Source organism: Mucilaginibacter lacusdianchii, assembly GCF_009770985.1.
Taxonomy (GTDB): Bacteria; Bacteroidota; Bacteroidia; order Sphingobacteriales; family Sphingobacteriaceae; genus Mucilaginibacter; species Mucilaginibacter lacusdianchii.
In genome coordinates this window covers 980,415-1,038,085 of the sequence record NZ_WSRW01000002.1, presented here as the reverse complement: position 1 = coordinate 1,038,085, position 57,671 = coordinate 980,415, and the positions used below count along the sequence as shown (strand labels likewise).

General features: G+C 42.0%; 40 protein-coding genes (2 of these 40 cut by a window edge). 37 read left to right on the top strand and 3 right to left on the bottom strand.

The genetic code is table 11. The annotated features are described in order from the left end of the window. The 7 genes from GPM24_RS11370 to GPM24_RS11340 form a co-directional block, all read left to right on the top strand. Positions 1–1,170: the 3' portion of a hypothetical protein gene (locus GPM24_RS11370; protein ID WP_158826872.1), read on the top strand. 429 nt of this gene lie to the left of the window's left edge; the window shows 1,170 of its 1,599 coding nt (coding positions 430–1,599); the start codon falls outside the window, past its left edge; the stop codon is at positions 1,168–1,170. A gap of 11 nt (positions 1,171–1,181) precedes the next feature. Further along, entirely contained in the window at positions 1,182–2,081 is a 900-nt protein-coding gene (locus tag GPM24_RS11365; RefSeq protein ID WP_158826871.1) for a PKD domain-containing protein, read from the top strand. Between the two features lie 7 nt (positions 2,082–2,088). Continuing rightward, positions 2,089–3,114 carry a family 16 glycosylhydrolase gene (locus GPM24_RS11360; RefSeq protein ID WP_158826870.1) on the top strand — a complete coding sequence of 342 codons (1,026 nt, stop codon included), beginning with the start codon at positions 2,089–2,091 and terminating at the stop codon, positions 3,112–3,114. Between the two features lie 66 nt (positions 3,115–3,180). Beyond that, entirely contained in the window at positions 3,181–4,068 is an 888-nt protein-coding gene (locus GPM24_RS11355) for a glycoside hydrolase family 16 protein (protein ID WP_158826869.1), read from the top strand. A gap of 175 nt (positions 4,069–4,243) precedes the next feature. Continuing rightward, complete coding sequence (susR, locus tag GPM24_RS11350) at positions 4,244–5,887, top strand: SusR family glycan utilization regulator (RefSeq protein WP_158826868.1); 1,644 nt, start codon at positions 4,244–4,246, stop codon at positions 5,885–5,887. A 204-nt stretch (positions 5,888–6,091) separates the two neighbouring features. Further along, on the top strand, positions 6,092–8,332 hold the full coding sequence (locus tag GPM24_RS11345) for a glycoside hydrolase family 3 C-terminal domain-containing protein (protein WP_158826867.1): 2,241 nt from the start codon (positions 6,092–6,094) through the stop codon (positions 8,330–8,332). Between the two features lie 56 nt (positions 8,333–8,388). Then, on the top strand, positions 8,389–9,036 hold the full coding sequence (locus GPM24_RS11340) for a DUF1349 domain-containing protein (RefSeq protein WP_158826866.1): 648 nt from the start codon (positions 8,389–8,391) through the stop codon (positions 9,034–9,036). 33 nt (positions 9,037–9,069) lie between these two features. Here the strand turns inward: GPM24_RS11340 and GPM24_RS11335 are convergent, their stop codons facing one another. Beyond that, positions 9,070–9,651 (bottom strand): HPP family protein, encoded by a 582-nt coding sequence (locus GPM24_RS11335; RefSeq protein WP_158826865.1) that lies wholly within the window; start codon positions 9,649–9,651, stop codon positions 9,070–9,072. A gap of 187 nt (positions 9,652–9,838) precedes the next feature. On the opposite strand from GPM24_RS11335, the gene GPM24_RS11330 reads away from it, so the two are divergent. The 7 genes from GPM24_RS11330 to bglX all read left to right on the top strand — a co-directional run bounded on the left by GPM24_RS11330 (position 9,839) and on the right by bglX (position 23,725). Beyond that, positions 9,839–12,715 (top strand): ligand-binding sensor domain-containing protein, encoded by a 2,877-nt coding sequence (locus tag GPM24_RS11330; RefSeq protein WP_158826864.1) that lies wholly within the window; start codon positions 9,839–9,841, stop codon positions 12,713–12,715. A 258-nt stretch (positions 12,716–12,973) separates the two neighbouring features. Continuing rightward, complete coding sequence (locus tag GPM24_RS11325; RefSeq protein WP_158826863.1) at positions 12,974–16,003, top strand: SusC/RagA family TonB-linked outer membrane protein; 3,030 nt, start codon at positions 12,974–12,976, stop codon at positions 16,001–16,003. Positions 16,004–16,014: 11 nt separating this feature from the next. Continuing rightward, positions 16,015–17,499 carry a RagB/SusD family nutrient uptake outer membrane protein gene (locus GPM24_RS11320; protein ID WP_158826862.1) on the top strand — a complete coding sequence of 495 codons (1,485 nt, stop codon included), beginning with the start codon at positions 16,015–16,017 and terminating at the stop codon, positions 17,497–17,499. Positions 17,500–17,655: 156 nt separating this feature from the next. Further along, positions 17,656–19,026 carry a glucoamylase family protein gene (locus GPM24_RS11315; RefSeq protein WP_199269728.1) on the top strand — a complete coding sequence of 457 codons (1,371 nt, stop codon included), beginning with the start codon at positions 17,656–17,658 and terminating at the stop codon, positions 19,024–19,026. A 2-nt stretch (positions 19,027–19,028) separates the two neighbouring features. Beyond that, entirely contained in the window at positions 19,029–20,747 is a 1,719-nt protein-coding gene (locus GPM24_RS11310; protein WP_158826861.1) for a family 43 glycosylhydrolase, read from the top strand. Next, complete coding sequence (locus GPM24_RS11305; protein ID WP_158826860.1) at positions 20,748–21,410, top strand: GDSL-type esterase/lipase family protein; 663 nt, start codon at positions 20,748–20,750, stop codon at positions 21,408–21,410. A gap of 11 nt (positions 21,411–21,421) precedes the next feature. Beyond that, positions 21,422–23,725 (top strand): beta-glucosidase BglX, encoded by a 2,304-nt coding sequence (gene bglX / locus GPM24_RS11300; RefSeq protein ID WP_158826859.1) that lies wholly within the window; start codon positions 21,422–21,424, stop codon positions 23,723–23,725. A gap of 145 nt (positions 23,726–23,870) precedes the next feature. Here bglX and GPM24_RS11295 read toward each other — a convergent pair whose 3' ends face one another. Next, on the bottom strand, positions 23,871–25,268 hold the full coding sequence (locus GPM24_RS11295; protein ID WP_158826858.1) for an alpha-L-fucosidase: 1,398 nt from the start codon (positions 25,266–25,268) through the stop codon (positions 23,871–23,873). Positions 25,269–25,507: 239 nt separating this feature from the next. On the opposite strand from GPM24_RS11295, the gene GPM24_RS11290 reads away from it, so the two are divergent. The 16 genes from GPM24_RS11290 (at position 25,508) to GPM24_RS11220 (ending at position 44,392) form a co-directional block, all read left to right on the top strand. Next, the gene (locus GPM24_RS11290) at positions 25,508–26,758 is read left to right on the top strand and encodes a YdcF family protein (protein WP_158826857.1); all 1,251 of its coding nucleotides are present in this window, start codon (positions 25,508–25,510) and stop codon (positions 26,756–26,758) included. A gap of 26 nt (positions 26,759–26,784) precedes the next feature. Then, positions 26,785–27,120, top strand: coding sequence for a hypothetical protein (locus tag GPM24_RS22135; RefSeq protein ID WP_199269727.1), 336 nt, complete (start codon positions 26,785–26,787; stop codon positions 27,118–27,120). Positions 27,121–27,141: 21 nt separating this feature from the next. Beyond that, positions 27,142–27,660 (top strand): hypothetical protein, encoded by a 519-nt coding sequence (locus tag GPM24_RS22130; protein ID WP_199269726.1) that lies wholly within the window; start codon positions 27,142–27,144, stop codon positions 27,658–27,660. Positions 27,661–27,983: 323 nt separating this feature from the next. Continuing rightward, on the top strand, positions 27,984–31,265 hold the full coding sequence (locus GPM24_RS11280) for a SusC/RagA family TonB-linked outer membrane protein (protein WP_158826856.1): 3,282 nt from the start codon (positions 27,984–27,986) through the stop codon (positions 31,263–31,265). A gap of 18 nt (positions 31,266–31,283) precedes the next feature. Beyond that, the gene (locus tag GPM24_RS11275; RefSeq protein WP_158826855.1) at positions 31,284–32,816 is read left to right on the top strand and encodes a RagB/SusD family nutrient uptake outer membrane protein; all 1,533 of its coding nucleotides are present in this window, start codon (positions 31,284–31,286) and stop codon (positions 32,814–32,816) included. A gap of 80 nt (positions 32,817–32,896) precedes the next feature. Next, entirely contained in the window at positions 32,897–33,757 is an 861-nt protein-coding gene (locus GPM24_RS11270; RefSeq protein ID WP_158826854.1) for a glycerophosphodiester phosphodiesterase family protein, read from the top strand. Between the two features lie 147 nt (positions 33,758–33,904). Beyond that, a complete protein-coding gene (locus tag GPM24_RS11265; protein ID WP_158826853.1) occupies positions 33,905–34,210 on the top strand; it encodes an STAS domain-containing protein in 306 nt (101 codons plus the stop codon). Between the two features lie 16 nt (positions 34,211–34,226). After that, on the top strand, positions 34,227–34,589 hold the full coding sequence (locus GPM24_RS11260) for a response regulator (RefSeq protein WP_158826852.1): 363 nt from the start codon (positions 34,227–34,229) through the stop codon (positions 34,587–34,589). Next, complete coding sequence (locus tag GPM24_RS11255; protein WP_158826851.1) at positions 34,589–36,583, top strand: chemotaxis protein CheA; 1,995 nt, start codon at positions 34,589–34,591, stop codon at positions 36,581–36,583. Before GPM24_RS11260 ends, GPM24_RS11255 begins: the two co-directional genes overlap by 1 nt. Next, the gene (locus GPM24_RS11250; RefSeq protein ID WP_158826850.1) at positions 36,573–37,046 is read left to right on the top strand and encodes a chemotaxis protein CheW; all 474 of its coding nucleotides are present in this window, start codon (positions 36,573–36,575) and stop codon (positions 37,044–37,046) included. Before GPM24_RS11255 ends, GPM24_RS11250 begins: the two co-directional genes overlap by 11 nt. A gap of 27 nt (positions 37,047–37,073) precedes the next feature. Next, positions 37,074–38,630: a HAMP domain-containing methyl-accepting chemotaxis protein gene (locus tag GPM24_RS11245; RefSeq protein ID WP_158826849.1), complete on the top strand. Its 1,557-nt coding sequence runs from the start codon at positions 37,074–37,076 to the stop codon at positions 38,628–38,630. Positions 38,631–38,666: 36 nt separating this feature from the next. Next, positions 38,667–40,316: a methyl-accepting chemotaxis protein gene (locus tag GPM24_RS11240; RefSeq protein ID WP_158826848.1), complete on the top strand. Its 1,650-nt coding sequence runs from the start codon at positions 38,667–38,669 to the stop codon at positions 40,314–40,316. 15 nt (positions 40,317–40,331) lie between these two features. After that, the gene (locus GPM24_RS11235; protein ID WP_158826847.1) at positions 40,332–41,189 is read left to right on the top strand and encodes a CheR family methyltransferase; all 858 of its coding nucleotides are present in this window, start codon (positions 40,332–40,334) and stop codon (positions 41,187–41,189) included. A gap of 14 nt (positions 41,190–41,203) precedes the next feature. Further along, positions 41,204–41,701: a chemotaxis protein CheD gene (locus GPM24_RS11230; protein WP_158826846.1), complete on the top strand. Its 498-nt coding sequence runs from the start codon at positions 41,204–41,206 to the stop codon at positions 41,699–41,701. 1 nt (position 41,702) lies between these two features. Continuing rightward, complete coding sequence (locus GPM24_RS11225; protein WP_158826845.1) at positions 41,703–42,776, top strand: protein-glutamate methylesterase/protein-glutamine glutaminase; 1,074 nt, start codon at positions 41,703–41,705, stop codon at positions 42,774–42,776. 470 nt (positions 42,777–43,246) lie between these two features. Further along, the gene (locus GPM24_RS11220) at positions 43,247–44,392 is read left to right on the top strand and encodes an acyltransferase family protein (RefSeq protein ID WP_158826844.1); all 1,146 of its coding nucleotides are present in this window, start codon (positions 43,247–43,249) and stop codon (positions 44,390–44,392) included. A 114-nt stretch (positions 44,393–44,506) separates the two neighbouring features. Here GPM24_RS11220 and GPM24_RS11215 read toward each other — a convergent pair whose 3' ends face one another. Continuing rightward, positions 44,507–44,866 carry an RNA recognition motif domain-containing protein gene (locus GPM24_RS11215; protein ID WP_158826843.1) on the bottom strand — a complete coding sequence of 120 codons (360 nt, stop codon included), beginning with the start codon at positions 44,864–44,866 and terminating at the stop codon, positions 44,507–44,509. Between the two features lie 342 nt (positions 44,867–45,208). On the opposite strand from GPM24_RS11215, the gene GPM24_RS11210 reads away from it, so the two are divergent. From GPM24_RS11210 to GPM24_RS11180, 7 genes are all read left to right on the top strand, one after another. After that, positions 45,209–46,921 (top strand): arylsulfatase, encoded by a 1,713-nt coding sequence (locus GPM24_RS11210; protein ID WP_158826842.1) that lies wholly within the window; start codon positions 45,209–45,211, stop codon positions 46,919–46,921. Between the two features lie 43 nt (positions 46,922–46,964). After that, positions 46,965–49,433, top strand: coding sequence for a glutaminase family protein (locus GPM24_RS11205; RefSeq protein ID WP_158826841.1), 2,469 nt, complete (start codon positions 46,965–46,967; stop codon positions 49,431–49,433). A 212-nt stretch (positions 49,434–49,645) separates the two neighbouring features. Further along, positions 49,646–50,710: a formylglycine-generating enzyme family protein gene (locus GPM24_RS11200; RefSeq protein ID WP_233268799.1), complete on the top strand. Its 1,065-nt coding sequence runs from the start codon at positions 49,646–49,648 to the stop codon at positions 50,708–50,710. A gap of 141 nt (positions 50,711–50,851) precedes the next feature. Next, entirely contained in the window at positions 50,852–52,552 is a 1,701-nt protein-coding gene (gene susR / locus GPM24_RS11195; protein WP_158826839.1) for a SusR family glycan utilization regulator, read from the top strand. A 290-nt stretch (positions 52,553–52,842) separates the two neighbouring features. Next, entirely contained in the window at positions 52,843–55,800 is a 2,958-nt protein-coding gene (locus tag GPM24_RS11190) for a SusC/RagA family TonB-linked outer membrane protein (RefSeq protein WP_158826838.1), read from the top strand. A 7-nt stretch (positions 55,801–55,807) separates the two neighbouring features. Next, on the top strand, positions 55,808–57,295 hold the full coding sequence (locus GPM24_RS11185) for a RagB/SusD family nutrient uptake outer membrane protein (RefSeq protein WP_158826837.1): 1,488 nt from the start codon (positions 55,808–55,810) through the stop codon (positions 57,293–57,295). 12 nt (positions 57,296–57,307) lie between these two features. Then, a protein-coding gene (locus GPM24_RS11180; protein ID WP_158826836.1) for a SusE domain-containing protein crosses the window boundary here: on the top strand, positions 57,308–57,671 show its 5' end (the start). 716 nt of this gene lie beyond the right edge of the window; 364 of the gene's 1,080 nt are visible here — the first part of the coding sequence; the start codon lies at positions 57,308–57,310; its stop codon lies beyond the right edge, outside the window.

The following is a 57,671-nucleotide window of genomic DNA, read 5'->3' as shown; positions in this document are numbered from 1 at the left end:
TACGAAACTATGTTCCATGTTTATTACGGAGATGAAGCCGATAAAAATCCGGAACCTTATGATTCGTTTTTGGAAGGGCAAGCCGCCACACACACTTACGCAACAGCAGGTACTTATACCGTGCGCATAGTAGCGTTAAGCGGGGGTAAGGCAACTACCCAATATACAGAAACCATTAAAGTAGGTAAACAGATTGATCTGCCTTTAACTTTTGATGATGCTAATTACGATTATACCACCAGCAATTTTGGTGGCAATACATCGGCCATAGCTACCGACCCGGCAAACGGTGCAAATAAAGTATTGATGGTAACTAAACCTGCCGGTGCCGAAACCTGGGCCGGTACTACTTTAGGAACGGCCAATGGCTTTGCAACTAAAATTCCGGTTACCGCTACCAACTCTAAAATGAGCATGCGGATTTACTCGCCTGCCGCAGGTTTGGTTATTAAGTTGAAATTGGAAGATCATACAAACGGCAACAATGCAGTTGAAACGGATGTGATGACCACAAAGGCGAACCAGTGGGAAACGTTAACATTCGACTTTAAGCAAAACTCAGCAGGTACGCCAGCTTTAAACCCTGCTTTTACTTATGATAAAGCGTCGGTGTTTTTCGACTTTAATGCAGGTGGTACAGGTAAAGTGTTTTATATGGATGATTTAATGTTTATGGCACCGGTTGCGCCGCCAGCCCCTAAGCTTAGCTTGCCGCTTACATTTGAAGATCCATTGCTTAAGTATGCGTTTTCCGATTTTGATGGTGGTGCAACTACTATTATAGACAACCCTTTTGCTACAGGTATAAACACTAGCAGCAAAGTAGGTAAGATGGTTAAAAACGCCGGTCAAACCTGGGGTGGAAGCGTTATCGCACTTGATGCGCCTATCGACTTTTCGACCAAAAAGACCTTCAAAATGAAAGTGTATTCACCACGTGTTGGTGCCAAAATTTTATTAAAGGTTGAAAACTTGAACAGTGGCAGTATCAACTTTGAAAAAGAAGTAACCACCACAGTAGCCAATGGCTGGGAAGAACTGACTTTTGATTATAGCGCCATTAACACAGCTAATACTTACCAAAAGATAGTGCTGATATTAGACAACGGTACAGCAGGTAACGGTTCAGCCAACTACACTATCTATTTTGACGACATCACACTTAATTAACGTATACAGCAATGAAAATTAATATAAAAGCGCTTGTATTTACCGGCTTGGCAGTCATCGCTATTGCGTTGGGCTGTAAAAAGCCCGAATATTCGTTCGGTAAGCTGGTTACCCCAACAGACCTTACTCTTGCTACCAGTGTTGCAGGGGTAGATGCTACCAACCCAAATGGTAACGGATCCGGCAATGTGTCTGTATCTTTTAAAGCCAACAATGCCCTTACTTATAAAGTAGATTATGGCGATGGTAATACCGAAATGGTGCAAACATCCGGTCAGATAACACACAGGTATACATCACCAGGTATCTTCAGTTACAATGTTACCGTAAGTGCTGTAGGCACAGGCGGCGCCATGTCTACACTGACACAAAAAGTGACCGTATTTGTGGCCTTTGAAATTCCTGCTGCCATATTAGATAACCTGACCGGCGGTAGTTCAAAAACATGGGTAAGTGACCGGCTAACGCCAGGGCATGTTGGGGTAGGACCAACCAATACTTTCACATCCGATTACTATAGTGCTGAACCTAACCAGCGTGCAGAGTGTTTGTATGATGATGAAATTACCTTTACCAAAGATGCTAACAACAATGTTATATTAACGGTAAACAACAAAGGCCAGTCTTTCATGACGGCTGCGGCCACCGCATCATACGGTAAAGCAGGAGGGGATGATTGTTACGATTACGATTTGGCAGCACCTCGTAAACTGGCATTTATGGATGCAACATCCACTTCAACACCTGCACAATCAACACGTATCCAGTTCACCGTACCGGGTGCAGGTTTAATCAACTTTGGTACCGGTGGCAATACTTACGAAATTATAGCACTTACTGCCAACACCATCACCCTGCGCAACATTGGCAGCGACGGACTGGCTTGGTATCAAAAACTAAAAGTGAAATAAAATAACTATGAGATATTTACGCACATACATGTTAGTTGCACTGGTAGCGGTTGCCACCAGTTGCAGCAAAAGCAACGACAAGGAGGCCGCAGACAAGCCAGCTAATGTTGATGTAAAAACGCAGTTAAGTACTGATAACAGCGGTACTGTAACCTTTACAGCCACGTCAAGCAATGCTACATCATATGAGTTTGATTTTGGTAACGGCGTTTACCAATCATCAACAACTGGTAGCGTTACTTATAAATACCCGGTTGCGGGCACTTACACGGTGAAAGTAACGGCTAAAAGTGCAAGCGGTGCGGTAACAATCAAAAGCGCACAAGTTGTGGTATCAGCTGCCGAAGCTTTGTTTTGGTCAGAAGAATTTAACACGCCAGGCGCACCCGATCCGGGCAAATGGGGATATGACCTGGGTAATAGCAACGGCTGGGGTAACAACGAATTGGAATACTATACCAATCGTTCAGATAATGCCATTGTATCAAACGGTACCTTGAAAATCACCCTTAAAAAAGAAAATTACAATGGCTTTGGTTATACCTCTGCCCGTTTACTTTCAAAGGGTAAGTTTAATTTTAAATATGGCCGAATAGAAATTAAAGCCAAACTGCCAGCAGGCGGTGGTACTTGGCCGGCGCTTTGGGCTTTAGGTAGCAACATTGACACTGCTCCTTGGCCCGCTTGCGGCGAGATAGACATTATGGAGCATATAGGGAATAACCTGAACCATGTTTTGTCTACATTGCATTATCCTGGTCACTCAGGCGGTAACGGCGTAAGCGGTGGTACTACTGTTCCAAATGCATCTACCGAGTTTCATATCTACAGTATGAACTGGACGGCCAGTAAATTAGAATTTGCCGTTGATGGGAAAGTGTTTCATACCGTTGCCAACACGGCCGACATGCCATTTAACCAGAATTTTTTCCTGATATTAAACGTAGCCATGGGGGGTAACCTGGGTGGCGCTGTTGATCCAAACTTTAGCAGTGCTGCTATGGAGGTCGATTATATCAGAATTTACAAATAAGTTACTTACAAAGCCGCCTTAAGCGGCTTTGTGCTTTTAAGCTTTAATCTACATCGTTTTCCAATCATGTTTTTTAAAAAATATACTTTTCTTGCAGCAGCCGCTGCATTAACACTTGCTGCGCCAGGCTTGTGGGCGCAGAAAAGGAATGCCCCTTTGCCTGCTAAAGGTGAGGTTATTTTCTTCGACGATTTTTCAGACAAAAAATTGAACCGTGCTAATTGGAACGCTGTAGTAACCGGTTTTCATGTAAACGATGAATTGCAGGCTTATGTCGATTCGCCGGCGGTGATATCTATTGTACACGGCGCCGCAGCACAGGGAGCGAGCAACGGAGCGTTGCAGCTCATTCCACGCTACTCGCCTAAGTTTAAAACATTTGATGGTAAGCAGTTTGATTTTATCTCAGGCCGCATAAACAGTCAGGATAAATTCGACTTTACCTATGGTACGGCTGAAGCCCGCATCAAAATGTCGGCAGGCGATGGCCTGTGGCCAGCCTGGTGGGCTTTAGGTTATGGCAACTGGCCGGCGTGTGGCGAAATTGATATCATGGAATTTGTGGGCGAGGCTGATTGGGCCAGTGCAGCCGTACATGGCCCAGGCTACAGTGGTGAAACACCTTTTGTTGACCGCCTGTATTTTGACAAAGGCAACGATGTAACCCAATGGCATATTTATGCGGTTGACTGGACACCCGATGCCATGATATTTAAATACGATGGCAAAGTGATGTTTCGGGTAACCCGTGCCATGGCCGAGCACTATGGCAAATGGGCTTTTGATAATAAAAAGTACCTGATACTCAACTATGCCCTCGGCGGTGCTTACCCGGTTAAAATAAACGGTGTAAAACAGCCTTACTATGGTTTACCGCAAAGTTCTGTTGAAATGATAAAAAAAGGTGATGCCTGGATGCTGGTAGATTGGGTAAAAGTTACCAAAACCAAGTAAGCATTATCAGCTATAACACAACAGCTATTTTAGTAGGATTAAGAAGCGGATGGGAAACTGTCCGCTTTTTTTATTATGGATATTTTAATTCTCCGGCTGGGTAAAAGGCGCATGATATACTTAAAGATACATCGGCACTTTAGTATCTTTACCCGGTCAAATGTTGCCGGTTATAGTGAAGATACGTTTCTTATTAATTTTCTTTTTCGCCATCAGTCAGCTGGTCTATGCAGGTGATGACACGCATGTAGCTGGTAATGAGTTAAACCTGGCCATCAGAAACAAGGGCGTATATACCAGGCAAAAGCAAGAGCGTATTGCTGTTATAAAAAAATCGGCCGAGAGTATAATGGATTTATCAGTACGTTATCAAATTAACAATAACTTATATCAGGAGTATAAGAAGTATAAAATTGATACGGCCATTTATTATGCCAGCCAAAACCTGCAGATTGCCCATCAGTTACAACGCCCTGATCTGATCACAACTGCACAACTGCAACTGGCAAACCAGTATTCGTCACTGGGAAAATTCTTAGAGTCGGAAGCTTTATTAAAAAATGTTAACAAAGCGTCTTTTTTAAAAGCGCAATTTGTTGATTATTATGATGCTTGCATACAGTTTTATGAGCACTATGCAACCAACAGTTACAACAAAACTTACGCAGAGCTGGTAAAAAACTATCGTGATTCGCTTCTTCATGTGCTTAACCCTGCTTCTGTAAGTTTTCAAATTAACCAGGCACAACAGTTTATTTATCAAAACAGATTAAAACCCGCTCAAACTATTCTTTTAAAATTATTTAAGCCGGTTCAAAATCAAAGTGCCGATTATGCAATGGTGACGTACCTGTTAGGCTTTACCTACCAAGCGCAGCACCAGGTTCAACTGGCTAAAAAGTATTATACGCTATCCGCTATTACCGATGTGAAAAATGCTATTAAAGACCATGCCTCGTTACAAAATTTGGCTTTGATATTTTACGAGACTGGCGACGTAGATAATGCTTACTTATACACCCAATCGGCAATTGAAGATGCTATTTTTTGCAATGTAAAGTTTCGTACGTTGCGGATGTCCGAGCTTTATAACATCATCAACACTGCATATCAAGAAAAAGAAGCGGCTCAAAAAAGCAGATTGCAGTTGTATTTGGTGCTCATTAGCGTCCTTTCTGTGTTTTTGGTGTTGGCTGTAATATATGTTTACCAGCAGATGAAAAAGGTGTCCCGGATAAAAGAGGAACTTGATGTCACCAGCCGACAACTGGCCGTTCTTAACCAGGAAATAACGGATACTAATGTAAAGCTGAGCGATATTAATGTGCAGTTGTCTGAAGCTAATCAAGTTAAGGAGGCCTATATAGCACAGTTTTTCGATTTGTGTTCAACCTACATTACTAAGCTGGAAGATTACCGTAAAGCATTAAATAAAAAGGCAACCGAAAAGCAGTTGAACGAACTGTTTAAAATGTTACGATCAACCACTATGGTAGATCAGGAGGTGGATGAACTGTATAAGGTATTTGATAATATCTTTTTAAGTCTTTATCCCAACTTTATAAGTCAGTTTAACACTTTGCTGCTACCCGACGAGCAAGTTAGCCCTAAACCCGGCGAACTGTTAAATACCGAACTTCGCATATTTGCGCTGATACGCTTAGGTATTACCGATAGCGTAAAAATTGCTGCATTCTTACGATACTCTTTAAGTACCATTTATAATTACCGAACCAAGGCCCGCAACAAAGCGGCCGTATTACGCGACGACTTTGAAAAACAGGTAATGCGGATTGGTACACTACCTGCTTTGAGGTAATTTATTACACATAGTTACTACTTTTTTAACTAGATATTTGATTGTAAGTTTTTGAAATATAGATATTTAGTATTTGTAATTTGCTACTTTTTTACCGCTGCCGTTTTAAGCCATAACATATCATAGTAGCTTTACATCATGATACAGATGCATTAGGTAATCTACACTAATGCTGATTGATAAACCATACTATTACTTAATGTTATGAGATTAGCGTACATCAACGCCTCAAGAATTTTTAAAGTTCTTGCCCTAACTATTGTGCTGGGTATTTCAGCAGCTCGTGCCCAAAGTCAAACTCCAGTTTATCTGGACGATAACCAACCCATTAAAAATCGTGTGGAAGATGCCCTGAAGCGTATGACGCTTAAAGAGAAAATTGCCATGATACACGCGCAGTCTAAATTCAGCTCGCCTGGTGTGCCGCGTTTGGGTATACCCGATAACTGGACTACCGACGGCCCTCATGGCATTCGCCCCGAAGTACTGTGGGACGAGTGGTCGCAAGCCGGCTGGACCAACGACTCGTGTATGGCTTTTCCGGCGCTTACCTGTTTGGCCGCCACCTGGCATAAAGATATGGCCATGCTGTATGGCAAGTCGCTAGGCGAAGAAGCGCGTTACCGGAACAAAAATATATTATTAGGTCCCGGTGTAAATATTTACCGTTCGCCGTTAAACGGTCGTAATTTCGAATACATGGGCGAGGATCCTTACCTGTCGTCTCAAATTGTAGTGCCTTATATCAAAGGCGTACAGCAAAACGGGGTAGCTGCTTGTGTAAAGCACTTTGCTTTAAATAACTCAGAAGGCAACCGCAATACGGTAAACGTAAATGTTGATGATCGCACTTTGTACGAAATTTACCTGCCTGCTTTTAAGGCCGCCGTGCAGGAGGGGGGCGCTTGGGCCATTATGGGATCGTATAATCTTTATAAAGGTCAGCATTGCTGCCATAACGAATACCTGCTTAACAATATACTTCGCAAAGAGTGGGGCTTTGAAGGTGTAGTAGTGTCAGACTGGGGTGGTGTTCATGATACCCACCAGGCTATTTTCAATGGCTTAGATATGGAGTTTGGTACTTGGACCAACGGTTTATCCAAAGGCAAATCAAAAGCTTATGATAACTATTACCTGGCCGATCCTTATCTGGCATTAATCAATTCAGGTCAGGTAGGTACCAAAGAACTGGATGAGAAGGTACGTCGTATCCTGCGTTTATCTTTTCTTACTACCATGAACAAAAAACGTCCGTTCGGTTCGTTCGCTACAGAAGAACATGCACTGGCGGCACGTAAAATAGCAGAAGACGGTATTGTATTACTGAAAAATAAAGGCAACGTACTGCCAATCAACCTTAACAAGGCCAAAACTATCGCCGTAATTGGCGAAAATGCGGTTAAAATGATGACCGTTGGCGGTGGCAGCTCATCGTTAAAAGCCAGATATGAAATTTCGCCGTTAGACGGCATTAAAGCCCGGGTTGGTACACAAGCTAACGTAGTATATGCCCGCGGTTATGTAGGCGATACAACCGGTAACTACAATGGCGTAGAAACCGGTCAAAACCTGGTAGATAAACGCCCTGCCAGCCAAATTATGGCAGAAGCGCTTGATGTAGCCCGCAAAGCAGACGTTGTAGTTTTTGTTGGTGGTTTAAACAAGAGCGATAACCAAGATGCAGAAGGTGCCGACCGTCAAAGCTTGTCGTTACCCTATAATCAAGATAAACTGATTACCGAACTGGCCAAAGTAAACAAGAACTTGGTCGTAGTTAATATATCGGGTAATGCGGTGGCTATGCCTTGGGTTAACCAAGTGCCTGCCATTGTACAAGGTTGGTTTTTAGGGTCTGAGGCTGGTACTGCGTTGGCTTCAATACTGGTGGGTGATGTAAATCCATCAGGTAAATTACCGTTTACCTTCCCTGTAAAACTGACAGATAACGGCGCACATGCTTTAAATGCGTTTCCGGGCAACGACAAAGAGGTTACTTACAAAGAAGGTATTTTTGTAGGTTACCGTTGGGCCGAAAAACACAACATCAAGCCGCTGTTTGCCTTTGGTCACGGTTTAAGCTATACCACTTTCCAATATGGTAAAGTAACTGCTGATAAAAAATCTATTACTGCTTCGGATAAAATTACGTTTTCGGTAAATGTAAAAAATACCGGCTCTCGTGATGGAGAAGAGGTAGTTCAGCTGTACATCAGTGATCCTAAATCGTCTGTACAACGTCCGGTTAAAGAGTTGAAAGGTTTCGAAAAAATATCGTTAAAACCTGGCGAACAAAAAACGGTAACCTTTACAGTTGATAAATCAGCCCTAAGCTTTTTTGATGCTGCTAAGCATGATTGGGTAGCCGAGCCGGGTAGTTTTGAAGCGTTGGTTGGTTCATCATCGGCAGATATTAAAACTAAAACTACATTTGTATTGAATTAACATCCTCACAGTTCTGTCCATAATGGGCAAAGCTGATTCTCTAAATCCTTTAAACAATGAAAAAAGTATTATTAGGCTGTTGCCTGTTGTTAGGTATCCAAAAAACAATGGGGCAAAGCCTTGAGAAAATGAACTGGTACAACGAGCCAGAAAAATGGGAGATTAAAAACAACAGTTTAACCATGATGGTTACGCCTAAAACCGACTACTGGCGAATATCTCATTATGGCTTTACCGTTGATGATGCCCCTTTTTACTACGCTAACTACGGCGGTGAGTTTGAAGCTAAGGTAAAGTTAACGGGCGCCTACAAAGCACGTTTTGACCAAATGGGCTTAATGATTCGTACCGATCACAAAAACTACATCAAAACAGGTGTCGAGTTTGTAGATGGCAAGTTTAACGTAAGCACCGTAGTTACACATGATAAAAGCGATTGGAGTGTTACCACATTGGATAAAGTGCCACCGTTCATCTGGATTAAAGTAGTACGCCGCCTGGATGCAATAGAAATATTTTACTCCTTGGATGATAAAAACTATATCCTGACACGTAATGCACCGTTGCAGGATAATGCGCCGGTAATGGTGGGCCTGATGGCTGCTAGCCCGGATGGTACTGGTTTTGAGGCACGGTTTGAAAACTTTTCGGTAAAACACCTGGCTGATCAGCGCCGGTTAGAGTGGTTAAAGAATCATCAATAACATATAGTGGCCCACAAATGTGGGCCTTGTTGTTTAATGATATTTACGTTGCCATATTTTATACCACCCTTTGTTGCGAGGGTAGCTACGGTGCGAAGTAGCATTGTTGCAAACCACCGCTACCAAGTATAATATCAGCACGCCGGATAATACAGGGCTTAATACATACAAATAGCCCAACGCCTGAATTTTAGCTGATCCGATATTGGCAATCAATGCAGTGGCCCCGCCCGGAGGATGTAGCGTTTTGGTAATTTGCATAGCCACAATAGCCAATGCAACAGAAAGCGCCGCGGTTAACCACACCTCTCCGGGTATCAGCTTGTGTATGGTAACGCCGATGAAGGCACAAATCAAGTGTCCGCCAATCAAATTACGGGGCTGTGCCAACGGACTGTTGATGATACCGTAAATCAGAACAGATGAAGCCCCAAATGAGCCAATTAAGAATAGATTATCATAGGCGGTAAAATATTGGCTGTTTAAAAAACCAATAATGCCGATGCCTAAAAATGCACCGATGAAGGTCCAGAAGTGTTCTTTATAATCAATCAGGGTTTCCTGATATACAATATACTTTACCCGTTTGGCATGATGCCGCAATCTTCTTTTCATAGCAGGCGGTAAAATTAATAATCGTTAAAATAAAAATGCCTGATTATATGAAATGCTTACTTTATTATGGAGATATGTTGGTAGATAGACCAGATTTTTAATGATAATTATCAGATTGTGATAATCTGTGCATTCGTTTCTTTCCGTATACTTTTTCTTACTTTGTATCGTACTGACCTGTTATAAAATGTTTAAGCGTATTTTTTCGTACTTTTTTATTGTTCTTTATGCTACGTTGTTTAGTATAGCTGCTGATGCACAAAACTTAGGAGTTCCATATATCCAAAATTTTCCTAAATCTACCTATGCATCAGGTAATCAAAACTGGTCGGTTACCCAAGGCAAAAACGGCGTTATGTATTTTGGCAATGCCGAAGGCTTGTTGGTTTACGATGGACGATATTGGCAGCAGTACAATTTGCCCAATCATCAAATTGTAAGAGCAGTTGCTGTTGATGCTCAAGACCGCATTTACACCGGTGGTTTTGGCGAGTTTGGCTACTGGTCATACCAAACTAATAAACTGGCTTATCATTCACTTACGTCGCTGTTACCGGCTAAACAGCAAATAAAGGACGAAATATGGCGTATCCTTCCTGATCGCGATAGGGTCATCTTTCAGTCGTTCACCAATATTTACATTTATCAGAATGAAAAACTGCAGGTTATCGCACCGGATACCTCACTGTTTTTTATGCACAAGGCAGGCAATCGTATCTTTGCAGAGCTAACCAGTAAAGGATTTTTTGAACTTGCCGGAAACAAACTGGTTGCATTACCAGGCGGGTCTGCGCTTCATGGTGTACTGTCTGTGCTGCCTTACAAACCAGGCAGCTACCTTATCGGTACAGAATCAAACGGGTTATTCATTTATGATGGTAAAACATTCAGCCCTTTTAATACACCAGCCAATAACTTTTTAAAATCTTATCAGCTTAATAATGGTGTTAAGGTGCTAAACAAATATTATGTGTACGGTACCATACTAAACGGCCTGATTGTTTTAAATGAGGCTGGTAACATCATTTACCACATCAACAAAACTAAAGGCCTGCAAAATAACACCGTTTTAAGCTTGTATGCAGATAATAACGAAAACTTGTGGACCGGTTTAGATAATGGTATTGACCGGATAGAACTGAATGCCCCTTTGCATTTTAACCTAGATAAAACGGGTAAGTTTGGTACGGTTTATTCAAGCATCATTTACCACGATAAAATTTACCTGGGCACCAACCACGGGTTGTACTACAGTAGCTGGCCATTACAAAACGGGGCATTTGATTTTCAGATGATTCCATCATCGCAAGGGCAGGTTTGGGATTTAAGCATTATAAACGGTGAACTGCTTTGCGGGCATAATAATGGTACCTACAAAGTGGTAGATAACCACATTCAGAAAATATCGACCTTGGCCGGTGGCTGGACTATAAAACCGCTTAGATCTAATGCTAACTATTTAATACAGGGAACTTATAATGGCTTAGCTCTTTATAGTAGTACTGCCGGCAACGGTTGCCAGTTAATTGGCCGGATTGAAGGATTTAACGAACCGTCCAGATACGTGGAGCAGGATAACAGGGGCAATATATGGGTTAGTCACCCTTATAAGGGCTTAACCCGCTTAACCTTAAGTGCCGATTTCAGAAAAGTCATTACGAAAAAATCATTTGGTGAAAAAGATGGTTTACCCAGTACATACAATATCAACGTTTTTAATTTAGAAGACCAGATTGTATTTGCTTCTCACGCCGGCTTTTTTGTTTATGACGAATTAAACAACCATTTAAGCCGGTATGATGTATTAAACAAAAAGCTGGGTGCCTTTGCAACGTCTAATAGAATCATTAACGCTGGCGGACATTCATACTGGTTTGTTAATCAAGGTAAAGTAGCGTTGATCAATTTCTCTCAACCCGGCAAGCTGAGTATAGACAATGCAAGCTTTAACATACTTGACGGGCGAATGGTGCAGTACTATGAAAACATTAGTCGCATAAGCAATTCATTGTACCTGATTAGTATTGACGATGGCTTTGTAATTTATGACATCAACAAAAACGGCAATTATAATACCTTACACAACCTTCCTAATGTTTTAATCAGGCGTGTGGATGATATTACTGACCGCTATAAGGTAATCAGCGAAAACGGAAACAATGGGGGAGAGTTTTATATAGCCAATAACCGTAACAACATCCGTATCTCATACGCCTTACCCTATTACAGGCAGGCTCAAATTAAATACCAATATTTTTTAGACGGCTATTCAAAAGACTGGTCTGACTGGACATCTGCCACGCAAAAAGATTTTACTAATTTGAGTACAGGCGCTTATACTTTTAAAGTACGGGCCCGGATAAACAACCAATTGGTAAGTAACATTACTGAATTTAATTTTGAAGTGATGCCGCCCTGGTATGCACGCAAAGCTGCAATACTTCTTTATTTGGTATTGCTGGCGGTTTTACTTTTTGTAGGTAGAAGGGTATACCAAGCTAAATTGCGGAAAGACCACCTGCGGATAGCTCAAAAGCTTAAGCAAGAGCAGGAAGAAATATTACGCCATGAAGCGGAAGCCAACGAAAAACGATTGGCCGAGTTACAAACCGAAAAGCTACAAGCCGAATTGGAATCCAAAAACCGTGAATTGGCTAATTCAGCAATGTCTTTAGCTTACAAAAATGAACTGCTGCAAAAGCTGAGTGATGAATTGTTGAAAATTAAGGATGAAAATGGGAAGAAACTGCCTTCTGAACAAGTAAGCCGCGTACAAAAAGTAATTAACGAAGGGCGGAATGATGAGCGAGATTGGAACCTTTTCGAAAAAAGCTTTAATGAGGCGCATGAAAATTTCTTCAAAAGGCTGAAACTACAGTACCCAGAATTAGTACCAAACGATCTCAAATTATGTGCATACCTACGCATGAACATGAGTAGTAAAGAGCTTTCTTCATTATTGAACATATCCCTTCGCGGGGTAGAAATTAGGCGTTACCGACTACGTAAAAAGCTGAATTTGCCCCATGATAAAAACCTCGCCGAGTTTCTCATAGAGTTTTAACACTACATCATTACCTCTCATAATGACAAAATAGGCTTAGTGTATAAATTACATTATATGGGTTTTTTGATGTGGTATTTTGTGAGTTAAAATTCTGATTACGAGTAAATTAAACTTGAGCATGCGTAACAGTGAGAAAATAGTTTTACACTGATGTAGTGATGTAGTGTAACATTATTTGTTACATCTCTTCTGCTTGTTGAATTTTGGAGCTGCAAATAGAACCTAATTTTCAATTTCAAATTCTAACTACCAATTATGAAGAGAATCTACTCGATCTCCTTATTGGCATTGCTATTAACTTTTTTCTATGACGCAGCATTTGCACAAAATGTTACAGTTAGCGGAAAAGTTACTGACGTTGCCAACGGACAGCCACTTATTGGCGTAAGTGTGGGTGTAAGAGGCACTACCACCGGAGCACAAACCGACGCAGATGGTAACTACCGTCTTAGTGTACCAGCCAATGTAACTTTAACTTTTACCTACGTAGGATATGTAACACAATCCTTGCCCGTAGGCAGCAACACTACATTAGATGTAAAACTAGCCGCCCAGGTTAACGACTTACAGCAAGTTGTAGTAGTAGGTTACGGTACGCAGCGTAAAGTTGACGTTACCGGAGCTGTTGCCACCGTAAAAGGCGAGGAATTAGCTAAACAGTCATCACCTAATGCTGTAAGCGCTTTGCAAGGTAAAGTAGCTGGTGTAAACATTGTAAACAATGGTGCACCAGGTTCATCTCCACAAGTAACCATACGTGGTACAGGAACGGTTTATGGTAATACCAACGTATTGTACGTTGTAGATGGTGTTTGGTATAATGATATCAACTTCCTGAATCCGCAGGATATTGATAACATTAGCGTTTTAAAAGATGCGTCAAGTACTGCTATCTACGGTATCCGCGCATCTAATGGTGTTATTATCGTAACAACAAAAAGAGGTCGTAAAGGTAAAACCACCATTAACTACAATGGCTATGTGGGTTTACAGAAAGTAACCAACCAAGTAAAAATGGCTGATGCAACTGAATATGCAACTGCCATTAATGAGTTAACTACCACTAACGGTAGCGCTGCTGTATTTGCCAATCCGGCGAGTTTTGGTGCGGGTACCGATTGGTACAAGCAAATTTTACGTACGGCATTTACCACCAATCACCAGCTTTCTGTAAATGGTGGTGGCGAAAAGTCAGACTACAATGTGTCATTAGGAGTTTTAGACCAAGACGGTATTGTTGAAACCAACAGTTATAAACGTTATACCTTAAGTTTAAGCAATAACATCACACCTTTAAAAAACCTAGATTTTGGTGTGAAATTGAATGGATCATACAGCCGTTCACGAGATGTCAACAACACCATTTTCCATCAGTTATTTGGCGCTGCACCGGTTGTGCCTATTTTCAATGATAACGGCACTTATGGCGATCCGGATAATGGTAGTTTAGGTTTCCGTTTAGGTGGCGGTAGCAACTATAACCCGCAAGCTACTATCGATTTTTACAATCAGCGTACCGAGCGTTATAGCTTTACTGGTAACGTATACGCACAGTTAACTTTCCTGAAAAACTTTAAGTTCAGAACATCATTTGGTGGAGAGTTCACTAACAACCAAAATACCAACTATACACCGGTATACCGTGCAACCAACGCACAGTTGGCTACACAAAGTTCATTAAGCAGATACAGAGGCGAAACCCGCAACTGGATTGCAGAAAATACTTTGACCTATGATAACAGGTTTGGCGATCATAAAGTAACCGTGTTATTAGGTCAGACCGCACAGCGTGAGCAGCTATATGCTTATACTTTGTCGGCCCTGAACGTTCCGGCGGGTTCTGAAAGTTCTTATTTTTCATTAGGAACTGCTGCAAGCCGTAACATTGACGATGCTGGTAGTACATTAAATACATTTGCCTCTTATTTTGGCCGAATCAACTACAGCTTTAAAGATAGATACCTTTTAAATGCATCACTTCGTCGTGATGGTGCATCACAGTTTTTTGGCAATGGTACGTACCGCAACCTGCCAGCAGTTGGTGCCGGCTGGGTAATTAGCCAAGAAAACTTTATGAAAGATCAGAAAGTTTTTGACGCTTTAAAATTACGTGCTAGCTGGGGCCGTGTCGCTAATGCAGGTGTACCGTTCAACTTAACTATTCCTTCAACCACCACTGTTCCGGCTTATGTAGCTATATTCGGTGCTCAACAAAATCCGTTTACAGGTACAAGCATCAGTTCTGTAATTCCTCCATTTATAGTTGCCGAAGTTTCTGAAGGTACAGATATTGGTTTGGAAGGTACCATGTTCGATAATCACTTATCATTCGATTTGGATTACTACAACAGAACCAGCAAGGGGGCCGTATTTGCTATTCCAATTCCAGCATCAGTTGGTAGCTTACAAAACAGTATTTATGGCAACCAGGCCGATATCCGCAACCGTGGTGCCGAAGCCGCCATTACCTGGAGAAGCAACAGCAGAGGTGATTTTAATTACAGCATTGGCGGTAACATAGGTTACAATCAAAATAAAGTATTAAAAATTTATTCTACCTTAAATACTACCATTTACAACGGTGGTACAGGTTTATCAAATGGTGCTTTAGCTACCCGCACCATGGAAGGCCGTCCTATTGGTGAGTTTTATGGCTATCAGGTAGCCGGTATCTTCCAAAATGCCGGTGAGGTTACCGCATCAGCACAGCCTAATGCAAAACCTGGCGATTTTAGATATGTAGATACCAACGGCGATGGTACAATTGACGGTAAAGACCGCGTAGTATTGGGCAATCCAAATCCTCGATTCAATTACGGTATCAACACCAACTTCACCTACAAAAGCTTTGATTTGACTTTAGATTTTCAAGGTGTAGCCGGAGCCGAAATCTATAACACCAATTTGGCTTACCGCTTTGGTAACGAAAACTTCACCAAAGATTTTTATGATAACCGCTGGCATGGCGAAGGTACTTCAAACAAGTATCCATCAGTTAATTTAGGTACCACCAGCAACTCCGCACCTAATTCATTCTACGTATCAAGCGCATCTTATTTCAGGGTAAGAAACATGCAATTGGGTTACACGCTGCCATCAAACATTGCCAGCAAGCTTAAAATGCAGCGTTTAAGAATATACGCCAACGCACAAAACGCCATTAACATTTTTGGCTACAAAGGCTTTAGCCCCGAAGTTGGCGGCACACCTACCAATGCTGGTTTAGATGCCAACGTATATCCGCTATTTGCTACCTACAACTTTGGTGTAAACGTTACCTTCTAATAACCTAAGTAATGAGAAATATTAAAAACAATATATATAAAGCAACGAGCATTAGTATGCTTATTGCAGCAACTATAGTTGCACCCGGCTGTAAAAAGGCGTTTTTGGATGTGCCGCAACAGGCGCAAACCCCGGTATCGCAGTTTTGGCAAACAGCTGATGATGCTAATAAAGCCGTGAACGCTGCTTATGCAAACCTGCGTACCTGGAACAACATTGCTTTTGCACCTATCGCGGTAGAAAGCTTAGGTTCAGACGATGCGGAAAAGGGCAGTAGCACAAACGATGCTACCTATCTGAACTTGTATGATAACTTTACCGTTACCTCAACAGATGGACAATTGCAATCTTTTTGGGAGGGTCAGTACCAAAGCATCAATTTAGCTAACCAGGTTTTAGATAATGTACCAAACATCAACATGGATGCTAATTTGAAAGCACGTTATCTGAGTGAGGCTAAGTTTATAAGAGCTTACTGCTATTTTAGATTAGTAAGAGCTTTTGGCGATGTGCCATTACGCCTTACCATACCTAAAAGTGATGCTGACTATAACCTTGCCCGTAGCCCTAAAGCACAGGTTTGGGCTGCTATTGAAAAAGATTTAACAGAAGCCGCAGTGGTATTACCACAATCATATACCGCTGATGATTTAGGTCGGGTTACTAAAGGAGCAGCATTAGCATTACATGCTAAAGTAGCTATGTATCAGCAAAAATGGGCTGATGTGTTGAATTATACTAACCAAGTGATGGGTATGGGGTATTCTTTGATACCTAATTTTGAAAAAGAGTTCCGTTTAGAAAATGAGAACAGTTCAGAATCGGTGTTCGAAATTCAAGCTGCTATTGTTCCGGGAAATGCAGCTGCGTCAAATTCGCAGTATTCTCAGGTGCAGGGCGTGCGTGGAGTTACTGGTGGCGGTTGGGGTTTCAATGTGCCTACTCAAAATTTAGCAGATTCATTTGAGCCAGGGGATACCCGTCGTTTCGGAACTATCATTTTCCGCGGCACTACCACTGCCGAAGGTGATGCAATAGCTGCAACTGGCGATAACCCGATGTACAACTACAAATCGTATGTGCCGTTTAGCCTGTTTGTATCCGGCTTCAACGAAGGCGCGCAGCAAAACCTTCGAGTTTTGCGTTATTCTGACGTTTTGTTAATGAATGCAGAAGCGGCCAATGAGCAAGGTAATACAACGCAAGCTTTATCATCATTAGAAACGGTTAGAGCCCGTGCCCGTCAGGGTAACAACGCAGTACTGCCACGAGTTACTACTACCGATAAAGCAGAGTTGCGTAATGCCATTTGGCGTGAACGCCGCTCGGAACTGGCTATGGAGTATGACCGATACTTCGACGTCATTCGTCAAGGCCGTGCCGCACAGGTTTTTGGTCCAAAAGGATGGAAGGCTAACAAAAACGAAGTTTGGCCTGTCCCTCAAAATGAGATCGACAAAAGCAATGGCGTGCTGACACAAAATATTGGCTACTAATTCCAATTGCTTAAGGCGGTCTTGTATTTACAAGGCCGCCTTTATAACTATTATATAATTAGCAGGCAGCTTTCAGTATTCCAATTACCAGCTGTACTACAACAATTACCTGTTACATATCAGCCTAATTCTTTTAAGCTGATAGGAGATTTCGCTATGAAAAAACATTTAATCGGCATATGCTGTCTGGCTTCTGCCATGCTATGTGCTCAGGTAACCTCGGCCCAAAAAGCACAGCACAGGTCTGCTCCTTCTAAACCTGTTATTCAAAAGAAATTAAGTGACGAACAGTTGCTTAACCTGGTCGAGAAACAAACCTTCCAGTATTTTTGGGACGGTGCCGAACCTCATTCGGGCCTAGCGCGCGAACGTTACCATGTTGACGGTGATTACCCTGAAAATGATAAAAACGTAGTAGCCACAGGTGCGTCGGGCTTTGGCGTGATGGCCATTGTTGCCGGTATTGAGCGGCATTACATTACCCGCAAAGAAGGCTTTAATCGTTTGCAAAAGGCAGTAAACTTTCTGGCAAAAGCCGAACGCTTTCATGGTGCCTGGCCACACTGGATGTGTGGCGAAACTGGTAAGGTAAAACCTTTTGGCCATGATGACGATGGGGGCGACCTAGTGGAAACCGCCTACCTGACACAAGGCCTGCTTTGCGTTCGCCAATATTTTAAAAATGGCAACGCTGCCGAAAAACAACTGGCCGCTCAAATAGACCAGCTTTGGAAAGGTGTTGACTGGAACTGGTACCGCAATGGCAAAAACGTGTTGTACTGGCACTGGTCACCAAACGTGGGTTGGAAAATGAACTTTCCGGTAACGGGTTACAACGAGTGCCTGATTATGTACGTCATGGCGGCCTCGTCACCATCGAATACTATTCCGGCGGCAGCTTACCATGAGGGTTGGGCACGCAGTGGCGCCATTGATACCAATATCAAAGTAAACGGCTATCCAATCCGTCTTAAACATAACGGTGCAAAAGGCACGGTTGGCCCCTTGTTCTGGGCACAGTACTCATACTTGGGGCTAAGTCCTAAAGGTTTGTCAGACCGTTACGCTAATTACTGGACCGAAAACAAAAACCATACACTCATACACCGGGCTTATTGTATAGATAACCCCAAACACTTTAAGGGCTACGGAGAAAATTGTTGGGGTTTAACCGCAAGTTATTCGGTAAAAGGTTATGCCGGTCATAGTCCGTCTGAAGATCTGGGCGTTATTTCACCTACCGCCGCACTAGCTTCATACCCTTACACGCCCGAGTATTCTATGAAAGTAATTCGCCATTTATATGACGACTTAGGAGATAAAGTTTGGGGCAAATATGGTTTTTATGATGCCTTCAGCGAAACAGACAACTGGTATCCAAAACGATATCTCGGTATTGATCAGGGGCCGATTGCAGTGATGATTGAGAACGGCAGATCAGGCTTGTTATGGAAACTGTTTATGAGTTGTCCCGAAGTGAAAGCCGGTCTGAATAAGCTCGATTTTAAATCTACTTACTACAAATAAACATGCGCAAAAGCTTTAAAATACTTATAAGCCTTTTGCTGGGTACTCCTGCCTGGGCACAGGTCAATCAAAATCAAACGTATTGTAATCCCATCAACTTGGATTATACTTACATGATTTATAATGCAAGTGAGGGCCTTTCTTACCGTTCAGGAGCTGATCCGGCGGTGGTGAAGTTTCAGGGCGAGTACTACATGTTTGTTACCCGTTCGCTGGGGTACTGGCATTCTAAAGATCTAACCAACTGGGAATTTGTAACTCCCGAGAAATGGTATTTTCAAGGAGATAACGCGCCCGCTGTTCATAATTACAAAGATTCTGTATTGTACGCAGCCGGCGATCCGTCGGGCTCTATGAGCATTTTATACACCAGCAATCCCAAAAAAGGGGACTGGCAGGCTGTGCCTTTTATTTTGAATGATTTGCAAGACCCTGATCTGTTTATTGACGATGACGGCAAGGCTTATATGTTCTGGGGTTCATCTAATGTATATCCCATCCGCGGCCGTGAGTTAGACCGAACCAAAAATTTCAAACCGGCTAAAGAAATACACGAGCTGTTTAACCTGGATGCTGACAAAAATGGTTGGGAGCGTTTTGGCGAAAACCATACCAGCAAAGAAAAAGGGTATATAGAAGGCCCATGGCTTACCAAGCATAACAACAAGTACTACATGCAGTACGCCGCACCAGGTACCGAGTTTAATGTGTATGGTGATGGTGTTTACGTAAGCGATCATCCGCTGGGTCCGTACACTTACGCACCCAACAATCCGGTGTCATACAAACCGGGCGGCTATATCAATGGTGCCGGGCATGGCAGCACGGTGTTGGGGCCGGGTAATCAATACTGGCACTTTGCTTCTATGTCCGTATCGGTAAACGTAAACTGGGAACGTCGGTTATGCGCATTTCCTGCAGGTTTTGATGCCCAGGGATTAATGTACACCAACACCTCTTATGGCGATTACCCGCATTACTCGCCCGCCATGCCATCTAAAAAAGGAGCCTTTACCGGATGGATGTTGCTGTCATACAAAAAGCCTGTTACGGCATCCAGTGCCCAGTCTGCCGAGTTCTCGGCTGATAAAGCGTTGGACGAAAACGTGAAAACTTTTTGGCTGGCTGCTAAAAACGACGAGCATCAATGGCTGCAGGTTGATATGCAAAGGCCGTCAAAAGTTTATGCCGTTCAAATTAACTACAGCGACTATAAAGCTGATATGTACGGGCGGGTAGCAGGCTTACATCATCGCTATACTGTTGAAGGCAGCGTAGATGGTAAAACTTGGGTAACCTTGGTTGATAAAAAGGACAGCTTTGCCGACGCACCCAATGATTATCAGCAATTGGAAACACCGGTTATCGTACGGTATATCCGTTATAATAACATACATGTACCGGCAAATTTAGCTATATCCGGGTTGCGGGTGTTTGGTAAGGGCAACGGTGCTACACCTAAAGCTCCTGGCAATTTTAAGGTAAAGCGTGCAGCCGACAGGCGCGATGCTATGCTTAGCTGGAACGCCGTAAAAGGTAGTCAGGGATATAATATTAAATGGGGGATAGCACCCGATAAATTATATAGCTCGTGGTTGGTATATGATGCCACACAACTTGATTTAAAAAGCCTGAACACCGACCAAACTTATTACTTCAGCATCGAAGCTTTTAATGAAAACGGTGTCAGCAAAGCCACATCACCCGTAAAAATTCCTTAAATGAAACGTCTTTTATTACTATTCTCGTTTATTACAGGTTTTGTTGCTGTAGCGTTCGCTCAGCAAAAGCCGGCTTTTTACGATGATATTCAAAAATTCAAAGCCAAAGACAGCCTGAATGCACCGGCAAAAGGCGGTATTCTTTTCGTAGGCAGTTCGTCATTCACAATGTGGAGTGAATTGGAAAATGTGTTTAAAAACTACGGTGCTATTAATCGTGGCTTTGGCGGCAGCACACTGGCGCAGGCTAATTATTATATTAAGGATATTGTATATCCCTATCAGGCCCGCCAGATAGTGATATACAGTGGCGAAAATGATATTGCATCCGATGGTGTAAGTGCCATAGAGGTATTAAACCGTTTTGCTACTTTCTTTACCAACATCCGTAATAACCAGCCCGACGTGCCGGTTATCTACATCTCTATTAAACAAAGTCCATCGCGTGCAAAATTTGGTGCAACAATTTTGCACGTTAATGCCCTTATTAAAGAATACTTAACCCATTATAAAGCTACACGCTTTATTGATGTAGATTCTAAAATGCACAATCCGGATGGCAGTTTACGGCCCGAACTATTCAGGCCCGATATGCTGCACATGCAGCCTGCCGGTTACAGCATCTGGATTAAAGAGTTAACCCCTTATTTACTGAAGAAATAATATACAAACAAATGAAGAAAGCGAAATCGCTAGTATGCATTATGGCTTTGTGCGCCGGCGCTATACAAGCACAAGCCCCCAAACCGGTGCCTGCCGATCAATCTAAAATGAATACTTTCATTAGCCAGCTGATGGCTAAAATGACGGTTGATGAAAAGATAGGTCAGCTGAATTTAGTTACCGGCGGCGAGGCTACCACCGGCGAAGCAGTGAGCAATGACGTGGAAGGCAAAATTGCCCAAGGACAAGTAGGTGGTATTTTCAGTTTAACTACGCCTACCCGTGTGCGCAAGGCACAGCAAATAGCCGTAACCAAAAGCCGGCTAAAAATACCGCTGATTTTTGGGCAGGATGTAATTCATGGTTATAAAACTACATTTCCTATTCCGTTGGCTCTGGCAGCCAGCTGGGATATGCCTTTGGTGGAGCGTACTGCACGTGTAGCTGCCACCGAAGCCAGTGCCGATGGTATTAACTGGACGTTTTCGCCCATGGTTGATATTTCGCGTGATGCACGCTGGGGCCGTATTGCCGAAAGTTGCGGAGAAGATACTTACCTGGCATCGCAAATTGCCCGCGTAATGGTGCAAGGCTACCAAGGCGATGATTTAAAAAAGAACAATACCATTATGGCCTGTGTAAAGCACTTTGCTTTGTATGGCGCGGCTGAAGCCGGTAAGGATTACAATACTACCGACATGAGTTTGGACCGCATGTACAACGATTACCTGCCGCCTTACAAAGCCGCTATTGATGCCGGAGCGGGTAGCGTTATGGCATCTTTTAATGATATCAATGGTATACCTGCTACTGCCAATAAATGGTTGCTAACTGATTTGTTGCGTAAACAATGGGGTTTCACTGGTTTTGTAACGTCAGATTATACCGGCGTAAACGAACTTATTGAGCATGGCTTGGGCGATTTACAGCAAGTATCGGCCCGCTCGTTAAAAGCCGGAATGGAAATGGATATGGTGAGCGAAGGATATGTTAAAACGCTTAAGAAATCCTTGCAAGAAGGCAAAGTCGCTATGGCCGATATAGATAACGCATGCCGTTTAATATTAGAGGCTAAGTATAAATTGGGCTTGTTTGATGATCCGTACAAGTACTGCAGCGAAAAGCGTGCGAAAACCGAGATTCTGACGCCGGCCAATGTTAAGTTTGCCCGCGAAACTGCTGCACAAACCTTTGTGTTGCTGAAAAATCAAGGCAACATACTGCCGATTAAAAAAGCTGGTACCATTGCTGTTGTAGGCCCACTGGCTAACACCCGTGCAAATATGCCCGGTACCTGGAGCGTGAATGCCGATTTGGCTAATACACCTTCCTTGCTTGAAGGTTTAAAAGCTGTTGCAGGCAGCAAAGCAAACATTTTATACAGCATGGGTTCTAACTTAACTGCTGATGCTACCCTGCAAAAAAATGCTACCATGTTTGGCCGTGATATTCCACGGGATGAGCGTCCGGAAGAAGTGATCATTAACGAGGCCGTTGCCACTGCGCAAAAAGCTGATGTGGTTATTGCAGCTTTGGGCGAAAGCTCTGAAATGAGCGGCGAAAGCTCTAGCCGCAGCAATATAGAAATTCCGGAAGTACAAAAACATTTGCTAGCCGCCTTGTTAAAAACCGGCAAACCGGTAGTACTGGTATTATTTGCCGGTCGCCCAATGGCTATAAAATGGGAGAGCGAGAATGTACCTGCCATCTTGAATGTATGGTTTGGCGGCACCCAGGCTGCTAATGCAATTGCCGATGTAGTATTTGGCGATGCTAATCCATCTGGTAAATTAGCGGTTACTTTTCCTCAAAACGTAGGTCAGGTTCCTATTTATTACAGCCACAAAAATACAGGTCGCCCATTGCAGGAAGGTACTTGGTTTACTAAATTCCGCTCAGGCTACCTGGATGTAAGTAACGATCCATTGTATCCGTTTGGCTTTGGCTTAAGCTATACTACTTTTTCTTACAGCGATATTAAATTAAGTGCTAACAGTTTTGCACCTGGCCAGTCTATCACCGCAACCGTTACGGTAACCAACACAGGTAAGGTAGAAGGTAAAGAGGTAGTGCAGTTATATACGCGCGATATGGTAGGCAGCATTACCCGCCCTGTGAAGGAACTGAAAGGCTTCCAGAAAATTAGTTTAAAGCCCGGCGATAGCAAAGCGGTAACATTTACTATTAAAGAAGACGATCTGAAGTTTTACAATGCTGATTTGCAGTATGTAGCAGAACCCGGCGATTTTAAAGTGTTTATCGGATCAAATTCACACGATGTGAAAGAGAGTCAGTTTACTTTAGCTGGTAAATAAAAGTATCTTACTTAAATGCAAAACGGGTTATTGCTTATAAAGAGCAATAACCCGTTTTTATTGATAAATATAGCTTAGCGGTTTTTAGCGCTTGCTATGTCCACTTGCTTGGCTGTTAACCATAAAAGCTTTGGTTGTCTGCTTTTTATCGAACTTCATTATAAACCTGAAATTCGGCAATAGATGGCGACGAATCAGCTTCCTGAATGGTTACCCTGATTTTGCTGCCGTGCATTTTGGAAGCACGGTGTAATTTTACCCTTTTGGTATTTTCTCCTTCAAAAAATGTTTTCCACTGGTTATTGTCTTCGTACTCCAGCTTGTATTTTCGGATATTTGGCTTTGATTCAAAAATAACAACTGTGTTAAAAGTTTGCGGTGTTTTAAAAGCTATCTCATACCAAGGTTGTTTCACTTCGGGGTTTGATTGCCATGAACTGTGAAAATCATCGTCATTAGCAAAATCCATAATGTTCATATCATCGCTCCAGCTGGAATTGGCCGGCTGATTTTTAGCCAGGTTTTTGGAAATGATGGGTGCTCCGGTTGCTTTAAAGTTAGCTGGTTGATTGTCTTTTTTATATGTATCACCAATTACTTTCAATGCAGCTAATGCGTTATCATCAAACAAACCTTCACGGTTAGGCGCTACGTTAAGTATGAAGTTGCAATTGGCTTTGTTCAGCGGAACCAAAGTTTCGTTAACTAATTTTACCGGGTCTTTAACCGGTGTGGTTGGAAAATCTGTTTTCCAAAACCACGAGCTTTGCAACGGGAGGCATGCCAACGCAGGCATTTGGTTGGTTTCTTTAGATAAACGCTGCCCGGCACCCATTTCATAAGTTTTGATGTCGGTATAATAAAGCCCGTCTGATGGGTATTTAGCACCGTTCAAATCCATTAAAATGCAGTTAGGCTGCAATGACTTTACCAATTTGTATACTTGTTCAAATGGAACGTCGTCATATGATATTCTAGACCATGGGGCATCCCAACCGTCAATAATCAGTGCTTCGATAGGGCCATATTTGGTTAACAGTTCTTTAAGCTGCTGTTTTACCATGGCAATATGTTTAGGCTGAATTTGGTTTGGGCGAAGTTTATGGTGGGTATCAAGTATGGAATAATAAAGCATTACCTTCAATCCCTCTTTACGAAAAGCCGTCACAAACTCCTTTACTACATCCCTTTTAAAGGGGCTTTGCATTACATTGTAATTGGTTGATTTGGTATCCCAAACGCAAAAACCACTGTGATGTTTAGTGGTAAGGCAGCCGTAGGTCATGTTTGCGCTTTTGGCGGCTTTAGCCCACTGGGTACAATCCATTTTTGTGGGATTGAATTGCATGGGCGATGCTTCCGGATCCGGCCAGTCTTGGTTGTAATAGGTAGGAATATTAAAATGGATAAACATGCCAAACTTCAAATCGACAAAAGCTTTTTGGCGTTCATATAAATCGTTTGATTTACTTACCTGTCCCAACACGTTGAAAGTTAAAAGCAAAGTTGCTATAAACAGAGTGACGCTCCGGATTTTTTTCATTTGAGAATAAAATGTGATGATGAATGAGTTGATTCCAACAAGATTACACAAAATACTTTTTTCTTAATAAAATATTTGGTAAAAGCTTTTACCTTTTATGATTAGGCATTTATATAATTCAAAATAATGATTGTTGGTAAATTAATTAGGAAAAGCACTACTCATCAGAAATTTAAAACAAGTGACATTTAACATAAAGTTTACAAGCCAAAATTTAACTTGCCGGCTAATTCTTGTTTATGAAAAAAGTTCTGCTTTTTGTTTTGCTACTTTCCTGTAAGCTTTGTAGCTACGCCCAATATGGCGGTGCCAAGCCTGATTATAAACTGCAAGGTGGTGGTAATTGGGTAATGGCTAAAAATTACTACCTGCTTACTTTATTTGAGCAAGATAAGGGCGTAAATGCTGTATTGAAAAACGATGTCGAATTAGTGAAGCTTGCGCAAAATAAAATTAATGTGCTTAAAAATTCTCTGGCCACATGTAAGGATGCTTTATGCCTGCCTGCACAGCTCAAATTTACCGATGACGAAATACAGGCGGTAAGTTTACGCTTAACTGCGTTATACAAAACTGGTAATGCGTTGGATAGATTGGTAACCCAGCATCTGATTCCGTCGGGGGCATATATATTATATAAATCCGCTTCACCAGCCGAGTTATTGGTTAAAGCATGGGAGCAAGATTCACGGGCAGTAAATTATGCTATCAGCGTATATGCCGAAGGCAAGAAGCCCAATTATCCGGCTATTGATTCCATCAGCTTTAATGTAAAAGCCAGAAGTTATTACACTTTGATGTACGATTGCTCGGCCGAGGTAGCTGAGGCGGTTAAAAATAATCCATTATTTTATGAACCTTCTTTGCAAGCTGCCTTAACTTATCTGGAAGTAAATGAGCGCCGCCATGCAGCATTTTTTGAGCCGATGACTACTACGGCCAATAAAACGGCAGTTGCCCGAGTGCCGCAAATAAAGTGGGCCTCTTATCCTTACTCTCACATACTGGTTCCGGGGGCGGGACCAGATAATTTAATTACGCCCCTAAGTGGCGAAGGCATGCTGCGTTGTAAGGCCGCTGCCCGCGAGTATCGTGCTGGTAAAGCGCCATTTATTGTGGTATCGGGCGGAAGTGTGCATCCCTTTAAAACCAAGTATAATGAAGCGGCCGAGATGAAGGCATACATGGTTAATGACTTGCACATTCCGGAAAACGTGATTATGATTGAGCCTCATGCCCGGCACACTACAACTAACCTCCGTAATGATGTTCGTATGGTTTTTAGATACGGTATGCCTTTTACCAAACCGGGACTGATTGTTACCGATAAGTACCAAAATGACTTTATTACCAACATGGCCGAACGGTGCCGCAAGGAATTAAGTTACGTTCCCTACAAATTAGGGCAGCGGTTATCAGAAACGGCATTAGAATTTTATCCGGCTATCGAATCATTGCAGATAGATCCGGATGAACCGATGGATCCTTAAAACCTAATTGTATTGCAAAATTATCTATGAAAAAAATGTGGCTTCTGGCTGTTGTGCTTTTTTTAGCATCAACCGCCTTTATCAACAAAGCCGTTGATATGGTGCTTACACGCGAAACCACCGTAGACTCATTAGGAGCCTGCCAAGGTATTTCCTATCAAAACGGCCGTGTTTTTTTGTATGGCGATAGGGAGGTAGGGGTAATACGCGAGTATAAGCTTGACAAGGATAGTCTCATATATCAACACAGAGAAATTAAGCTCACTCAAAATGGACAGGATGTGATAGGCCATCCAACAGGTATAGCCCATCATGGCAACCTGCCGGTATTTATCGGAAACTCGGTGCGGCTAAATGCATAAGGTACACAGTGGAAAGCTGTTATGTATTCGGTTAACTGGCCGGGTTTACTGAAAACCGGCACACTTGATGGTAACCTGCTAAACACTATTGACGATGATGCCTGCATACAAGGTACGCGTCCTGAGTACGTAAAATATCACAGCAAATGGTATGTAGCCACTGCCGATTACGGAAACAAAGGCAATGAGATCCGTCTGTATGACCCGGAAAGGCTGAAGACCTGTAAACGAACCTCAGAACCGGGCGTACTATTTAAAAAGTTTGCTTGCTCACCTTGGGTGCAAAACCTGCATTACCTGGCAGATAAAAATATTCTGGTACTAATACAGAACCAAGTAGAAGGTCGCAAGTGGCGTTTTACATATGTCGATTTGGAAAAATCGCTGCAAAGCAACCAAATGTCTGTTATCAAAGAAATTGACATTGACAGTCGGATAGACGAACTGGAAGGTTTTTCTTTCTTAGACGATGGTACCAAAGGGATAGCTGTTACATCATCTCGTAAAAACAACGTTAATTATATGCTTACTAACTGGTAAAGCAGATATGATTTCGGATAAAAAAGGGCGCAGCATAACATGCTGCGCCCTTTTTATTTAATAAAAAGTTAACATTAAGTGTACAGTTTGATTAAGATAGTAAGCATAGCTTTGTTGCCAATATCACAATAGGGCTAGTGGGTTATTGTGTTTTATTTAACAAAGTAACCTTTTTGTTGCAAAGATTATTTAATCCCCTCAATTATTAACATGTAGACTCCATTTAAAGGCGCTCCAAATCCGAAAGGCAGCATTCTTTGATTTAACTGCCACTTAATCTGCTAAGCTATTATAGTTTTTCAACAATCAACACTCAATTATTTATGAACAAAAAGATTACTCCAGATCTTTTAAAGAAGGTCCGTTTTAGGCCTATATTATGTTTACTGATGGCCTTACTGTCATTAAGTATTAACGCCGTTGCCGCAGGCTCGCCCCTAATGGCGCCTATACAGGTAACCGGTACAGTAACCGACGAAAACAATCAGCCATTACCCGGCGTAACTGTATCTGATAAAGCAACTCATAAAGGTACTGTTACCGATATGAATGGTAAATACACCATTACGGTTAATGAAGGTGCTACACTGGTGTATTCATTTGTAGGTTACCTTTCTCAAGAAGCAGCCGCATCTAACCAGGCAATCAACATTAAATTAAAGCCACAATACAATATCTTGAATGAGGTAGTTGCCGTAGGTTACCAAACTATGCGCAAAAGCGATGTGAACGGCGCTATTGCCAGTGTAAAGGCAAGCGAATTAAATATCACTGCACCTACAGTAGGCCAAGCCATTGTAGGTAAAGTTGCCGGTGTACAGGTGGCGCAGGTAAGCGGTGCACCTTACCAAAGCACTAAAATACGCGTACGTGGTGTAGGCTCATTTAATGCCAGTTCCGATCCGTTGTATGTAATTGACGGTTATCCTGCAGGTAATGACGTATTTATCAACCCAGAGGATATCGAGTCGATTGACATCTTGAAGGATGCGGCATCGGCGGCTATTTACGGTTCAAGAGCATCGGGCGGTGTAGTGCTGATTACTACCAAACGTGGCAAAGAAGGCAAAGGCCGTTTCGAATACGATGTGCAAACAGGCTTTGGCCAGATTGCTAAAAAAGTAAAATTACTGGATGCCGACCAATTTGCACAGTTGATGATTGATGGCCGTAACAACTCATACCGCGATCTGTGGGTGAATGGTGGCCGTACTTGGAATGACGCCATGTATTCTGATAACAACGCTACCCGTGTTGCCAATGTAGGTAACGCATCAAGCGTACAAATCCCTACATCTATTTATGATTTTGCAAGCCAGCAACTAATTCACCAAACTATCAATACCGATTGGCAGGATGTGTTGTACAGAAATGCTTTATTTCAGCGTCATAACCTTTCGTTCTCGGGTGGAACCAAAGAAGTAAGATACTATATGAGCGGTTCTTACCAGGATCAAAACGGTGTTATTGAAAGCACTGGCCAAAAGCGGATCAATTTCCGTGCAAACATCGACGGTGATGTAAACAAAAGGTTGCACGTAGGTGGTAATATCTCTTTTACCCAAAATGATAACCGCGAAATACAGGAAGGTCGTTTTGACCGCAGCCCTGTAATGGCGGCTTTATTATACGCGCCTTTTTTACCGGCATACAATGCCGACGGTAGTCCTGCGCAATATGGTATGGCTGCTTTAACGAATGCATACGGTGTACAAAACCCTGAGAATCCTTTGGCTACGGTACAGCAACTTAAAATAAACCGTAAAGGTAACCGCAGCACCTATAATGCAAATGCCACGTATCAAATATTGCCGGGCTTGTCATTCAAAACCAACCTGGGCATGCAAACCTATAACGAGAAGTACGATTACTACCGTCCAACTACGTTAAGCAGCGGTAGCAGTGCGCCGGGATCTACCGATGCAATTAACGCAGCAACTGCCGTTGCACAATACCTTACGCAAACTGATAGGTTAGCGGAGTTTACCTTAAATTACAAAAAAGATTTTGGCAAGCACCATGTTGATGCGATTGCTGGTTATACCGCACAAAAAACATCAACGGATTTTACTAACGTATCGGCTAACGGTTTTCAAAATGATAAGATCGATGAAATAACCGGTAAAGGCGCTAATCCGGGCAACTTTACATTAAGCTCGGCCGGAAAATCTGAGTTTACGCTATTATCCTATCTGGGTAGGGTAAACTACAACTACATGGGCCGCTACTTTTTGACCGGTACATTCCGTACCGATGGTTCGTCACGTTTTGGACCACTTAATAAATGGGGTACCTTCCCATCAGTAGGTGCAGGCTGGAACCTTTCAGAAGAACCATTTTATCACAGCTGGTTAGGTGAGCAGTCTACCGTGAAATTACGTGCCAGCTGGGGCTTAAGCGGTAATTACAATATTGGTAATTACAGTGCACAAACAGTTTTCAATAGCCCTGGCGGTGCTGGTTTTGGTAACGTTATATCAACTGCATTTTCACCGGGCAGTGTCAGAGATCAAGGTTTAGGTTGGGAGTCAACGTCGCAATACAACTTTGGTATGGATTTAGGCTTACTCAAAGGCCGTTTATCCTTGATAGTTAACTATTACCTGAGCCACTCTTACAACCTGTTGTTTGACAGACCTGTTTCTGCAATTGCCGGATCATCAACAATACTTACCAACTTAAAAGATTCGAAGATTGAAAATAAAGGCTTTGACTTCCAATTGGATGCCAAGGTAATTGCTGCTAAAGACTTCAGCTTAAATGCAAGCGGAAACATTGCCATTAACAGAAATAAAGTTCTGAACCTGGGCGGTAACAGTACCATTATTTCCGCCGGTGCCGAAAGGTCTTATAAAACACACATTACGCAAGAGGGCTATCCGGTAGGTATGTTTTATGGTTTCCAGGTTGGTGGCATCGTAACCCAAGAGAACATCAACAAAGTTGCGCCGTCGGCATCATCATCAAACCCATTGCATGTGGGCGATATCTACTTTGTAGATACTAATGGCGATGGTGTGGTGAATGATAATGATAAAACTGTGATTGGTAATCCATATCCTGATTTTACTTATGGCTTCAATTTAAGCTCACGTTACAAACGCTTTGATATAAGCGCATCGTTCAACGGGTCTTATGGTGCAAAAATACTGGACGGACAAGATTACTACTTGTTTAATATGGAAGGTTCGGGTAACCAATACTCTGTAGTTGCCGATCGTTTCCGTTCTATCAGCCAACCCGGTAACGGTACTATCTACCGTGCATCACGTGGCGGTACGCAAAGCAACAGCACCAGGCTGTCTACTTTCTATCTGCAAAGCGGTAATTATTTCAGATGTACCAATATCAATTTTGGTTACAACCTGCCTGCCTTGCTTAAAGGTAAACTGGGTATTACAAACGCCCGCATTTTTGCCAGTATAGATAATGCCTTTACTATTACCAAGTACAAAGGTTACAATCCGGAGGTAGATTATAACTACAGTATGAACACTAGTACTTCTAGCGTAGGCGGTGGCAGTGCTAACCTTACACCGGGTGTAGATTACGGCCTTTACCCGCTGGTGCGTACTTATAACTTAGGTGTCAGAGTAACTTTTTAATCGGTTAAACATTCCATCATGAATAATAAGAAATTAGTATTAATGTGTGTACTCACATTATCCATAGCAACCTCTTGTAAAAAAGACTTTTTGGAACTGAGCAATCCAAATGCGGTATCTGTTCAGGATTATTTTACATCTGAAAACGATGTGTTGCTGGCTGTTAACGGTATTTACCAATCGTTGCGGAGTGGCGATAATATAGGCGAAAACAGCGGTTTGTATACCGATGAGCGCTCGGATGACACCGGCCGTAACGATAACCAGTCGAACGCCGGTGAGCCGTTCCAGTTTAATGATTTTTCTTTGCTGCCAAGCAATACTAACCTGAAAAGCCATTGGAACTCATTGTATGTTACCATATACAGAGCCAACACGCTGCTGAGCAATATTGATAACGTTAAGTTCAGTAATCCGGATACTAAAGCCGGTTACATGGCAGAGGCTAAATTTTTACGTGCCCTAATCTATTTTCATTTGGTGCGTAAGTGGGGTGATGTGCCTTTGGTTACCAAGCAATTAAATACACCGGCCGAAATTGATGCTAACACTTTCAGAGAAAAGCAATCCGTAATTTATGCGCAGATTGTGGCTGATTTAAAAGATGCATTAAACAGCAAGTTGCCAAACCTGCAAACCAGTGCTACTACCGGCAGGGTTACCAAATCGGCTATCAATACCTTGTTAGGCCAGGTATATTTAACCATGGCTACCACGCAAGATCAAACTGCCAGACAGGAAAACCTGACTAATGCCAAAACCTACTTAACGGATTCTTACAACATGCGCGGCTTCGGCTCGTTATCAGAAATTCCTTACACTGATGTTTTTGATATTACCAAAAAGACGACTTGTAAAGAATTAATATTCCAGATCGTAAATATCCAGGGCGATCCTAATTACAGTTCAAGTGTTGCGTTCAATAACCAGGCACAGGGCGAAACCATCAATTCCCTCAGAACATCTAATGGTGTAGGTGCAAATGTTACGCACGATTTGATCAATGATTATGAAGCGAACGATTCGCGCATGGCTTACTCGGTTAAATTTGCCAACCATCCAAACGTAAAAGATTGGTTTGTTACTAAATACCGTGATGCCAGTGCCCAGGCGGGTACCAACGCCTATGGTGGTAACGATTGGATACTGATGCGTTATGCAGATGTGATTTTGATGTTGGCCGAGGTGAACATGTATTTGGGCGATAATGCTGCTGCTATTCAGTACCTGGATATGGTACGCGCCCGTGCAGGTGTGCCGAGCTATGCGGTAGCGATGACGAACGCCGCTTACAGCGCCAAATATCCAACCCTTAAACTGGCTATATTACATGAACGCCGTGTAGAACTAGCTTTTGAGCACCACCGTTGGTTCGATTTACTGCGTACCTTCACTACCGAAGAGCTGGTAAGCTACTTTAAAGCTAAAAACCAAGCTGATTTCGGAATTGCCAAGCTGTCTAATTTCACTACCAAAGACCGCTATTTCCCAATTCCGTTTGATGAGTACAAACTGAACCCCGAGAAAATGTACCAAAACCCGGGATATTAATATCTAATAAAAAGGAGAGAGTTTTCTCTCCTTTTTATTTTAAGGCATATTCCTTCTTTCTGTTTTTAAATATAACATCAATGAAAAATGTACTGATAGCTATTGTTGCTTTACAGCTTATTACCGGCTTAGCCTGCGCACAAAACAAGGTAATGGTAGCGGCCCATCGTGGTGACTGGCGCAATGCGCCCGAAAACTCACTCCGGGCATTTACCCAAGCCACGGCAATGGGCGTAGATATAGTGGAACTGGATTTAAACAAAACTAAAGACGGCGTTATCGTTATTATGCACGACCAAACTATTGATCGTACCACCAACGGTAAAGGCCGCCCCAGCGACTATACTTTTGAAGAAATACGCAAGTTTGGCTTGCGCAACGGTCTGGGCCGCGTAACCAATAATCCGATACCAACTTTAAAAGAAGTAATGCTTGCCCTTAAAGGAACCGGTGTAATGGTGAACCTGGACAAGAGCTACGATTACTTCAACGAGGCTTACGCTATTTTACAGGAAACCGGCACTTTGAAGCAAGCTATTTTCAAAGCCGAAGTGACTTATGATGAGTTAAAGCAAAAATATCCCGATTTAATAAGTCATATTGCTTACATGCCCATTGTTAATTTAGATAGGGCCAATGCCAAACAGATTATATCGGCTTATTTGAAAAATATGAAGCCCTATGCCTTTGAGCTGAATTTTAAACAAGATACTTCGGGTGTACTAGCTGATAATAGATTTATCTCTCAGGCAGGTACCAAAGTGTGGTTAAACTCTTTATGGGCCTCGTTAGATGCCGGGCATGATGATGATAAGGCGGTTGAAGAGAATAACAAAAAAGATAGCTGGGACTGGCTGATTGCGCATGGTGCCACCATTATGCAAACCGACAGACCCAAGGAAATGCTGGAGTATTTAAAAATAAAAAAGTTGCATAAGTAACCTCCTATAGCACTTCTATATAATTAAAACACAAAAAGCAGACCCAGTTCTGCTTTTTGTGTTTTAATTACTAATCTAGTTTATGAAAGTAGTAACTTATTTTCTGAATGCCCGTAAAAAACATGACGAAAGTTATATAATCCCTGATTGATGAGTTTTACAGTGCGTTCAGATTCTGCGAATATGCAGAAGGTCAATATCTTCATTGAAGGTGATTTGATTGTGAGGGATGCTGCTGAAATTAAAAATGCGCTTGTGAACTTTCTGCAAAATCATAATCAGGCCGATGTTTACTTACATAACATCTCGCGGATAGATATTGCAGGTTTGCAATTACTGGCGGCACTTAAAAAGGGTGCTGTAATATCTGGTAAAACTTTCCAATTATTTGCCGATCATTCAATCTACCTCCAAAATATTTTAGCGATTTCTGGTTACAACAACCTGTTTTAAATTAGATAGTGTGAAAATGCGCACAGTATTATTAGTTGACGATTCTGACATGGTGCTCAGGTTGGCAGGCTTTGCCTTGAAAAAAGCCGGTTACCAAGTAATTACAGCATCCGATGGCGAAGATGGCGTAACGCAGCTTAACGGTCAGGAGATTGATTTGCTGATTACTGATCTGAACATGCCTAACAAAGATGGAATTGCGTTAATCCGTCAAATGAGATCTATGCCGTATTACCGGTTTTTGCCGGCTATATTATTTATGTCTGATCCGTATAAAAACGTTGAGGAGAATATCAGAAACTCAGGCGCCACTGTTTTATTCGATAAAGATGGCATTAAAGATATGCTGATTGCAACCGTAAAAAAAATGATAGGCTGATGGAGCAGTACAAAGACAATTATATAGAAGAAAGCCTGGAGCTGCTCTCCGAGCTGGAAAAGGCACTGCTCTTGTTGGAAATAACGCCGAACGATCCCGAATTAATACAAGAGGTTTTCAGGGCGCTGCATACCATTAAAGGTAACAGCAGCATGTTCGGTTTTGCAATTGTGGCAGATTTTACGCATTATCTGGAGTCGGTTTATGAATATATCCGTAACGGGCAGCTTAAAATTACAAAGCCTATTTTAAATATTACACTGGCAGCGGTAGATCATTTGTTTACGCTGGTTAAACATCCTGATGATCACAACCAGGTATTAAGCGAAACCCATTTAGCGCTTAATGCGAAAATGGACAGTTTATTGAAAGAGCTGAACGTTAACCCGGCAGAAACAGGTAGTCAATTCTTGTCTGCTTCGCAAAATGCCGAACTGAGCAGCAAATTAAAAACGTATGTTATTCATTTTGCCCCGCATCAAAATATATTTTACAATGGAACCAATCCATTAACGCTGCTGGCCGAGTTACAGGCTTTGGGTAACTGTCAAATAGTATGCAACACAGCAGATGTTCCGCTACTGGAAAATATTGAGCCGACCTACTGTTATACAACTTGGGATATTACGCTTCAAACCGAAGCAGAGCTAGAAGCGATACAGAAAATTTTTGTATTTGTAACGGGGCAATGTACGCTTGATATAACTATTGTGCAGCCCGAGGCCCAGCAAGATAATTTGCAGGTGAGGGGTAGTGAACTTACTGCACCAGATCCGTTTGCAACAGCAGCTTTCGAAAAGGTTATTGGTTCGGATAAAAGCAATGTGATTTCCAGTATCCGGGTACCGTCCGAAAAGCTGGATACCTTAATGAGCCTGGTTAGCGAACTGATTACCCTGCAAGCCAAGCTTGGAACTTTAGCGGAGCAAAATCCGCAATCGGAGTTATTGGGCGTTTCCGAGAGTTTTGAAAAAATACTGACTCGCCTTAGAGATAATGCTTTTAGCTTATGTTTAGTGCCGGTTAAAACGATGCTAACACCGTTTAATCGTTTGGTTAGAGACCTGGCCGGTGAGCTGAACAAACAAATTGAATTTGTAACAGAGGGTACGGATACGGAACTTGATAAAAATATCATAGAAGGCTTGTCAGATCCATTGATGCACTTACTAAGAAACAGCATCGATCATGGTATTGAAGATGAGCAAACGCGCGTAAGCCTTGGTAAAAGAAAGCAAGGCCGGATATTATTTAAAGCGTATTGTGCCGGTACCAATGTTTACATAGAAATACAAGACGATGGCAAAGGTATTGATCCCGAAAAAATTAAGGCCAAAGCCATTGAAAAAGGTTTAATAGCTAAGGATGAAGCATTAACCGAAGCCGAGATATTTAATCTGATTTTTTTGCCGGGCTTTTCTACTGCCGAGCGTATAAGCACTATATCGGGCCGCGGCGTCGGTATGGATGTGGTAAAGCGGAAAATTGAAAGCATTAGGGGGCAAATTAAAATTAGTTCAGTTGTTAATCGCGGTACCACTATAACCATTAAACTACCTATTACGGTTTCTATCATTGATGGGCTGTTGGTGCAGGTAAGTGGTGCTCCGTTTGTTATTCCGCTATCGTCAGTTGAGCGGTGCCTGGAAGCACCGGCCGTTCAACAAATCAGCCGGTTTAATAAAGTTTTAATTCTGGATGGTCAGCAGGTGCCATACATCGATCTGGCCGAAGAATTTGGAGGGTCGCCAGCAGATGACCGTTCGCGCGAGGTAGTGCTGGCTTATTTTGAAGAAAAACGCATTGCCTTTATGGTCGACAGTGTATTAGGCAAATTTCAGGCAGTGTTAAAACCTTTAGGACTGCTTTATCAAACCATACAGAACATATCGGGCGCTACCATTTTGGGTGATGGCAACATTGCCCTGGTTTTGGATACCAACAAGGTAGCCGAACAATATTTACAAAGAAAAAGATCAGCTCATGTCAGCTAATACAGAAATAAACGCTTATTTAACTTTTAAGCTCGACGAAGAGCTGTTTGCTATCAACGTAAGTCAGGTGCTTGAAATTTTGGAGATGAAGCCCATTACCAAAGTTCCCGGAGCACCCGATTTTATGAGGGGAGTAATTAACCTGCGGGGCAATATCCTGCCGGTTGTTGATGCCCGCACCAAGTTTAAAATGCAACCTGCTGATGCCACTATTGATACCTGCATTGTGGTATTAAGTATTCAAACAGATAAAGATCCTTTACTGGTTGGCGCCGTGGTTGACGCTGTTCAAATGGTAATTGACTTACCCAAAGAGCAGATATTGCCGCCAGTTAGTATAGGTGCTGCTTATCGCGAAGACTTTGTAACCGGTATTGGTAAAGTGGATGACGAGTTTGTCATGATTTTAAATATTGATAAAGTTTTTTCGGCAGAGGAAGCATTAGCAGGATTAGAACACTAACAAGCATTAAACAAGAAAATTTAAATCATGAATAAATTAAAGGTTTCTGCCAAGCTGTACATGCTGGTTGGAATATTGTTACTCATCATTGCTATCATCGGCTTTAATGCAGAGCACGACCTTAAAGAGGTCAACTCCTCTCAGGAGGCCATGTTTAAAGATGACGTTTTGCCCTTGAAACAATTGAAAGTGGTATCAGACAAGTATGCAGTTAATATTGTTGATGCCGCTCATAAAGTTCGGAACGGTAATATTAGCTGGCAGGCAGGATATAACGATGTTGCGCAGGCACGCACAGATATTCAGGTAAACTGGAGTAATTATCAAAACACAAACCTAGCACTCGAAGAGAAAGAGCTTGCAGAAAAAGTAGTACCGCTGATACAAAATGCAAATACATCTATAGACCACTTGCAGGATATTTTAAGACAAAAAGATTCGGTAGCACTAAATGCTTATGTAAAAGCCGAATTGTATGCCAAAATAGATCCGGTAACAGAAAATATTAACAAGCTTATTGACTTGCAATTAAAAACTGCCGATAGTGCTTATAAAAATTCTGGTGTAATTTACCAGGATGCTCGTTGGCAGTCTCTTTACCTCGTTATTGGTGCAATGGTGTTTGGCTTGGCTTTCTCGTTGCTGATTGTGCGTAATATAGAAAGCATAGTTAAAAAGCTGAAAGAACTGGTTGCGTATGTACAAACAGCATCTGATAATATATCTGCCGCAAGTGCCGAAATGAGCGCATCTGCACAGCAAATGTCAGAAGGAGCAACTGAACAGGCGGCCTCGGCCGAGCAGGTATCATCGGCAATGGAAGAAATTGTGGCTGGAATACAGCAAAACACAGATAATGCACGTGTAACCGAAAAGATAGCCTTGGAAGCTGCCAGCCATATTGTGGAAGGCAGTAAGGCCGTAAATCACACGGTACAATCAATGAAAGATATTGCCGAACGTATTTCCATCATAGGTGATATTGCCCGGCAAACTAATTTGCTGGCATTAAATGCTGCTGTTGAGGCTGCCCGCGCCGGAGATTACGGACGTGGATTTGCCGTAGTAGCCGCCGAAGTAAGAAAGCTGGCCGAACGTAGCCAGGTAGCTGCTTTGGAAATCAATAATTTATCAAGATCAGGCGTTGCCATTGCCGAAAAATCCGGTCATTTATTAGAAACCATTGTTCCAGAAATTCAAAAAACCGCAAGACTGGTGCAGGAGATAAGTCTGTCCAGCATTGAGCAAAACAGTGGTGCAGCAGAAGTAAACAATGCCTTGCAGCAACTAAATCAGGTTATTCAGCAAAATGCCGCCACTTCTGAAGAAATGGCTGCTAGTTCAGAAGAGTTGGCCAGTCAGGCAGATCAGCTGAGAGATGTCATCAATTTTGATATTGGCCGCGATGTGCAAGTAAGGCAGCCATACTCGGCCCCAAGTGGTAACAGACGTGTTGGCGTTTCATCACCTGTTAAAAGTCAGCCATTAAAAAGAAAGACTACTACTGTACCCAAAAGTCGCTCAGGCGTTTACTTGGACATGAATGATAGCGATGTGTTGGATGATAAATACGAACGGTATTAAAGTAACAATAACAATACTTATAAACAGTAGTCAATTATGAATCGTATCAAAATATCAACAAAGCTCTTCATTCTAGCTTTTCTCTCATCAGCCATACTGGTGGTAATGGGAGTTTATAGCCTGAATAACATGAGTAAAGTAAACCGTTCTTTAGAAACAGTGTATAAAGACCGGGTTATCAGCTTAAAGCAATTAAACATGGTGGCTGCCACATATGGTATTAATATTTTAAACAGTACCCACCAAATGGGTAAGGGGCACCTTGATTTTAAAACCGGCGATCAGGGCATCTTAGCGGCCCAACAAAACATTAAAGAGGGCTGGAAAGCTTATCGGCAGGCCGGAAATACACCCGAGGAAAAAATAATTGCTGCCGACGCTGAAAAACTGATGATGAATGCAGAAGCAGTACTAGGTCAGCTACATGGTATTTTGCAAAAAGGTGATAAAAAGGCGTTGCACAATTTCATTGCCAACACCCTTCATCCAGGTATTGAGCCTGCTATTGATAAGATAGCACAGCTCATTAACATTCAGCTTACCGTGGCCGAGCAAGAGTACAAACAAGGTGAGGCTATTTATGCGTCTACTAAGCAAAATGCCAGTATATTTATTGTAGTGGGTATCGCCATTTCAGCAATTGTATCTTTATTAATCATTAAAAGTATACGCCGTTCTATCAAACATGCATCGGTGGTTATATCGCAATTAGCAAACGGGGATTTAACCGTAAACATGGAAGCTAAAAGCGATGATGAAATAGGCGCTTTACTAGGTTCTTTAAAAGAAATGATTGGTAAAATCAAAGAAGTAATTACCTACGTAAATTCGGCGTCAGAACATATTGTGGCTGCCAGCCAGGAACTAAGCTCGTCATCACAGCAGATGTCTGAAGGTGCAACCGAACAGGCTGCCGCTACAGAACAGGTTTCATCTTCTATGGAAGAGATGGTAGCCAACGTTCAACAGAATACCGAAAATTCGTTGGAAACCAAGAAAATTGCCTTGAAAGCATCTGCTGATGCAAAGCAGGGCAGTGGCGCTGTGCAAGAAACGGTAATTTCCATAAAATCTATTGCTGATAAGATAAATATCATCAGCGAGATTGCACGGCAAACTAATATCCTGGCGCTGAATGCTGCGGTTGAAGCAGCACGGGCAGGCGATCAGGGGCGTGGGTTTGCCGTAGTAGCTGCCGAGGTACGGAAGCTGGCCGAAAAATCGCAAAGCGCTGCAACAGAAATTATTGAATTATCCCGAACCGGTGTAGGCATAGCCGAAAAATCGGGTAACTTACTGGATTTAATGGTGCCTGATATACAGCATACCGCGCGTTTGGTAGAAGAAATAAGTGAATCCAGCGCTGAGCAGAATTTGGGTGCCGAGCAAATTAATGATGCTTTGCAGCAGCTTAACCAGGTTACCCAGCAAAACGCAGCCACATCTGAAGAAATGGCCGCCAGCGCCGAGCAGCTATCAGCACAAGCAGAGCAGTTGAAAGAGCTGATCTCGTTTTTCAAGCTTGATACTGAGCCAAAGATGAAAAGGATGATGTCCGCACGTACGGCAGTGTCGTCAAAAGGCCGTTTGTATGGAAGTGGTAAATCCAGTTACGCTCCGAAATACAAAAACAACGGCGTAAAGATTAATATGGATTCGCTTGATGACGAATACGAGAAGTTTTAATATCAGGCAGCGTATATGAATTACACTACACCACATAAGCCGCTGGACTTAGGTATGACTAATACCGATTTTAGCCGTCTTAGTGCCTTTATTTATAAGCATTACGGCATCAAGCTGCCTCTATCAAAAAAGCTGATGCTGGAGGGCCGGTTGCACAAAAGGCTAAAATTGTTGAACTTAAGTTCATACAAAGCGTACTGCGATTATGTGTTTAGTGAAGATGGGCAACAGATGGAATTAATTCCGATGATGGACTTGGTAACCACCAACAAAACAGATTTTTTTAGAGAAGCTGTTCACTTTAATTTTTTGTTTGAGGAAGTTTTGCCAGTACTGTCTAAACAATTGCCGGTAGGCAAACCTTTCAGGGTTTGGAGTGCAGGTTGCTCTACCGGTGAAGAACCATATACATTGGCCATGGTATTAAGCGAATACCACCGTAAAAATACCGAGTTTGATTATCAAATATTAGGTACAGATATATCTACCCGCGCATTAAATGCTGCTGTTACAGCCGTTTATCAGCAAGAGAAGGTTACACCTGTACCGTTGTCATTTAAACAAAAGTATTTGCTTAAAAGCAAAGATCCACAAAACAAAACAGTACGCATTGTGCCCGAACTGCGCTCAAAAGTGAATTTTGAACGGCTAAACTTTATTGAAGATAGTTACAGCGCCTTACAAAGTTTTGATGCCATATTTTGCCGGAATGTGCTTATTTATTTCGACCGTCAAACTCAGGAAAGTGTTATTCAAAAGTTGTGTTTGCAGCTTAAAGCCGGAGGGTTTTTATTTCTAGGTCATTCAGAATCGGTTGCTCAGATGGATTTACCGTTAGTACAAATCAGGCCTACCATATTTAGAAAGGTTTAACAATTACCGGTTCAATGAAAAAGTTTTATCTACTGCCGGGAGCAGTGTTTGCAGACAGGAAGCCGCATATAGTTGATACCATATTAGGGTCTTGTATTGCCGTGGTGCTTTGGGACGCTGTATTGCAGTTTGGTAGTATTAATCACTTTATGCTGCCGCAGTGGAACGGCGAGGGAACGCCGGCAAATAAATACGGAGATGTTGCCATCATTAACCTCATCAAACAAATGGAAAAGTTAGGCAGCTTAAAAGCAAACTTAAGGGCAAAAGTATTTGGTGGAAGTGTAACGCATAACAGTAACGGCATTTTTCAAATTGGGCAGCGAAATGCTGAAATGGCTTTTGCTTTGTTAAAAAACCAAGGTGTTCCGGTTGTTAATTATAGCGTTGGCGGCAAACAAAGCAGAAAAATTATATTTTATTCTCAAACCGGCGATGTGCTGGTTAAATTTTTGAAGCCATTGTATCCGGCAACAACCTCATCCCTAAACGCAAACATTCATCGTCCGTAATATGAATCAGCAGGTTAAAGTTTTAATTGTGGATGATTCTGCTTTGTTCAGGCAACTCCTTAACAAACTACTGAGCGCTGATCCGTTAATTACAGTGATAGGTACCGCCGCCGATCCATTTATAGCGGCCAATAGGATATCTAAGCAGGTTCCGGATGTAATTATTCTTGATTATTATATGCCGAGAATGAACGGTATTACTTTTTTGAAGAAGATTATGTCGCAGCACCCGATACCTGTCGTTTTTTTAGCTGATATCGATACTGAAGGTAGTGATATAGCTTATAAAGCCTTGGAATACGGTGCTGCCGAAGTGCTGTCTAAAGAAATGTTTGCCACGTCTGCCAGTATGGAAGAAGCATCCTTAAAAGTAAGGGAGGCTGTTAAAGCGGCGGCCATAAGCAAGCCGAAAAAGAAATTTTTTGGTGATATGCCAGTTGTTACGCCTAAGCTTTCGGCCGATGCAGTGTTGCAGCCGTTAAAATCCAAAAGCCTGACTACTCAAAACAAGATAATTGCTGTAGGTGCTTCCACAGGTGGCACCGAAGCTATAAAGGTGTTTCTAGAAGCGTTGCCTCATGATGCACCCGGAATTGTAATTGTACAACATATGCCTGAAAATTTTACTAAAGCATTTGCCGAGCGTTTAAACGATTTGTGCCAAGTGAGGGTAAAAGAGGCTGAAGATGGCGACTTAATAACAGCCGGATTGGCATTGATAGCGCCAGGCAACCAGCATATGCTGGTTAAACGCAGGGGCTTGCAGTACTATGTAGAATTAAACAGTGGTCCGTTAGTTAACAGGCATCGTCCATCAGTGGATGTGTTATTTCGCTCGGCGGCCATATATGCGGGGCAGAATTGCATCGGTATACTCATGACGGGGATGGGTGACGATGGTGCCAAAGGGTTACTAGAAATACTCGAAGCTGGCGGCAAAACAATAGCGCAAGATGAGCAGTCATGTGTGGTATTTGGCATGCCCAAAGAGGCAATTGAGCTTGACGCCGCTGAGCACGTACTTTCACTTCATGAAATATCAAAATACGTTGTGCAGGTAAGCGCGCGGTTTTGAAATATTATATAATTAAAGTAGTAATAGATTTATAGTTTAGTTTAAATTAACTTAAAATTAAGGGTTGCCGCTTTTTAGATTTTATATTTCCTTCCCTAGATATGATATGTTATAGGTGCTTCTGAATTTCAAGTCTTTTATTGAAGTTTCTTATTGGTAAAAAAAATTAAAATCAAATATAATAAGTACTGATTTTAAGATATTTTCTTCTCAACAACAATTTGTTGTTTTGTATAATTCGGGCTTTTGTTTTTTTGATGTAAGTATCTGTTTTATAATTATTTATTATAAAATTTAATTCAGTAGTGTGAGAAAGTGTGTTATACATAAAATTTCTCACTTAGATTATAACCCTATTTATAGCGGGTTAAAAATTAACTTTGTCAGCATCAGCCTACTCAATAAAATTGTCACTAATCATATCTGAGCAAAAGGCAAAACATTATTTATCAATAGTCACCTATAAAACTATGAAGAATAAATTGATGCAGATTGCCTCGCCGGATAATGTCTTAACTGATTCAGATTTAAATTATAAGTTAAAGATAAATCCTGTAAATGTTAAAACCGATTATCCTTTTGTAGATCTGATCAGGTTTATCTCAATGATTGGGATAGTTTGGGCACACATTGATTTGTTTAACAAAGATGAAAGCATCGTTCAGAAATTTTTGACGGATGATCATTACATGCAGTTTTACATTCCTTTTAAGCAGCTATTTAAGTTTGCTGTCATCTGCTTTTTCATGATATCCGGCTATCTGCTTGGCGATAAAATCCAAACATCAAACTCCGTTGTGTATTTTAAAAACAGGTTTGGCAGTACTGTAAAACCATACCTGATAGCTTTTTTACCATTTTTAGGTATAATGGTTATAAAAGCATATGTTTTTAATCATGTTATAACAGATACTAATTCTTTTGCAAGTCTTGTCAAATATTGTATGTTCCAAACCCTGTTTTGGTATTTACCTAATTACCTGATTTGCCTGTTTATTATATTATTATTCAAACCGTATTTAAATTCAATATATCTGGGTTTGGGCTTGCTGCTGATAACTTTAGTGTATATGGTGCTAAATGTTTATACCATAACGTATGCAGATCAGCACACCAAAGCTATGTTCGGATTTGTATTCTATTTATGGCTTGGGGCATATATCCGGCACAACAATCTGGTTTATGATATTAGAAAAATACCCTCCGGTATTTTAATTGCTATAACTGCGGCCCTGTTCGTTTTATCAAGCCTGGAATCGTATTGGTTATATTTGAATAAGCTGTCGTATTTTCATATTCTCCGAATCTTCAATCAGTTGTATTCGGTTAGTATGTTTGTTTTGCTGGTTAACCTTTGCCGGTCAAAAATTAACTTCGGGCCGTTTAATCCGCGTAAAGAGACATTTGGTATTTACCTGTATCATAGCTTTTTTATATATTTTATTATACCTAAAGTTATCACTTTGGGTGAGCAATATTTGGGCATCAAACTTTATAATTACACTACCGGACTGCGTTTAGGTATCATAACGTTATATTTTGTTGCCTGTTACATTTCAACCGTGCTGTTGGTGAAAGCATTTCTTCGGTTTAAGTTGGCTTACTTAAACTTTTAGGCTTAATGGTTTAAAATTTTATTAAAATGTCTGAAAGCTAAGTGCTTTAACAAACAAAGTCATCCGGTAAGGATGACTTTGTTTGTTATTAATCATTAAAAGTTGCAAACCAACTTACATTCTGGGTCTTCTTGGCCTTTTATTAGCCGTGTCGCTTTCTCTGCGAGGGCCTTTTGAAAAACTGTTTGTACCGCCAAAGCTGCGTTTAGGAGCCCTGATGGGGGCAGCGGGTTTCTCTTCACTTATTTTTACATTTAAGTTTCTGTCACCCATTGGGGTACCATCCAATGCGGCAATAACATTTAATGCATCTTCTTCTGTTGCCATTTCAATGAATGCATAACCTTTACAGGTACCGGTTTTACGGTCGCGAACAATTTTAATGGTACTCACCGTGCCATGAGGGCTAAAGAGTTTGGCGAGGGTCATTTCGGTGATATCAAGCGGAAAGCCGCCTACAAATAATTTTATCATAGGTGTTGTGCCTGTTAAGGATCAAAATATCTAAATTTTGTTTAAATATTTAGTGCAAAAGTACAAATTTCTGCTAAGGCTAATATCACTAATGATTAATTGCGATGTATTCAGATAATTAATTGTGAAATCAATTGGTATAGAATAAGTATCGTAAATAATAAAAACGGAATAGAGTAGGAGTACCCGTTTATTAGCTAATAATTACTGCCATGCGTTTTAGCAAAAAATGTTTCATTTTTTGCTAAAACGTTTTATCTTGCACATCTCTTATGTGTGGTTATAAACCGTATTAATCCAGCTTTTTAGCATAACTGTTTTGTTCTGCATTTAATTAATCCTATGAAAAAAGTTGTTTATGGATCGGGCTGTTTAATTGCCCTCGCATGTGTAGGTATATTAGGTGCTTTTAAAAAGCATAATACGCTAACGCCTCCGAAAACAAAAAAGCCTAATATTGTAGTTATCCTGGCAGATGATATGGGGTTTTCGGATATCGGTTGTTACGGTAGCGAGATCCATACTCCCAATATTGATTATCTGGCAAAAAATGGAATACGGTACACTCAATTTTATAACACGTCGCGTTGTTGCCCCACCCGCGCTTCTTTGCTTACCGGGTTGTACAACCACCAGGCAGGCATTGGTAAAATGACGGATGCCGAAGACGAACCAGGCTACCGCGGATACCTTACCGATAATGCGGTTACACTGGCCGAGGTGTTAAAATCTGCCGGTTATCATACAGCCATGTCGGGCAAATGGCATGTTTCTAATACCAACGGGCGTCCAACCCCGCAGGAGCAAATGGACTGGCTGAATCATCATAAAGAGTTCTGTGAGTTTTCGCCTATAAGCCAATATCCAACCAGCCGTGGGTTCGAAAAGTTTTTTGGCACCATTTGGGGCGTGGTCGATTTCTATGATCCGTTTAGTTTGGTAAGCGGTACCAAGCCTATAACCAAGGTGCCTAAAAACTATTACCATACCGATGCTATTAACGATACAGCGGTATCATACATTAAAGAATACGCTAAGTCTGACAAGCCATTCTTTTTATACGTGGCCGAAAATGCGCCGCATTGGCCTTTAATGGCAAAGCCTCAGGACATAGCCAAATATAAAGATACCTATAAGGCAGGGTGGGATGCTATTCGCAAAGCCCGTTACAACAGGATGGTGCAAATGGGTTTAATCAATCCGGCAACCACAAAACTGTCTGATAGATGGAATAGTGACTTAAGCTGGGCCAATAATCCAGACAAAGATTGGGATGCCCTGGCGATGGCCGTGCATGCTGCCATGATTGATTGTATGGACCAAGGAATTGGCCGTATCATCAACGCCTTAAAGCAAACCGGACAGCTGGATAATACCTTAATCGTATTTTTAACCGATAACGGTGCCAGTGCCGAAAATTGTGCGGCTTACGGACCGGGCTTTGACCGGCCTAACGAAACCCGCGATGGCCGAGCCATTGTGTATGCTACCAAAAAGCAGGCGTTACCTGGTCCCGAAACTACATATTCATCTATAGGAGCGCGTTGGGCTAATGTGGCTAATACGCCGTACGAGTATTGGAAAGCCGAATCATACGAAGGTGGCATCCACACACCTATGGTTGCCTTTTGGCCTAAGGGGATTTCGGTAAAAAGGGGAGGATACAGCAACCATGTAGGGCATGTGATGGATTTTATGAGCACGTTTGTACAAATGGCCGGTGCGCAATATCCATCTAAATACAAAGGTCATCAAATAACACCCACTACCGGTACCAGTTTGATGCCGTCGTTTAAAGGCGTTAACAGCAAGGGGCACGAAGATTTGTTTAACGAACATTTCGGTGCCCGTTATGCCCGTCAGGGCAATTGGAAGCTGGTGTCACTTAGCAATGACACCACATGGCATTTGTACAATTTAACGCAGGATAAAACCGAAACAATGGATTTGGCTCAGCAAAATCCACAAAAAGTGAAAGAACTAAAGTTGTTATGGCGCCAATGGGCCGATACACATCGTGTATTTCCGAAGCCAGGTCGCAACAAATCAGAATAAGCACGTTATCATAAAAGTTATAAACTCATCATATCAGTAAAACATGAAATGTTTCAAAATTCCCGTCTTAGCAGCAGCACTATTGGCAAGTTGCTTTGGTGGCGCAAAGGCGCAGGTAACTAAGTTGCCGGCGTATCCGCTTATTACACACAATACTTATTTAAGCATCTGGTCAAACACAGATACGTTGAATGCCGAGATTACCAAACACTGGACCGGTACCGACCAACCCTTACTGGGATTGATTAGTGTAGATAAAAACGTTTACCGTTTTTTAGGCAAAGAGGTAAATCATTATAAAACGCTGGCCGCAGCGTCAGATGAAAAGCCTTATCAGTGCAGATTTACAGAAAAAGAGCCATCTGCCGGCTGGAGCAACGCCAGTTACAACGATAACGCCTGGACGGCAGGAACCGGCCCTTTTGGTGATGCCAACGACGGAAAACGTACCAAGTTCATCAAAAATATCTGGCTTCGCCGCGAGTTTACATTAACTGATTTGGATGTTAATCAGCTGGTTTTGAAACTGGATCATGATGACAATACCGAAGTATATTTAAACGGAACTGAAGTTTATAAGAAAACAGGTTGGACACATGATTATGAACTAATTCCGCTAAAAGCTGAGTTTAAAAAACTACTTAAAAAGGGGAAAAACGTATTAGCCATTCATTGTACAAATACTGCGGGTGGTGCATCATTAGATGTTGGCTTGCTGGATTTGTTGAAGGTAAAATTAGCTAACCGTATACAAGCTGCCCGGCAGTTGAGTGTGAACGTGAGTGCTACGCAAACTACCTATCAGTTTAAATGCGGAACCGTTGATTTGGGATTAACATTTACTTCGCCTTTATTGATGAACGATTTAAAACTGTTCTCAAGGCCTGTATCTTACATTACTTACAAAGCCAAGGCTAATGATGGTAAACAGCACGACGTTAAAATTTATTTCGGCGCATCAACAGATATTGCGGTAAATAAGTCTACTCAGCAAGTAGCTGCACAAAAATATACCAGCGGTAATTTAGCGGTACTCAAAGCCGGTACCACCGAGCAGCCTGTGTTGCAAAAGAAAGGTGACGATTTACGGATTGACTGGGGATACATGTACCTGGCTGCTCCGCAAAGCGAACGCCCGGTGCAGTACATCACGCAAAGTGCCGAGTCGGTTAACTCGTTTTTTGTGGGTAACTACAAATCTACCTTTACCAAAGGTAAGCAAGGTGTTTTAAATACCGTGTTGCCGTTGGCCAAGGTAGGCAAAACAGCTGTAGAAAGTTATTTGATGCTGGGTTATGATGATTTGTATTCGGTTCAATACTTTAAGCAGAACCTGCAACCTTACTGGAAAACTGCAAAAGGCGCTACCATCAACACGGAGTTGGCAGCAGCAGCAACCGAATATAAAAATGTAATGGCAAAGTGTAAAGCTTTTGACGAATCGGTTTACAAAGACACTAAAAAATCAGGCGGCGAAGAGTATGCCCGTTTGTGTGTAATGGCTTACCGCCAGGCTATTGCGGCCCACCAACTGGTGAAAGCGCCAAGCGGCGAGTTGCTGTTCTTATCTAAAGAAAACTTCAGCAACGGTTCTATCAATACTGTAGACGTAACTTACCCATCGGCACCACTGTTTCTGCTTTACAATCCCAAGTTAATGGAAGGAATGTTGAATGGTATCTTCTATTATAGCGAAAGTGGTAAATGGACCAAGCCTTTTGCAGCACACGATTTAGGTACTTATCCATTGGCCAATGGTCAAACTTATGGTGAGGATATGCCGGTTGAAGAAGCGGGTAATATGCTGATTTTAACAGATGCCATTGCTCATGCGGAAGACAAGGCCGATTATGCCAAAGCACATTGGAAAGTATTAACTACCTGGGCTAAATACCTGTTAGAAGCAGGTTTAGACCCGTCTAACCAATTATGTACCGATGACTTTGCCGGTCACTTGGCCCGCAATGCAAACTTGTCGGTTAAAGCTATTGTGGCTATTGGTTGTTACGCTGATTTGGCCGAGCAATTGGGCTACAAAGAGGTGTCTCAGCAATACTATAACGAAGCACGCAACATGGCCAAAAAGTGGATGGAGTTGGCCGATGCAGGCGATCACTACTCGCTGGTATTTGAGCGTAAAGATACCTGGAGCCAAAAGTATAATTTAGTTTGGGATAAAATTTTAGGCTTAAAATTGTTCCCTAAGGAGGTTTACAATAAAGAGATTGATTATTATTTAACCAAGCAAAATCCTTATGGCTTACCACTGGATAGCCGTAAAACCTATACCAAATCTGACTGGATTACCTGGACGGCTACCCTAAGCCGCAAGCAATCTGATTTTGAGGACTTGATAAAGCCGGTTTATAAATATGCTACCGAAACCCCGTCAAGGGTTCCGATGAGCGACTGGCACGAAACCAAAGACGGTAAAATGATTGGTTTCCAGGCACGAAGCGTGGTAGGTGGTTATTACATCAAACTACTTGATGATAAATTAGAGAAACGCTAACAAACCTATCTTACAACAAACTAAAAATGGAACTCAAAAGGTTCCATTTTTTAGTTTTATCTTTCCGGCTTAGCAATATCTTATTGCAAAGAAAATTGCTGTGGTAGAAAGACGTTGGGCATATAAACATGTATTTGTATAGACTAATAATTATATTTCTGCTTGCTTTAAGCATTAACATGTATTGGGGCTGCAAACCAAAGCCGGCTAAAGTGCAAAAGACTACTGTGTTTTCTCATGCCAAAAAAGCAGCTATTTGTTGCGAAAGTAATTTACCCAAGCGTTTTGCAAGCCTGTCGGCTGGCGAAAACGAAAGTTCGTTAAGGAAGCCTAATGTGTTAGCCACTCATGCAGGTATGCAATGGATTCCCGGCGGCAGTTACCAAATGGGGGGCGATAACCATCAGGCTATGGAAGACGAATACCCCAAGCACACCGTAAAAGTTTATGGTTTTTGGATGGATAAAACAGAAGTAACCAACGCCCAGTTTACCCGTTTTGTAAAGGCTACCGGTTATATTACCACAGCCGAAAAGAAGGTAGATTGGGAGGAACTAAAAAAACAACTACCACCCGGCACGCCTAAACTTCCTGACAGCGAGCTGGCACCCGCCTCGCTGGTGTTTAAAGCTACTAAAACTCCTGTTAATTTAGCCGACTACAGCCAGTGGTGGGAATGGAAGCAAGGTGCAAACTGGCGACATCCGCAAGGACCCGGTAGCAGTATAAACGGCAAAGATAATTACCCGGTGGTACAAGTGTCTTGGCAGGATGCTGCGGCTTACTGCAAATGGGCTGGTAAGCGCCTGCCTACCGAAGCAGAATGGGAGTGGGCAGCCCGCGGCAAACTGAGAAACAACATCTATCCCTGGGGTAACGAGCCGGTGAACGCAGGTAAGCTAAAAGCTAATATCTGGCAGGGCCAGTTCCCATACCATAATACTATTCAGGATGGTTATTACCGTTTAGCGCCAATAGCTTCTTTTCAGGCTAACGGGTATGGTTTGTATGATATGGCAGGAAATGTTTGGGAGTGGTGCCAGGATTATTACAATGCCGGTTATTATAAACAAACGTCTGCAAATAACCCCCAAGGGCCATTAAAAAGCTATGATCCCGAAGAGCCTTACGCCGTTAAACGTGTTATTAGGGGCGGTTCTTTTTTGTGTAACGATAGCTATTGCTCTGGCTTTAGAGTGAGTCGCCGGATGAAAAGTACAGAAGATAGCGGTATGGAGCATTTGGGGTTCAGATGCGTAGCCTCGGCAAATCAATAAGCAACATCTCGGTCCAGACTACTTACAGCCAGACGGTTAAATATTTTTATGATTGTAAAAGCAGAATAGTACTTTTACCTTTCCAATTGTAAACAAAGAATTTTTCCACGCTTAATTGTACGTATGCCAAGCTGTAGTAAGTTGAAATCTATTCTATTCATTTTGCTGATTTCGGCTCTTGTTCAGTTTTTTTTGGCAGATGAGTTAAAAGCTGCTGAAAAGTCCGATAGTTTACAAAAGGTTTTGAATAAAGAGTTGGACAGTAAACGGCAGTACGAGCAAGAAAAACTTCAGGAAATTAAAAGTTTAAAAAAGCGTCTTGCTGCTGATTTTAACTCACTTAACGGCCGATACGCAAGCTATAAGCTGTTATTTAACGCTTATAAATCTTTTGTTCATGATTCGGCTTATGTGTATTGTAAAGCGCTCAACAACTGTGCGCATCAATTAAACGACCCGGTAAAAATAAACGAAGCCAGGATAAACATGAGCTTTGTGCTAGTATCCGCCGGATTATTCAGAGAAGGGCTGGATACCTTAAACTCCGTAAAAGCCAGCTATCTAAATCAAACGCAGCGTTACGAGTATCTTTTTCTGCAGGCCAGAAGTTATTTTGATATGGCCGATTTTTACAAAATCAAAGATTACTATAACAACTATTATTCAAAAGGGATACAATACTGCGATTCTATCATTACCCGTTGGCCTGTTGGTTCTTACGAGTCGTTATCGGCTATCGGCTTAAAATCTATTCGTAAAGAAAATCACCTGTCGGCATTAAGTGCTTACAAACAAATACTTAAAATACCCCAATCATATCAAGATAGCGCCATTAACTTAAGTTGTTTAAGTTATATATACTTCCGTCTCAAAAAAAACGAGGAAGGAGCATCAGCTTTAATTAAGGCTGCACTTATTGACAATGCACATTCCACTAAAGAGTCGGTAGCCTTAACGAACCTGGCCAATTATTATTACGAGCAAGGTAATACCAAGGCCGCTTTTAATTACATTAACAATGCCATTGCCGATGCCAATTATTATGGGGCCCGTCATCGCGAGGCGGCTATCAGCAATATTATGCCGCTTATTGAGAGTGAAAAGATTAACGGCATAGAAAAGCAGAAAAAATCGTTAATCATCTATGCTTCCACAATTACTTTCCTCATTATCGTAGTAATTGTTTTTGCATTCATCACGCTTAAGCAGCTTAAAAAACTGAGAATAGCCGATCAGGAAATTATTAACAAAAACAACGATTTAAATGAGGCCAATAAAGCCTTATTGCAGGTTAATACCAACCTGGATTCCGCCAACCGTTCCTTGTCCAAAATGAACTTGAAGCTGGACGAGGTAAACATGATAAAGGACGAGTATATCGGCTACTTTTTCAATATTCACTCTGATTACATTGAACGGATTGACCGGTTGAAGCGTACAATCGAAAAAAACATTAAAGACAAAAGCTACAGTGAAGTGTTACACATCCTGCAAAAGCTGAATACAAATTTTGAGCGCGAAAACCTGTCGCATAGTTTCGATAAAGTGTTCCTGTCGTTGTTCCCAAACTTTGTGGAAGATTTTAATGCGCTATTTGATGAAGGACATCGCATTAAACTAAACGATGGGCACCTGCTGAATACCGAACTTCGTATTTTTGCGCTCATCAGGCTGGGCATTGATGATAACGACAGTATTGCCAAAATTCTAAACTACTCTGTCAACACCATTTACACCTACAAAACGAAAGTCAAGAACAGATCTTTTGTTCCTAACGACGAATTTGAAAGCCGAATTACGCATATAAAAGCCGTAAAAGAAGTAGTAGATATTGGTCACTAAAAATTACTTCAGTAACACTCGTTTTAAGTAAGTTAATCTCTACAGTCAATCTTAAATACCTGTGAAAGGTAGCTTACCTGCATATATAGATACTATAATTATCTATATATCAGGCACTAATGTTGTTTGGTAATACATTGATTACTAGTAGATTGTCTTGTTTAGCTTGTTTGTATTTTCAATATACGGCCTTTCGCAACTTGTTGTAATGCTAGTCTCGCTAGTATTTTTGAGCATGGCTATTTTCTAGAATTGAGCCAAATGCTTTTTACCAATTAAAACCGTATTAAATGAACAAAATTTACTTATTTAAGTATGGCCTGGCCATGCTGTTTTTCTTTTGTGCGCTATCTTCATTTGCGCAGAATGTGTTTACCGGAAGAGTGCTTGATGAAACTAATCAGCCTTTGCCGGGAGCTACGGTGCGTGTAAAAGAAACCGGCCAATCAACCGTAACCGATAACAACGGAGCGTTTACTATCCGTAATATTGCACAGGCATCGGTTACCATTTCGGTTAGCTTTGTAGGTTACGATGTTACCGAAAAAGCAATTACACAAGGCCAGTCGGCTACAGTACAGTTAAAGCCCAATTCACGGTCGCTTACAGATGTGGTTGTAGTGGGGTATGGTACTGCCCGCAAATCTGATTTAACCGGTTCGGTTTCTAACGTTGGAAGTAAAGATTTAAATCCGGGCCCCATCACCAACCCGTTGCAACAGTTAGAAGGCAAAGCAGCCGGTGTTGATATTACGCAAAGTGGCAGCGAGCCAGGCACGGCACCAACGGTACGTATACGCGGTATCACTTCACTGCAAGGCGGCAACGATCCGCTGGTGGTGGTAGATGGTGTTCAAGGTAATATGGACTTATTTAACCAAGTTCCGCCAAGTGAAATTGCATCCGTCGACATTTTAAAAGATGCTTCGGCCACAGCTATTTACGGTTCACGCGGTGCGCCGGGTGTCATCATCGTTACTACTAAAAAATCGGCAGCCGGTACAACTACGGTAGAGTATACTGAGAATTCATCTATTGATGTAATTGCAAAAAAACTACAACTGCTGAGTGCCGACCAATGGACACAACAGGCAAACGCCCAAGGTGTAGATGTATCGGCCAACCACGGTTCCAATACCGATTGGTATAACCTGCTTACCCGTAACGGTTATACTCAAAACTATTCCCTGGCTTTTGGTGGCGGTGCAAATGGCTTCAATTATCGGGCGTCATTAACGGCAATCAGCCAAACCGGTACGGTTATCAATTCAAAATTCAGCAACTACATCGGCAGAATTACAGCATCGCAAAAGGCATTGGATAACCGGCTTACCCTTACTATGAATTTAAACAGTGGTGTTAACGATTACACTTACAGTCCAACAGGTGTAGGTAACGCTGCCTTTACGTCAAATTTAATTAGTCAGGCCTATGTCTCCCGGCCAACCGACCCGGTATTTAACACAAACGGTAGTTACTATGTAGACCCGAATGTGTTTCAATATGTCAATCCCTACGCGGTTGCACAAACGGTAAGCAATGATAACCACATCAACAACCTGTTTGGCAGTTTGCGGGCCGATTTGGAAATATACAAAGGCCTATCAGCAGGTTGGTTTGGCAGCTGGCGTAAAAGAGATTCTAATAATGGTTATTATGCGCCAGCAGCATCTACCCTTACCAGTGCCGTGAGCTATAATGGCCAGGCGCACATCAACAATGACCATGTGGATGAAAGGTTGATGGATATCAATTTAACGTACAAGCGCGATTTTGGCTTAAATCACTTTGATGCTACCGTAGTTTATGAGTGGCAGCGGCAAACCTATAACGGCAGTTATTCGGCAGCCCGCGGGTTTATTAATGATATTGCTACTTACAACGCCTTACAATTAGGTACACTGGCTAATGCGCAAACAGGTGACGTGTCATCTTACAAAAATGACAGGAGTCTGGTTTCGTTTTTAGGAAGAATTAACTATTCGTATCACAACCGGTACCTGTTAACGGCAAGTTTCAGACGTGATGGGGCAACTGTTTTTGGGGCTAATAACAAGTGGGCTAATTTCCCGTCTGCATCATTAGCATGGCGTATAGATCAGGAAGATTTTATGAAGAGCCAGCACATCTTCAGTAGCCTGAAGCTGCGAGTGGGGTATGGCGTTACCGGTAATCAGCAAGGTATAGGTCCGCAAAACTCCATTGCATTGGTTGGGCTAAATCCTACCAGTCCTACCGTTTATTTCGGCGGCTCATTAATACCAAACTACTCGGCCAGCCAAAATGCCAACCCTAACTTAAAATGGGAAACCAAAAAGCAAACCAACGCAGGTATAGACTTTGGCTTTATGGACGACAGACTTACCGGTACAGTAGACGTATTTACGGCCAATACCGATAACCTATTATATAATTACACCGTACCTGTGCAGGGGCCGTTTTTAGTAGGCAACATACTGGCAAACGTAGGTAGTTTACAAAATCGCGGATTGGAACTAACGTTAAGCTACGATGTGATTAGGGGGAAAAATACCCGATTAACCCTTGCCGGTAACGGAACGCTGTTAAAAAATAAGGTGTTAAGTTTAGGTGGCAATATACAAGGCTACGATGTACCTACCGATTATGTAAGCTTAGGTTCAAACGCTTATCTACTGGTTGGAAAGCCGGTAGGCACCTACCGCATTTTACAGCATCAGGGTAAAGACGCCAACAATGCTGAAACCTATGTTGACCAGAATGGAGACGGAACGGTAGACCCTAGCGACAGGAGTCCGGACAGGGTAGAGGCAGGGCAATCGTTACCTAAGTATAATTACGCGTTTACGCCTAGCTTTACTTACAAAAATTTTGATGTATCTATGGTGTGGCGTGGTTCGGGCGGTAATAAAATTTACAATGGTCTGCGTCAGCAATTTAGTATACTTCAATACTTAGGCAAATCAAATGTGCTGCAAAGTGCTATCCCATTAGGCATCGAATCAACCCAATACAGCTCAGATCTTTGGTTAGAAAACGGTGCTTATTTAAGGTGGCAAAATTTATCTCTAGGTTACCGGTTCAATTTACGCAATGTGAAATTCGTTAACGCTTTGCGCCTGTCGTTAACCGGCCAAAACCTAGCGTTAATAACCAAATACAAGGGCCTCGACCCAGAATTGGTGGGTTCGAACCTATCAGGCGGCGATTATGGAATCTATCCACGTAACCGCACCTTCTCTGTAGGATTGAATGTTATTTTCAAATAATACGATCATGAAAAAAATATTAACAATCATTTTTATGTTAAGCCTTGCTGCCGTTAGCTGCACTAAGGTTGATGAAAATGTATACGACAAATACCAGTCGGACGAATTTTATGCCACGCCTGCAGGTGCTGATAATGCACTGGCTACCGTTTATGGAAAAATTGCAGGTACCTGGGGTAGCAATTATGCCGGCCGCGATAACTGCTGGTATGATTTGAATACCTTTGTGGCCGATGATCAGGTGATACCTCACCGTAACACCGGCGACTGGCAGCTTGATTTTGCTCAGTTATACACCCATACCTACCAGCCTAGTTTAGGGCTTATTAGTAACACATGGAACTGGCTGTATTCGTCTATCTACAGCGCTAACCTAGCTGTTGCACAGTTGACATCAGCTAACGCCGATCCGTCTAAAATTGCAGAGGCTAAGGTGCTGCGTGCATGGTTTTACTACTTGTTGATGGATGATTTTGGCGATGTGCCTTTTTACACAGATAACAATACCGATGTATCTAAAATTGCACAAACCAAACGTGCAACCATCTACAATTTCATTGTATCTGAATTAAAAGCTAATGTTGACTTGCTTTCTGAAACAAGAGGCGGCGCCTATTATGGTCGTTTTAATAAATGGGCCGGATACATGTTTTTGGCTAAAGTATACCTAAATGCCGGCGTTTATATTGGTACGCCTGCCTGGGCCGAGGCTTTGGCTGCCTGTGATAAAGTAGCATCAGGTGGGTTTACTTTGCATGCTGGCAGCGCTAATGCAGCTAGTCCGCTGGGGTACTCTTATTTCGAGCTTTTTGGCGATGTGTGCCCGGACGATGAAACTATCATGGCACTCTATTTAAAAGAGAACGTTGTAAGCGGCAACATCTATGGTATCCGAAGTTTAAACAGTGCTAATGGCATGGCGCTCATTGGTTACAATGGCTGGAATGGTACCATTATTATGAATCAGTTTTACAGCAAGTTCAACACAAATGATATCAGACGTAATCAGTTTCTAGTAGGGCAGCAGGCTAAGGGCAACACTACTTATAATCCTACTGTTTCGTCGCTTATTTCGCCGGGAGCCGCGCCTAATGATGGTATCAGAGATGTTAAGTTTTTCCCTGCCGCGCCGGTTGACGCCAGCGGTGCATCAAACGATTTCCCCATATACCGGTATGCCGATTTGCTATTGATGCAGGCTGAATGTAATGTACGTTTAGGCAACGCGTCAGCGGCTTTACCATTTATCAACAAAGTTAGAGAACGGGCCGGATTAACAGATTTAACTTCTGTAACGCTGGATAACATTTACGATGAAAGGGGCTTTGAGCTGGTATTTGAAGGCCATCGCAGGCAGGATATGATCAGATTTGGTCATTTTGAAGATGCACGTGAATTAGTTACATCAGCTATTCCTACTACTCACAGGCTATTCCCTATACCAATCAGTGCGCTTAACGCCAACCCGAATTTAAAACAGAATCCCGGTTATTAATCCTGCTTTGTGATGAAAAAAATAATATACAGTATATTTTTATTAGGCATCCTTTTTAATACCGCGTGTAAAAAGAATGCCGAGTTAACCACCTTGCAGCCGGTATCTTTTAGCGGTTCACTGCAAGCGTCTACTTCGTCGGTGGCACTTACCACGGCCAATGATACCTCGTCGGTGGTTACGCTTTCATGGCCTGCAGTAGTTTATCCGGTTAAAGCATCTGTAACCTATACACTACAGGCAGATGTGCCAACCGACACGGTGGGTACAAATGCCTGGGCTGGCGCAACCAGCATTGCTTTAGGCAAAGATGTTTTAAGCAAATCTTACAAAGGCACAGACTTAAATAACATGGCCATGGCTATGGGGCTTACAG

Excerpts from the sequence above, each read along its gene's own strand:
- GPM24_RS11185 (WP_158826837.1), top strand. The coding sequence starts at position 55,808 with ATGAAAAAAATATTAACAATCATTTTTATGTTAAGCCTTGCTGCCGTT.
- GPM24_RS11365 (WP_158826871.1), top strand. The coding sequence starts at position 1,182 with ATGAAAATTAATATAAAAGCGCTTGTATTTACCGGCTTGGCAGTCATC.
- GPM24_RS11255 (WP_158826851.1), top strand. The coding sequence starts at position 34,589 with ATGGAGCAGTACAAAGACAATTATATAGAAGAAAGCCTGGAGCTGCTC.
- GPM24_RS11325 (WP_158826863.1), top strand. The coding sequence starts at position 12,974 with ATGAAGAGAATCTACTCGATCTCCTTATTGGCATTGCTATTAACTTTT.
- GPM24_RS11280 (WP_158826856.1), top strand. The coding sequence starts at position 27,984 with ATGAACAAAAAGATTACTCCAGATCTTTTAAAGAAGGTCCGTTTTAGG.
- GPM24_RS11330 (WP_158826864.1), top strand. The coding sequence starts at position 9,839 with ATGTTTAAGCGTATTTTTTCGTACTTTTTTATTGTTCTTTATGCTACG.
- GPM24_RS11225 (WP_158826845.1), top strand. The coding sequence starts at position 41,703 with ATGAATCAGCAGGTTAAAGTTTTAATTGTGGATGATTCTGCTTTGTTC.
- GPM24_RS11230 (WP_158826846.1), top strand. The coding sequence starts at position 41,204 with ATGAAAAAGTTTTATCTACTGCCGGGAGCAGTGTTTGCAGACAGGAAG.
- GPM24_RS11295 (WP_158826858.1), bottom strand. The coding sequence starts at position 25,268 with ATGAAAAAAATCCGGAGCGTCACTCTGTTTATAGCAACTTTGCTTTTA.
- GPM24_RS11290 (WP_158826857.1), top strand. The coding sequence starts at position 25,508 with ATGAAAAAAGTTCTGCTTTTTGTTTTGCTACTTTCCTGTAAGCTTTGT.
- GPM24_RS11215 (WP_158826843.1), bottom strand. The coding sequence starts at position 44,866 with ATGATAAAATTATTTGTAGGCGGCTTTCCGCTTGATATCACCGAAATG.
- GPM24_RS11340 (WP_158826866.1), top strand. The coding sequence starts at position 8,389 with ATGAAAAAAGTATTATTAGGCTGTTGCCTGTTGTTAGGTATCCAAAAA.
- GPM24_RS11305 (WP_158826860.1), top strand. The coding sequence starts at position 20,748 with ATGAAACGTCTTTTATTACTATTCTCGTTTATTACAGGTTTTGTTGCT.
- GPM24_RS11190 (WP_158826838.1), top strand. The coding sequence starts at position 52,843 with ATGAACAAAATTTACTTATTTAAGTATGGCCTGGCCATGCTGTTTTTC.
- GPM24_RS11220 (WP_158826844.1), top strand. The coding sequence starts at position 43,247 with ATGAAGAATAAATTGATGCAGATTGCCTCGCCGGATAATGTCTTAACT.
- GPM24_RS11205 (WP_158826841.1), top strand. The coding sequence starts at position 46,965 with ATGAAATGTTTCAAAATTCCCGTCTTAGCAGCAGCACTATTGGCAAGT.
- GPM24_RS11245 (WP_158826849.1), top strand. The coding sequence starts at position 37,074 with ATGAATAAATTAAAGGTTTCTGCCAAGCTGTACATGCTGGTTGGAATA.
- GPM24_RS11335 (WP_158826865.1), bottom strand. The coding sequence starts at position 9,651 with ATGAAAAGAAGATTGCGGCATCATGCCAAACGGGTAAAGTATATTGTA.
- GPM24_RS11355 (WP_158826869.1), top strand. The coding sequence starts at position 3,181 with ATGTTTTTTAAAAAATATACTTTTCTTGCAGCAGCCGCTGCATTAACA.
- GPM24_RS11360 (WP_158826870.1), top strand. The coding sequence starts at position 2,089 with ATGAGATATTTACGCACATACATGTTAGTTGCACTGGTAGCGGTTGCC.
- GPM24_RS11210 (WP_158826842.1), top strand. The coding sequence starts at position 45,209 with ATGAAAAAAGTTGTTTATGGATCGGGCTGTTTAATTGCCCTCGCATGT.
- GPM24_RS11320 (WP_158826862.1), top strand. The coding sequence starts at position 16,015 with ATGAGAAATATTAAAAACAATATATATAAAGCAACGAGCATTAGTATG.
- GPM24_RS11250 (WP_158826850.1), top strand. The coding sequence starts at position 36,573 with ATGTCAGCTAATACAGAAATAAACGCTTATTTAACTTTTAAGCTCGAC.
- bglX (WP_158826859.1), top strand. The coding sequence starts at position 21,422 with ATGAAGAAAGCGAAATCGCTAGTATGCATTATGGCTTTGTGCGCCGGC.
- GPM24_RS11345 (WP_158826867.1), top strand. The coding sequence starts at position 6,092 with ATGAGATTAGCGTACATCAACGCCTCAAGAATTTTTAAAGTTCTTGCC.
- GPM24_RS11270 (WP_158826854.1), top strand. The coding sequence starts at position 32,897 with ATGAAAAATGTACTGATAGCTATTGTTGCTTTACAGCTTATTACCGGC.
- GPM24_RS11315 (WP_199269728.1), top strand. The coding sequence starts at position 17,656 with ATGAAAAAACATTTAATCGGCATATGCTGTCTGGCTTCTGCCATGCTA.
- GPM24_RS11235 (WP_158826847.1), top strand. The coding sequence starts at position 40,332 with ATGAATTACACTACACCACATAAGCCGCTGGACTTAGGTATGACTAAT.
- GPM24_RS11310 (WP_158826861.1), top strand. The coding sequence starts at position 19,029 with ATGCGCAAAAGCTTTAAAATACTTATAAGCCTTTTGCTGGGTACTCCT.
- GPM24_RS11275 (WP_158826855.1), top strand. The coding sequence starts at position 31,284 with ATGAATAATAAGAAATTAGTATTAATGTGTGTACTCACATTATCCATA.
- GPM24_RS22135 (WP_199269727.1), top strand. The coding sequence starts at position 26,785 with ATGAAAAAAATGTGGCTTCTGGCTGTTGTGCTTTTTTTAGCATCAACC.
- GPM24_RS11240 (WP_158826848.1), top strand. The coding sequence starts at position 38,667 with ATGAATCGTATCAAAATATCAACAAAGCTCTTCATTCTAGCTTTTCTC.
- GPM24_RS11260 (WP_158826852.1), top strand. The coding sequence starts at position 34,227 with ATGCGCACAGTATTATTAGTTGACGATTCTGACATGGTGCTCAGGTTG.
- GPM24_RS22130 (WP_199269726.1), top strand. The coding sequence starts at position 27,142 with ATGTATTCGGTTAACTGGCCGGGTTTACTGAAAACCGGCACACTTGAT.